The 57,671-nt window shown below is 43.6% G+C and carries 43 protein-coding genes (2 of these 43 running past the window's edge); 22 read left to right on the top strand and 21 right to left on the bottom strand.

What is annotated here, in order from left to right:
• The 3 genes from D6V41_RS14885 to D6V41_RS14895 form a co-directional block, all read left to right on the top strand.
• On the top strand, window positions 1-392 hold the 3' portion of the coding sequence (locus tag D6V41_RS14885) for an NRDE family protein (RefSeq protein ID WP_136252327.1). 388 nt of this gene lie to the left of the window's left edge; 392 of the gene's 780 nt are visible here — the last part of the coding sequence; the start codon falls outside the window, past its left edge; its stop codon occupies window positions 390-392.
• 165 nt (window positions 393-557) lie between these two features.
• Window positions 558-1,757 carry an amino acid aminotransferase gene (locus D6V41_RS14890; protein WP_136252328.1) on the top strand — a complete coding sequence of 400 codons (1,200 nt, stop codon included), beginning with the start codon at window positions 558-560 and terminating at the stop codon, window positions 1,755-1,757.
• 24 nt (window positions 1,758-1,781) lie between these two features.
• Window positions 1,782-2,732, top strand: a complete 951-nt coding sequence (locus D6V41_RS14895; RefSeq protein ID WP_136252329.1) for a sugar phosphate isomerase/epimerase family protein — start codon at window positions 1,782-1,784, stop codon at window positions 2,730-2,732.
• Between the two features lie 57 nt (window positions 2,733-2,789).
• Here the strand turns inward: D6V41_RS14895 and D6V41_RS14900 are convergent, their stop codons facing one another.
• The 4 genes from D6V41_RS14900 to D6V41_RS14915 form a co-directional block, all read right to left on the bottom strand.
• Window positions 2,790-3,551, bottom strand: a complete 762-nt coding sequence (locus D6V41_RS14900) for an SDR family oxidoreductase (RefSeq protein WP_136252330.1) — start codon at window positions 3,549-3,551, stop codon at window positions 2,790-2,792.
• Window positions 3,552-3,636: 85 nt separating this feature from the next.
• Entirely contained in the window at window positions 3,637-4,443 is an 807-nt protein-coding gene (locus D6V41_RS14905; RefSeq protein ID WP_241664558.1) for an SDR family NAD(P)-dependent oxidoreductase, read from the bottom strand.
• Window positions 4,440-5,456 carry an NADP-dependent oxidoreductase gene (locus D6V41_RS14910; RefSeq protein ID WP_136252331.1) on the bottom strand — a complete coding sequence of 339 codons (1,017 nt, stop codon included), beginning with the start codon at window positions 5,454-5,456 and terminating at the stop codon, window positions 4,440-4,442. Before D6V41_RS14910 ends, D6V41_RS14905 begins: the two co-directional genes overlap by 4 nt.
• A 58-nt stretch (window positions 5,457-5,514) precedes the next feature.
• Window positions 5,515-7,350 carry an acyl-CoA dehydrogenase family protein gene (locus D6V41_RS14915; protein WP_136252332.1) on the bottom strand — a complete coding sequence of 612 codons (1,836 nt, stop codon included), beginning with the start codon at window positions 7,348-7,350 and terminating at the stop codon, window positions 5,515-5,517.
• Window positions 7,351-7,549: 199 nt separating this feature from the next.
• Here D6V41_RS14915 and D6V41_RS14920 point away from each other — a divergent pair, with 199 nt between their 5' ends.
• The 3 genes from D6V41_RS14920 to D6V41_RS14930 all read left to right on the top strand — a co-directional run bounded on the left by D6V41_RS14920 (window position 7,550) and on the right by D6V41_RS14930 (window position 12,046).
• Window positions 7,550-8,551: a GlxA family transcriptional regulator gene (locus D6V41_RS14920; protein ID WP_136252333.1), complete on the top strand. Its 1,002-nt coding sequence runs from the start codon at window positions 7,550-7,552 to the stop codon at window positions 8,549-8,551.
• 181 nt (window positions 8,552-8,732) lie between these two features.
• Window positions 8,733-11,009, top strand: coding sequence for a TonB-dependent receptor (locus D6V41_RS14925; RefSeq protein ID WP_136252334.1), 2,277 nt, complete (start codon window positions 8,733-8,735; stop codon window positions 11,007-11,009).
• 128 nt (window positions 11,010-11,137) lie between these two features.
• Complete coding sequence (locus D6V41_RS14930) at window positions 11,138-12,046, top strand: DMT family transporter (RefSeq protein WP_136252335.1); 909 nt, start codon at window positions 11,138-11,140, stop codon at window positions 12,044-12,046.
• A gap of 133 nt (window positions 12,047-12,179) precedes the next feature.
• Here the strand turns inward: D6V41_RS14930 and D6V41_RS14935 are convergent, their stop codons facing one another.
• The 3 genes from D6V41_RS14935 to D6V41_RS14945 form a co-directional block, all read right to left on the bottom strand.
• On the bottom strand, window positions 12,180-15,362 hold the full coding sequence (locus tag D6V41_RS14935; RefSeq protein WP_136252336.1) for an efflux RND transporter permease subunit: 3,183 nt from the start codon (window positions 15,360-15,362) through the stop codon (window positions 12,180-12,182).
• Window positions 15,362-16,579 (bottom strand): efflux RND transporter periplasmic adaptor subunit, encoded by a 1,218-nt coding sequence (locus tag D6V41_RS14940; RefSeq protein WP_136252337.1) that lies wholly within the window; start codon window positions 16,577-16,579, stop codon window positions 15,362-15,364. The genes D6V41_RS14935 and D6V41_RS14940 overlap by 1 nt, the downstream gene beginning before the upstream one ends.
• A gap of 212 nt (window positions 16,580-16,791) precedes the next feature.
• The gene (locus D6V41_RS14945) at window positions 16,792-17,253 is read right to left on the bottom strand and encodes an Lrp/AsnC family transcriptional regulator (RefSeq protein WP_136252338.1); all 462 of its coding nucleotides are present in this window, start codon (window positions 17,251-17,253) and stop codon (window positions 16,792-16,794) included.
• A 206-nt stretch (window positions 17,254-17,459) separates the two neighbouring features.
• On the opposite strand from D6V41_RS14945, the gene D6V41_RS14950 reads away from it, so the two are divergent.
• From D6V41_RS14950 to D6V41_RS14960, 3 genes are all read left to right on the top strand, one after another.
• A complete protein-coding gene (locus tag D6V41_RS14950; protein WP_136252339.1) occupies window positions 17,460-18,227 on the top strand; it encodes a tryptophan 2,3-dioxygenase family protein in 768 nt (255 codons plus the stop codon).
• Window positions 18,190-19,347, top strand: a complete 1,158-nt coding sequence (locus tag D6V41_RS14955) for an aminotransferase class V-fold PLP-dependent enzyme (RefSeq protein ID WP_136252340.1) — start codon at window positions 18,190-18,192, stop codon at window positions 19,345-19,347. Before D6V41_RS14950 ends, D6V41_RS14955 begins: the two co-directional genes overlap by 38 nt.
• A gap of 283 nt (window positions 19,348-19,630) precedes the next feature.
• Window positions 19,631-21,778: an ATP-binding protein gene (locus D6V41_RS14960; RefSeq protein ID WP_168711054.1), complete on the top strand. Its 2,148-nt coding sequence runs from the start codon at window positions 19,631-19,633 to the stop codon at window positions 21,776-21,778.
• A gap of 182 nt (window positions 21,779-21,960) precedes the next feature.
• On the opposite strand, the gene D6V41_RS14965 is transcribed toward D6V41_RS14960, so the two are convergent.
• The 5 genes from D6V41_RS14965 to D6V41_RS14985 form a co-directional block, all read right to left on the bottom strand.
• The gene (locus tag D6V41_RS14965; protein WP_241664559.1) at window positions 21,961-23,199 is read right to left on the bottom strand and encodes a GNAT family N-acetyltransferase/peptidase C39 family protein; all 1,239 of its coding nucleotides are present in this window, start codon (window positions 23,197-23,199) and stop codon (window positions 21,961-21,963) included.
• Window positions 23,200-23,232: 33 nt separating this feature from the next.
• Window positions 23,233-24,738, bottom strand: coding sequence for a RimK family protein (locus D6V41_RS14970; RefSeq protein WP_136252342.1), 1,506 nt, complete (start codon window positions 24,736-24,738; stop codon window positions 23,233-23,235).
• A 452-nt stretch (window positions 24,739-25,190) separates the two neighbouring features.
• Window positions 25,191-26,702, bottom strand: coding sequence for a Fic family protein (locus D6V41_RS14975; protein WP_136252343.1), 1,512 nt, complete (start codon window positions 26,700-26,702; stop codon window positions 25,191-25,193).
• Window positions 26,703-27,144: 442 nt separating this feature from the next.
• Entirely contained in the window at window positions 27,145-28,071 is a 927-nt protein-coding gene (locus D6V41_RS14980) for an electron transfer flavoprotein subunit alpha/FixB family protein (protein WP_136252344.1), read from the bottom strand.
• Window positions 28,068-28,826, bottom strand: a complete 759-nt coding sequence (locus D6V41_RS14985) for an electron transfer flavoprotein subunit beta/FixA family protein (RefSeq protein ID WP_136252345.1) — start codon at window positions 28,824-28,826, stop codon at window positions 28,068-28,070. Before D6V41_RS14985 ends, D6V41_RS14980 begins: the two co-directional genes overlap by 4 nt.
• Before the next feature lie 338 nt (window positions 28,827-29,164).
• Between D6V41_RS14985 and D6V41_RS14990 the strand changes: the two genes are divergently transcribed.
• The 5 genes from D6V41_RS14990 (at window position 29,165) to D6V41_RS15010 (ending at window position 35,998) form a co-directional block, all read left to right on the top strand.
• The gene (locus D6V41_RS14990) at window positions 29,165-30,817 is read left to right on the top strand and encodes an electron transfer flavoprotein-ubiquinone oxidoreductase (protein WP_136252346.1); all 1,653 of its coding nucleotides are present in this window, start codon (window positions 29,165-29,167) and stop codon (window positions 30,815-30,817) included.
• Window positions 30,818-30,847: 30 nt separating this feature from the next.
• Window positions 30,848-31,732 (top strand): alpha/beta fold hydrolase, encoded by an 885-nt coding sequence (locus D6V41_RS14995; protein ID WP_136252347.1) that lies wholly within the window; start codon window positions 30,848-30,850, stop codon window positions 31,730-31,732.
• 205 nt (window positions 31,733-31,937) lie between these two features.
• Window positions 31,938-32,159, top strand: a complete 222-nt coding sequence (locus tag D6V41_RS15000; protein WP_136252348.1) for a DUF2788 domain-containing protein — start codon at window positions 31,938-31,940, stop codon at window positions 32,157-32,159.
• Window positions 32,160-32,189: 30 nt separating this feature from the next.
• Entirely contained in the window at window positions 32,190-32,714 is a 525-nt protein-coding gene (gene fldA, locus D6V41_RS15005) for a flavodoxin FldA (protein WP_136252349.1), read from the top strand.
• Window positions 32,715-33,115: 401 nt separating this feature from the next.
• A complete protein-coding gene (locus D6V41_RS15010; RefSeq protein ID WP_241664560.1) occupies window positions 33,116-35,998 on the top strand; it encodes a M14 family metallopeptidase in 2,883 nt (960 codons plus the stop codon).
• A gap of 32 nt (window positions 35,999-36,030) precedes the next feature.
• Here the strand turns inward: D6V41_RS15010 and D6V41_RS15015 are convergent, their stop codons facing one another.
• Window positions 36,031-38,061 (bottom strand): methyl-accepting chemotaxis protein, encoded by a 2,031-nt coding sequence (locus tag D6V41_RS15015; protein ID WP_136252350.1) that lies wholly within the window; start codon window positions 38,059-38,061, stop codon window positions 36,031-36,033.
• Window positions 38,062-38,201: 140 nt separating this feature from the next.
• Here D6V41_RS15015 and fur point away from each other — a divergent pair, with 140 nt between their 5' ends.
• Entirely contained in the window at window positions 38,202-38,630 is a 429-nt protein-coding gene (fur, locus tag D6V41_RS15020) for a ferric iron uptake transcriptional regulator (protein ID WP_136252351.1), read from the top strand.
• A gap of 53 nt (window positions 38,631-38,683) precedes the next feature.
• On the opposite strand, the gene D6V41_RS15025 is transcribed toward fur, so the two are convergent.
• The 3 genes from D6V41_RS15025 to D6V41_RS15035 form a co-directional block, all read right to left on the bottom strand.
• Window positions 38,684-39,541, bottom strand: a complete 858-nt coding sequence (locus D6V41_RS15025) for an aminotransferase class IV (RefSeq protein ID WP_136252352.1) — start codon at window positions 39,539-39,541, stop codon at window positions 38,684-38,686.
• Window positions 39,542-39,559: 18 nt separating this feature from the next.
• Window positions 39,560-41,848 (bottom strand): 5-oxoprolinase subunit B/C family protein, encoded by a 2,289-nt coding sequence (locus tag D6V41_RS15030; RefSeq protein WP_136252353.1) that lies wholly within the window; start codon window positions 41,846-41,848, stop codon window positions 39,560-39,562.
• 65 nt (window positions 41,849-41,913) lie between these two features.
• Window positions 41,914-42,639, bottom strand: coding sequence for a 5-oxoprolinase subunit PxpA (locus D6V41_RS15035; protein ID WP_136252354.1), 726 nt, complete (start codon window positions 42,637-42,639; stop codon window positions 41,914-41,916).
• A gap of 70 nt (window positions 42,640-42,709) precedes the next feature.
• Between D6V41_RS15035 and D6V41_RS15040 the strand changes: the two genes are divergently transcribed.
• From D6V41_RS15040 to D6V41_RS15055, 4 genes are read left to right on the top strand one after another with little or no spacing between them, the layout of a single operon-like run.
• Window positions 42,710-43,720, top strand: a complete 1,011-nt coding sequence (locus D6V41_RS15040) for a CvfB family protein (protein ID WP_136252355.1) — start codon at window positions 42,710-42,712, stop codon at window positions 43,718-43,720.
• Complete coding sequence (locus tag D6V41_RS15045; protein WP_136252356.1) at window positions 43,721-44,128, top strand: OsmC family protein; 408 nt, start codon at window positions 43,721-43,723, stop codon at window positions 44,126-44,128.
• A 27-nt stretch (window positions 44,129-44,155) separates the two neighbouring features.
• Window positions 44,156-45,373: a hypothetical protein gene (locus tag D6V41_RS15050; protein ID WP_136252357.1), complete on the top strand. Its 1,218-nt coding sequence runs from the start codon at window positions 44,156-44,158 to the stop codon at window positions 45,371-45,373.
• A gap of 17 nt (window positions 45,374-45,390) precedes the next feature.
• Entirely contained in the window at window positions 45,391-46,476 is a 1,086-nt protein-coding gene (locus D6V41_RS15055) for a sugar phosphate isomerase/epimerase family protein (protein WP_168711055.1), read from the top strand.
• A 274-nt stretch (window positions 46,477-46,750) separates the two neighbouring features.
• On the opposite strand, the gene D6V41_RS15060 is transcribed toward D6V41_RS15055, so the two are convergent.
• From D6V41_RS15060 to D6V41_RS15070, 3 genes are all read right to left on the bottom strand, one after another.
• On the bottom strand, window positions 46,751-47,299 hold the full coding sequence (locus tag D6V41_RS15060) for a YkvA family protein (protein WP_136252359.1): 549 nt from the start codon (window positions 47,297-47,299) through the stop codon (window positions 46,751-46,753).
• 82 nt (window positions 47,300-47,381) lie between these two features.
• Complete coding sequence (locus D6V41_RS15065; RefSeq protein WP_136252383.1) at window positions 47,382-49,010, bottom strand: DNA recombination protein RmuC; 1,629 nt, start codon at window positions 49,008-49,010, stop codon at window positions 47,382-47,384.
• Between the two features lie 162 nt (window positions 49,011-49,172).
• Window positions 49,173-50,702: a fumarate hydratase gene (locus D6V41_RS15070; protein WP_136252360.1), complete on the bottom strand. Its 1,530-nt coding sequence runs from the start codon at window positions 50,700-50,702 to the stop codon at window positions 49,173-49,175.
• Window positions 50,703-50,774: 72 nt separating this feature from the next.
• On the opposite strand from D6V41_RS15070, the gene pabB reads away from it, so the two are divergent.
• The 3 genes from pabB (at window position 50,775) to D6V41_RS15085 (ending at window position 54,664) form a co-directional block, all read left to right on the top strand.
• Window positions 50,775-52,496 (top strand): aminodeoxychorismate synthase component I, encoded by a 1,722-nt coding sequence (gene pabB / locus D6V41_RS15075; protein WP_136252361.1) that lies wholly within the window; start codon window positions 50,775-50,777, stop codon window positions 52,494-52,496.
• Window positions 52,497-52,530: 34 nt separating this feature from the next.
• Window positions 52,531-53,121, top strand: coding sequence for a CoA pyrophosphatase (locus D6V41_RS15080; RefSeq protein WP_136252362.1), 591 nt, complete (start codon window positions 52,531-52,533; stop codon window positions 53,119-53,121).
• Between the two features lie 169 nt (window positions 53,122-53,290).
• On the top strand, window positions 53,291-54,664 hold the full coding sequence (locus D6V41_RS15085) for an L-serine ammonia-lyase (RefSeq protein ID WP_136252363.1): 1,374 nt from the start codon (window positions 53,291-53,293) through the stop codon (window positions 54,662-54,664).
• Between the two features lie 65 nt (window positions 54,665-54,729).
• Here the strand turns inward: D6V41_RS15085 and D6V41_RS15090 are convergent, their stop codons facing one another.
• Window positions 54,730-57,258: a CehA/McbA family metallohydrolase gene (locus D6V41_RS15090; RefSeq protein WP_241664561.1), complete on the bottom strand. Its 2,529-nt coding sequence runs from the start codon at window positions 57,256-57,258 to the stop codon at window positions 54,730-54,732.
• 21 nt (window positions 57,259-57,279) lie between these two features.
• On the bottom strand, window positions 57,280-57,671 hold the 3' portion of the coding sequence (gene cysB, locus D6V41_RS15095) for an HTH-type transcriptional regulator CysB (RefSeq protein WP_136252365.1). The gene runs 583 nt beyond the window's last position; only the last 392 of its 975 coding nucleotides appear in the window; the start codon falls outside the window, past its right edge; the stop codon is at window positions 57,280-57,282.

Here is a 57,671-nt window from a genome sequence, read left to right on the forward strand (position 1 = left end):
AAGACAGTATTTATTCTTTAACCAAGGGAATATATGGTTTATCCAACGCTAATCTGAATGCGCCATGGCCAAAACTGGATTTAGGTCGCAGTGAACTGGCCAAGTACTGCCAGCAAACCGACGTATTCAATGTAGAGCATTTGTTTAAGCTCTTGAGTAACAACACTAAAGCTCAAGATGAAGTATTACCGCAAACGGGTGTTCCCCTTGAGTGGGAACGCAAATTATCGTCCATCTTTATTGAATCTCCGGATTATGGCACTCGCTCGAGTACTGTATTGCTGCTAGACCGATACCGACAGGTGTTTTGGCAGGAGCGTAGTTTTAATTCAAGCGCCCAACTTACTGATCAGCAGACATATTTGTTTAAATTAGACGCGCCTGATTTGTAGCAAAAAGAAAAAAGATACAAAAATGGCACGCAAGGTCAGACGAGCACAGTAATACAGCGATTTCGCTCGAAATTATGCGCAAATCGTGCATAATGTGGCGCTTTAAAGCGTATGCTTTGCTAACACTCAAAAGATACAAGTAACTCACAATTAAGGAATTAGCACGTGTTTGAATCCCTACCCGCCCTTGCGCCAGACCCTATCCTCGGTTTATCAGCAGCTTACAAGCAAGATAACAACCCCCATAAAATTGATTTAGGCGTGGGTGTTTATAAGGATGAAAACGGAAACACTCCAATTCTGCGAGCAGTGAGTCAAGCTCAAAGCGTTTTACAGGAACGTGAAACTTCAAAAGTTTATATCACCCCTCAAGGCCATCAAGGCTACATCGACAGCATGTTGACTTTGCTTTTTGGCAAGCAAAGCGCTGCGCTAAGTGATAAGCGCCTTGCTGCCGTGCAGGCGCCAGGCGGTTGCGGTGCACTAAGAATACTGGCAGAACTGCTTATGCGCTGCAACGAGAACACCGTTGTCTGGGTGAGCGACCCTACTTGGGCTAACCATATTCCTCTGTTAGGCGATGCAGGATTAACGCTTAAAACCTACCCATATTTTGACAAGGCGAGTGCCAGCATCAAATTTGATGAAATGATGGACTGCCTGAAAGACGTCAAAAAAGGTGATGTCGTTTTATTACATGGCTGTTGCCACAATCCTACTGGCGCCGACTTAAGCCGCGAACAATGGCAGGCAGTAGCCAAGCTTGCCGCCACGAACGGATTTTTGCCCTTTGTTGATGTCGCCTATCAGGGTTTTGGTGACAGCCTTGAAGAGGATGCCTACGGTTTGCGTTTACTGGCGCAAAGTGTTGATGAAATGATAGTGGCAGCATCGTGCAGTAAAAACTTTGGTTTATATCGCGAGCGCGTTGGATTAGCGGCGATCATGACAAAAGATGCAAAAACAGCCAGCATTGCACAATCTCAAATTCAGTCTGTTGCCAGAGGCATATACTCAATGCCTCCTTCTTATGGTGGCGCTTTAGTTGATATTATTTTGGCAGATTCATCTCTGACACAAACCTGGCAGGATGAAGTCGCTCAAATGCGCGAACGCATGATTACCTTACGTCAGTTATTGGTTGATAACTTAAACAAGCAAGGCGTAGATAAAGACTTTAGCTTTGTAAATCAACAAAAAGGGATGTTTTCCTTTTTATGTATTACACCAGAGCAAGTGCAACATTTGCGAAAAGAGCACAGCGTTTACTTTGTTGACTCAAGTCGCGTAAATATTGCAGGTATTAGCCAATCCAACGTTGAAGTGTTAGCTAAAGCTATTGCCGATACGCTCAAGGCATCGTAAGGTAAGTACCTTATAAGAAATTTTTTGGACAAACAACTCATGGACAGACGTCGGTTTTTACACGCTTCACTTTCGGCAGCGACTTGCGCAGGTTTGTTATCTGCAAGTCGACTGTCCATTGCGCTTGATACAGGTACTAAAAGCAAAGCGGATGAAAAAAGTGCGCGCAAAATCAATGTCGGTATGCATGTTTGGGTGTATGCCAAACATCAGCCTGACTATGATGTGTATGGCATTTTAAGCGACATATGGGCAGACGTGAAATACGCTGGTCTGGATGGCATAGAATTGATGGAACAACCGCTTCGCAGACAGGACAAAACAAGAGAAATTGCAGAATTAATTGAGGCGCATCGTTTGCCATTAATTGGCACTTCATACGGCGCAAATTTTTGGGATAAAGCCGAATCAAACAGGATTTATGACGATTTAGCAAACATACTCACCAATATGCAGGTGCTTAGTGCACGTACTATCGGTGTATCCGTTGGTAAACCGCAAAATCGAGATAAAACTGAACAAGAGTTTGATGCACAGGCAGATTTGATTCAGCGAACGCAAGCGCTTGCGTTAGAACATGGTGTAGTTTTAAACCTTCACAACCATACTTACGAAGTAGAAAAGCAACTCTTTGATCTTAAAAATACTCTCAAACGCATTCCGGATATACCTTTAGGCCCTGATATCAATTGGCTTGTTCGCGCGGGTGTAGAGCCTAATGCATTTTTAAAGCAGTATCAGGACAATATAGTCTTTTTGCATTTACGCGACCAGCATGCCTCAGGTGCATGGGCAGAATCTATTGGTGAGGGCGATACTGACTTTACCAAATTAGGTCACACGCTTGATGCAATTAATTTTAAAGGTGATGCCATAATTGAGTTGGCTCACGAAGACGGATTTACGCCTACTCGCCCCATCAAGGAAAGCCTCAAAATGAGCCGAGCGCATATTCGCAATACACTCGGGTTTTAAGCGTCAACGTTTAAATATCATCGGCAAAACGCGAGGGGCGCTTCGCCACTTTTTTTATTAAGCCAACATACCACCATCTACTACAACACAGGCTCCGGTGGTGTAGCTTGACGCATCTGATACCAGATACAGCACTGTGCCTGCCATCTCGTCAGGATCTGCTACTCGCCCTAGTGGGATTTGGGTTAAGGCGGATTTTAAAATCGCATCGTTGGTAGTAAGCGCAGAGGCAAACTTGGTATCGGTAAGTCCCGGTAATAAGGCGTTAACTCGAATATTGTGCTTACCACATTCCTTTGCGAATGCTTTGGTCATGCTAATAACAGCGGCTTTCGTAATACTGTAAATGCCCTGCATATCTCCCGGGCGAATGCCGTTTACTGACGCGGTGTTAAGTATTACCCCTGCCCCTTGATCGCGCATCATTTTACCCGCTTCAGCAGACATGAAAAAATAGCCTCGAATATTCACATCCACTGTTTTTGCATAGGCGGCTAAATCCGTATCAAGAATATGCCCAAAGTAAGGATTGGCAGCCGCATTATTAACCAGTATATCAATGCGCCCAAACTCTGATTTGATGTGTTCAAACAGAGCAGAAATTTGCTGCATTTCACCCACATGGCAGGCGAAAGCAGATGCCTTCCCGCCACTATCTCTTATACTTTGTGCAACAGCTTCACATCCTTCTATTTTTCGGCTAGAAACTATAACGTGTGCACCTTTGTGCGCAAGGAGTCTCGCAATAGATTCGCCAATACCTCGACTGGCGCCAGTAACAACAGCAATCTTACCGCTTAAATCAAATAAGTCTTTCATGATTTGTCCCATATTTTTTGAAAGGTTTCATGTCATGTTTTGTGCTCATCTTTGTGCTTTGCTTTGTGCATTGCTATGCGCTAGCTCAAGCTAGCATGCCCCCGTCAATGGTGAAGGCATGGCCGTTCATAAAACTTGATTCATCAGAGCAAAGCCAAGCAATGGCCCCTGCTACTTCTTCAACTTTGCCCAAGCGTTTAAGTGGCGATGCTTTAATAATGGCCTTTTGCCCCCGCTCATCCATCTGCGCAAGAGTATTTTGCACCATTGGCGTGTCAATAAAACTAGGGCAGACCGCATTAAAACGTAAGCCAATACGGGCATATTCCACTGCGGCTGATTTTGTTAAGCCCATTACACCATGCTTTGCTGCGCTGTACGCAGAAATCATGGGAGACGAACGAAGGCCGGCTACAGAAGCTACATTGATAACATGCCCACCGCTTTGTGCCATACAGGCAATCGCCGCGCGCATGCAGTGCCAGACACCTTTTAAATTAACAGCGATGTTGCGATCAAAATCTTCATCACTTAATTCGTGCAAAGGTGCCGGTTTATGGTCGATTCCGGCATTGTTAATCACCACATCTAAACCACCTAAAACTTGCATGGCTTCTGCAAAGAGTTGCTTAACTGACGCCAAATCAGCCACATCAACCCGACAAAAATGCAAAGTGAGCTTTTGTTCAGATGCTATTTCAAGCATCTTTTGCCCCTTATCCTGTGCCAAGTCTGCAATAAGAACTTTTGCTCCCCGCTTGGCTAACACCAGAGCAGAAGCCGCTCCAATCCCCGAAGCACCACCGGTAATTAGCACGCGTTTACCGCTCACGTCTGCAGCGGGCTTACTCAAAAGGTTTGCTAGTGAACTCATCCCATCCAGCTCGCTCATTCAGCCTCTCCCACCTTCAAAATAAGCTTGCCAAAGTTCTCACCTTTAAACAGCATCATCAGCGTTTCTGGAAAGGTCTCGATATCTTCAACAATATGCTCTTTCACTTTCATTTTTCCCGCCTGGATCCAGCCACCAATTTCTTTCATGGCAATGGGATATTCTTTAACATTGTCAAATACAACAATGCCTTCCATTCTTGCTCTGTTGACTAAAAGCGACAGATAGTTAGAAGGTCCTTTTACTGGCGTCGTATTGTTATATTGGCTTATCGCGCCGCAAATCACGATGCGAGCTTTGAAATTGATCCGCGTAAGTACATCATCTAATATCTCGCCACCAACGTTATCAAAAAACACATCAACGCCTTTCGGACAGGTTTCTTTAAGCGCTTTTTTTACGTTTTCATTTTTGTAATCAATCGCCGCGTCAAAGCCTAGCTCGTCAATCAGGAACTGACATTTTTCTTTACCGCCAGCAATCCCCACTACACGGCATCCTTTAATTTTGGCAATTTGACCAACCAGACCACCAACCGCGCCAGCAGCACCAGAAACCACTACCGTTTCGCCTTCTTTCGGCTCACCCGATTTGAGTAAACCAAAATAGCCTGTCATACCTGGCATACCTAATACACCTAAAAAGTAAGAGAGCGGCGCTAAATTAGGGTCAACTTTGTGCACACCTTTTCCGTCACTTAACGCATATTGTTGCACGCCGCTATAACCCACCACAAAGTCGCCTTTGCTGAAACCGTCAAGCTTCGAATCGATTACCTGTGCGACGGTACCGGCTCTCATCACATCACCAATCTGTACTGGCTCAATGTAGGATTTGGCGTCGTTTAACCAACCGCGCATTGCCGGATCCAGTGAAACATAGAGGACTTTAACAAGCATTTGTCCTTTTTGCACAGACGGTATTTCAGATTCTGTAAAATCCCAGTTTTCGCGTGTCGGCTCTCCAATCGGTCTTGATTTTAGTTTCCATTGTTTATTTATTGCTGTTGTCATGTGCATCTCCAAACGTTAATCGTTATAGGTAACTGCTATTAAATAATTATATTGCCAGTTAGAACCAGTCGGGCTGCATAGTCGCGCAGGTGTCATCGTCGCTTTCCAATATCTGTAGGTCGCGCTCAATAGCGGGTAGCTCCCATGCAAAGAAATATTTCGCTGCCTGTACTTTACCCTTGTAAAAATCGGCAGCGGTGTCGCTTTGTTCGCCATCTTTATTGCCTTGCGCTGAATGAATTTGCGCAAGCTTTTGCTCGGCGACGTTTGCCTGCCTCAGCCATATCCAACTCACTACAATGATTGCAAATACATTCATCATGGCCTGGGCATTCGCACTTAAACCGAGCTGTTTTTCGCTTTGTAAACACTCAGCAATATGCATGAGGATTGCATGCAGTTTTTTTAAGTAAGTCCCCAGCTTTTTTGCCATTTTAGCAGTTTCGGGTGTTGAGATAGTCGAAAGGTCTTTTTGAATTTCGGCTTGTAATACTTTTAAACCCAAGCCATTTTTCTGCCAAAGCTTTCTGAAGGTGAGATCTAGCGCCTGAATGCCATTGGTCCCTTCGTGAATTGGATTAAGCCGATTATCACGCCAAAATTGCTCAGCAAAGTATTCCCGTGTATAGCCCGAACCGCCTAGTACCTGAATCCCCAAATCATTCGCTTTAGGTCCATATTCAGAAGGCCATGCTTTAAGCACAGGCGTAAGAAGGTCCAGCATTTCCTGTAAGCCTTCTTTTTCGTCCAGCGACTGACAGGTATTAATACGATCAATCAGGTTTGAACCATATAAACAAAGTGCCATTCCGCCTTCAGAGTAAGCTTTTTGAGCCAGCAACATGCGTTTTACGTCACCGTGATGAATAATCGGAGCGGCTGGATCTTCTGGCTTATTGTGTGGAGGTACCCGACCCTGAGTGCGGTCTTTTGCGTAATCCAGAGAATATTGAAATCCTCGGTAGCCAATCATTGCGGCCCCAAATCCAACGCCTATACGCGCTTCGTTCATCATCATAAACATGTAGCGCAAGCCAAAATGCTCTTCACCCACCAAATATCCGTGACAATCGTCGTTCTCACCAAAGGTTAGTGCGGTAGAGGTGGTACCGCGATAGCCCAGTTTGTGCAGCAAACCTGCAAGTTGTACGTCATTTCGCTGGTCAATTTCTCCGTTTTCATTTAAACGATATTTGGGCACTACAAACAGGGAGATGCCTTTCACGCCTGCAGGTCCACCCGGCACTTTCGCCAGCACCAAGTGGACAATATTTTCAGATAATTCGTGCTCTCCGCCCGAAATATATATTTTTGAGCCTTTGAGTCTGTAGCTACCATCTGCTTGTTTTACAGCCGTGGTTTTGATGTCTGCCAATGAACTTCCGGCATGAGGCTCTGTTAAAGCCATGGTGCCAGTAAATTCGCCTGTAAGCATTCGCGGCATAAATTGCGCTTTGAGCGTGTCGCTGGCAAAATGATTAATCACATTAATCGCAGCAGCTGTGAGAAATGGATAAGCCGTAGTGGAGGGATTTGCTGCCATAAAATAGCCTGATACCGCCGTCATTACGGTTTCAGGCAACTGCATGCCACCGTCTTCAAAGTTATAGCGTCCCGCAATAAAACCGGCTTCTCTGAAGGCATCAAAAGCGACTTTCACCTCATCAATCATGCTGACCGTTTTACCGTCAAACGTCGGTTCATTTTTGTCAGCGATATGGTTGTGCGGCAAGAATAAGTCAGTTGCAATTTTATTTGCCGTTTCTAATACTGCGTCAAAGGTTTCTCTGCTGTGCTCATTAAATCGTGCGTGCTCACATAAAGCTTGCGTATTGAGCACTTCATAAAGTTGAAAGGGCAACTCCATATCGTGAATTAGTGTATCACTAGCCATCTTTACCTCAATTCAAGGTCAGTGGGGTCAAATTGTTTATTAACACCATATTAACGAACTACGAAGCTTGCTTTGAGTGTCGTTTATGACATTATTATGGTCATAAGTGACACATATTAGCCGTGTGAATATTTGCGCTAAATTTATGTTTATCAATCTATCTCAATTAGCGCGTTAACTTTTACAGGAGTGTGCTTCGGTGCCTTACTTTAAACCCTACATCGTTACCATTGTTGGATTTAATGGCGCACTTGCTTCAGCAATCACTGGCGCACTAGACATTTTTTCATTTGCTGGCGTTAGCTGGCAAAGACTTAACCAACAACGTGTCCAACAGCGGTTTAAAGTGCAAATTGCGAGCATGCACGGCCTGCCTTTCGAGTGCACTAACAAACTCACTCTTCAAGCCCATTGCGATATTGCAAGCTTAAACGAAACCGATATTTTACTGATACCAACTGTTGGCGCATCGATTGAAAAAGTATTAAACGAAAACGAACAGCTTTGTACACATCTCAAACGACTGGCAAATTACGATTGTGACGTTGCCAGCAATTGCTCAGGCGCGTTTTTACTTGCAAAAGCAGGTTTGCTTGAGAATAAGACGGCAACCACACATTGGGGGTATGAAACACAGTTAAGAGAAATGTTCCCTAAGGTTAAGCTGGCAATAGACAAGCTTGTTACGCAAGACGAGCGAATATACTGCGCTGGCGGAGGCTTAGCTTTCCATCACTTGTGCTTAATGCTCATTGAACGTTATTGCGGCCGAGATATCGCCAATCAGGTAGCGAAGGCACATGTCATTGATACACATCGCCACAATCAGAGCGCCTATACAAATTTGCGTCCCCTTAAACAACATAATCAGGCGCACATCATAAAAGTACAGGAATATATCGAGGACAATTTTGCTAAGCGCTTAACAATTAATGATTTAGCGGCGCTGGCAAATATAACGCCTCGTACGCTAAATCGTCATTTCCAAAAATACGTCAATATGCGGCCAATCGAGTACATACAATCTGTCAGGGTGGAACAAGCAAAGCGATTACTTGAATCAGGCTTCACTAACACGCAATCGATAGCTAGCGAAATAGGATATGAAGATATCACCTCTTTTGCCAAATTGTTCAAAAACCTGACCGGTTTGACCCCGTCTCAATATCGTGCGAAGTTTCATCGTGAATTTGATATTTAATCGTTTTTTTGAAGATTTTAGCAACAAGATAACGTATACTCTTCGTCCGAAATGGACTGGGCACAAAAATGCAATTGTTCTGTCATTGGCGTAACAATATTGCGTTTTATCAAGCACACAGCACAGCACACAACGCTTAAAATCAAAGCCCTTTTAACTCTCACACTTTCGGATCTAACACATGAAAAGCTTTAAGCAAACCCGTTTGGCCTCAGCGATATCATTGGCTGTTTTGGCCCCACTATTTACGTCACACTCTCTAGCGCGAACTGATGATAGCGCTGCAACTCAAGAGCAGAAAGGCCTTGAAGTTATTGAGGTAACTGCACAAAGACGCACCCAAAGTATTCAAGAGGTGCCAATTTCAATCGCGACCTTAAGTGGTGACGAATTTGAAAATCTATTTTCAGGTGCTGGCGATATATTGGAATTTGCCGTTCGGGTACCGGGCGTTTACGCAGAATCTTCAAACGGTCGTGTAGCTCCACGTTTTTATATCCGTGGTTTAGGTAACACCGATTTTGACTTGGCTGCATCCCAACCGGTTTCCATCATTATGGATGATGTGGTAATGGAAAATGTGGTTCTTAAAAGCTTTCCTTTATTCGATATTCAGCAAGTAGAAGTTATCCGTGGTCCGCAAGGTACGCTTTTTGGTCGAAATACGACTGCAGGTATCATTAAGTTCGATACAGTAAAACCCAGTGAGGACTTTGATGCCTATGTTAAAGCCAGCTATGGCAGCTTTAATACCACCAATATTGAAGGTGCGATAGGCGGTGGTTTAGGCGATGGGCTTTCTGGTCGTATTTCGGTGCTTTCTCAAGAGCGAGACGACTGGATTGATAATATTGCGTCTCCAGAAGGCGATGCAATAGGCGGGTTTGACGAAAAGGCATGGCGAGCACAATTACTTTACACCCCAAACAGTGACCTTTCGATTTTAGCTCAACTACACGGTCGCGATTTAACCGGCACTGCATCCATTTTCCGCGCGAACGTTTTTACTCGTGGCTCCAATGAGCTGAACGAGAACTACACGCGTGACAAAGTCATATACGATGCCAATCTTTTAGGTAACGGGTTTGATAACAACCCTCAGGAATATGAAGGATTTGGTGGCTCGTTTAAAGTCGATTACGACCTTGGAGATGTCACAATCACTTCTATTACCGCTTACGAAGAAGCAGACGGTTTCAGTTTAGGGGATATCGATGGCGGATTTGGCAGTGCAGCCGATTTTACTCCCGATCCTCGCCCTGGCTTTATTCCATTTGACGCAGTTACTCGCGACAGTTTAAACGACCTGGAGCAAGTTACACAAGAAATCCGATTTACCAGCAACACCAACGACGCGCTGCAATGGCAAGCGGGCGCATTTTATTTCGACTCATCTTTTAGCGTGACCAGTACCGATGGATTTTTTGGCGCAACTACCGTGTTTCATGACAACACAACCTGGGCCGTTTTTGGACAAGCCAGTTATGAGTTAACAGAACGTTTAACCGTTACAGGTGGCGTTCGCTACACCGACGATGAAAAATCACTTGAGGTGGGCGATCAAAACGTGAATGGCTTTGCGCTTGTTATTGGAGCTGCAAGCATTCAGGATTATCAACCTGTCAATGTTGATGATGGGCAAACCAGCTTTGAATTAAGCGCCAATTATCGTTTGACCGATGATGTGTCACTTTTCGCACGGTTTGCAAATGGTTTCAGAGCGCAGTCTATACAAGGGCGCGATATTGCTTTTGAAGGAAATCCTTCAGTGGCAGATGCAGAAACTATCAATTCGATTGAAGGCGGAATAAAAGCGGATTTACTCGATGACACTTTGCGTATCAACGCAGCCCTATTCGCCTACGAGGTTGATGACATTCAATTGTCAGCCATCGGTGGTGCAAATAACGGTAACTCATTGTTAAACGCAGATAAAGGTCGTGCCTTCGGTTTTGAGATTGATGCTCGCTATTTAGTGACGGAAAACTTTGAGATTACAGCTGGCTTTAGTTTAAATGACACTGAGTTACAAGACGATACTCTTTTAGTAGCTCCTTGCGGCGCGAACTGTACTGTTTTAGATCCTCTGGTAGATGGTTTAGCATTGGTAGATGGAAATCCTTTCCCGCAAGCGCCTGAAACGATTTTTAACTTCACTGCCCGATATGCTATCCCATTTGGTGATGACGGTGAAATCTTTGTCTTTACGGATTGGGCCTTCCAGGGCGACACTAATCTGTTTTTATATGATGCGATTGAATTCACAACTGATGATCAATTTGAAGGTGGACTGCGCGTAGGTTATCAAAACTTTAGCCATGGCTATACTTTCTCTATGTTTGCTCGCAATATTACAGACGAAGACAACGTGAAAGGTGCTATTGACTTCAATAACCTGACAGGGATTGTTAATGATCCGCGTATAGTCGGTATTGAAGCGAAATTTACTTTCTATTAAGCGATAAACGCTTTATAAAGAAGGCCAGTTTTATTACTGGCCTTTTTGTTTGTCTTTTTTGTTTTTGTCTTTATATAGAGTTTTCTCGATTTTAATTCTTAGGGTTTAACTTATACATTTTCGAATCTATGCTTAATTCAAACGTATTTTTATTCAGCGCTTGCGTGCTCATTTGGGGCTCTACCTGGATAGCCATTACCTTTCAGACCGGAGAAGCAGCGCTCATGGTATCCGTTGCTCTTCGGTTTGCTATTGCGGCAGCTTTACTCGCGCTTTGGTGCGTCATTCGCAGTATTTCGCTAAAAATTCCAAAAAGACAGCACAAGTATTTATTTGCCGCTGGCGTCTTTCTATACTGTTTAGATTACTCATTTTTATATGCTGCAGAGCAACACATGATAAGCGCCTTGCTCGCGGTATTAAGCTCCAGCGTTATTTATTTTAACGTTGTATTAAGACGCATCCTTTTAGGCAAGCCTATTCGAGTGGAAGTTGTCATTGGTGCAACCCTTGGCTTGTTAGGGATTGGGCTTATTTTTGCACCTGAGTTTGAGCAGCTTTCATTAAGTGCGGGAATTTCCATAGGTTTAGTCTTTGCTGGCGCCTCATTCTTCTCTGCTGCCATGGGAAACATTGTCTCTGAACGTATTTTAGATAGACAAACTGACGTCATACCTATGAACTTTTGGACCATGACCTATGGTGTTAGTTGCACAACGCTCGTGGCCTTCTTAAGCGGTGCCAGTTTTGCTCTACCTTCCGAACCCTCGTATTTTTATTCTTTAATCTATTTGGCCGTATTCGGTTCTGTACTTGCCTTCGGCAGTTACATGAAGCTACTAAAACAAATTGGCTCTGATCGCGCCGCGTATGTTGTGCTGGTGTACCCCATCGTCGCGTTAGCAATTTCAACCTTTTTTGAGGGCTACGTGTGGACGAGTTATTCGATGATAGGCGTTATTTTTGTCATTATTGGCAATGCGGTTGCGATGGGCAAAGCAAATCGGCTTTTAAAAATTCAGCAAGTGCCTCAGTAACTGCTCGAGCAAACGCGGTAGTCAGGTACTCAGGTACAGGTAAAATCAAACCATAAAAAATGCGCCATCCTTTCGTTTGGCGCATTTTTACTCATTTTAAAACATGCTTAGCTGATTATTTATCTTTAAACCACTACTTATCAACCGCGTAAGTCTGCTCGTCCAACTCTGAGGCATCTGCTGGATTTTTCTGTTCTTTCTGCCCCTTCTTCCCTCTGAAAGCGGTTTTGATATCGTCCAAAATCATATATAAAGACGGCACTAGCAGCAAGGTGATAACAGTCGCAAACAAGATGCCAAAGGCAAGCGAGATAGCCATTGGGATAACAATTTGTGCCTGTAAGCTTCGTTCAAACACAATGGGCAGCAATCCCATGAAGGTCGTTAACGACGTTAACACAATCGCTCTGAAACGCTGTGTGCCAGCACTTACAGCCGCATCTATTAACGAGCGCCCTTCTCTTCTTGCACGGTTTACAAAATCTACCATGATAAGCGAATCGTTTACCACCACGCCGGCAAGCGCAATGATGCCGCATATTGATAAAACACTCACCGCTTTACCTAGTAACAAATGACCAAAAATCGCGCCCACCATACCAAACGGAATAACAGACATGATGATCAGCGGCTGCGAATAGGATTTAAGCGGAATGGCCATTAACGCAAATATGGCTAAAAGTGCAAATAAAAAGCCTTGCGCCAAAGAGACCATGGCTTCACCCTGCTCGCGAGAATTCCCTTGAAGTTCAAAGTTAACACTGGGGTAACGTTCAAGTAATTCCGGGATCACGTTTTCACGGACATCGTTTGTTACCTCGCCCGGATCAATTAAGTCTTTGTTAACCGTTCCGCTTATTGTGATAGAGCGAGAGCCATCTACACGAATGATGCTTGAATATCCTTCAGCAAGCGTAATATCGGCAACCTGTCTGAAGGGAATATCGTCACCGTTGGGTGCGCGCACGCGCATATTCTCAAGATTACCAATCGAGTTACGCTGATCTTGGGGATAGCGCACCATCACTTTAACCTCTTCGTCTCCGCGCTGGATACGTTGCGCTTCGGCGCCAAAAAAGCCATAGCGCACTTGTTGAGCAAGCTGTGATAAGGAAATACCCAGGGCCTCCGCCTGCGGTTTTACCTCTAACTGAATTTCATCACTGCCGCCACTGAAAGTGTCGTTCACTTCGCTGATGCCGGTATAAGCATCTAAATATGCCCGTAAATCTTTGGTAATATTTTGAAGCTGTTGCAAATTGCTCGAACTGAATTGAAAAGCGAAGTCAGCGCCACCGCCCGGTCCGCCAGCGCCACCGATTGATAAGGTGCGAATGCCTGCCATTTCAGGAACTTTTTTGCGCCAGACTTCCTGAATCTGTTTGTCGGTTAATTCACGCGTTTCACCTTTTGTTAGCTCAATAAACAGCTGACCTGCCAAAGGACCGTTATCAAATGCTAAAAAATGCTTGATCACACCTGCGCCTGTTTCCTCAGCCAGTTCGTTATCCATTTCTATCGCAGCGTTCATTAAGTTGGTAATCGCTTGGTCACGCTGCTTTAGGGAACTACCGGCTTCCATTTCAACACTGGCAATAACAAAATCTGACGGGATATCCGGGAAAAAGACGAAGCGAACAAGGCCGCTTGCAAAAAGGCCGATTGTGAGGATCAACAGAGCGACAAAGGCTGCCAATGTAGTGTATCGATATTTGATTGCCTTTATTAAAAATGGTGCATATTTATTGTTGATAAAGCCTTTGAGTCTATCGTTGAAGCGTTCACGCATTTTTTGAAAGCGGTTTGCAGTGGCACGATCATAGGGTTTTACTTTCATATTCGCCAAATGCGCGGGCAAAATCAGCTTTGATTCAATCAAAGAAAATACCAAGCATAAAATAACCACTAGCCCGATAGTTTTCCAGATAACACCGAAAGTTCCCGACACCATTAACATAGGCGAAAATGCAGCAATAGTTGTCAGGACCCCAAAAGTCGCAGGCATCGCAACGCGTTTGACTCCACGAATAATGTTATCCACACTGTGACCGTGTTTATCCATTTCGCTATAAGCCGATTCCCCCATAATAATAGCGTCATCAACAACGATACCCAGCACCAAGATAAACCCAAACAAACTCAGCAAATTAATGGAAATATCAAAATATTCCATGGGCATTAACATTAGCGTGCCTAAAAAACACACCGGCAAGCCAACTATGACCCAGAACGCGAGTTTGATTTTCAAAAATAGTGACAAGACCAAAAAAACAAGCAGCGCACCAAAAAACATATTTTCAAGCATCATAGACAAGCGATCAGCCAAATAAAACGAGCTGTCGCCCCAAGAATCTGCACTCACATTTTGAGGAAGCTCTCCCCGCTTTTTGTCTAGATATTCATTTACACGTTCGGAAATTTCGAGGGCATTCTGATCACCCACCGCTCTTACCCGAATGCTCATGGCGGGTTTGCCGTCAAATAATGCGTACTGGTTATCTTCGATAAAGCCGTCGTTGATTGACGCGATGTCGCCAAGCAATAAACGTGTACCGTCAGCCTGGTTTATCAGAGGAATACTGGCAAATTCCCAAGCGGTATACGCCTGACCTTTAGCGCGCAATAGAATGTCACCGTTTTCGCTTTTAATCGAACCACCGGGAATATCTATACTTGTTGCACGAATCGCTCTGACCACCTCATCGAAGGTGAGATCATAAGCCTGAAGTTCATTTTCAGAAATTTCAACAGATACTTCATAATCTCGCGCGCCAAACACGCTTACATCAGACACCCCATTTAAATTCGCGATTTCATCGCGCATCGACTTGGTAATTTCTTTAAGCTCACGCTCGCTTACATTTCCATGAACCGATACCCAAAGTACGTCTTGGGGTACTTTTACCCGATAAACAACCGGCTTTTCAGTATTTGCGGGGAAAGAGGGAATGGCATCAACTTGTACTTTTACTTCATCAAGCATGTCTTGTACATCGTAGTCGTCTTCAACTTCAATGCTTACCGAGCCTAAGCCTTCACGTGCAGTGGAGGTAATTTTTTTAATCCCCTCAAGGTTCTTTACCGCTTCCTCTATTTTAAGAATTACGCCCTCTTCAACTTCTTGGGGTGCTGCGCCAAGATAAGGCACCTGTACCACTACATTATTGATGATAAATTGAGGAAAGATTTTCTTTTGGACTTGAATGATGCCAAAAATGCCGCCTACAATAATAGATACCATTAACAGGTTAGCCGCAACAGAGTTGCGGGCGAACCATGCAATGATGCCGCTTTTAGTATCTATGTGCTCACTCATTAGTTGACCTCATTAGCGTTAACTTGGGCTTTTACTGCTGACGAAGAATCGGATTCGCTCGGCGGTTCATCCAGGGTTCTAACGGGCATTCCATCATAAGGGTTTGAGACAGCCGACAGAACAACATCATGGTTGCGTTCAAGCCCACCGCCAATGTAGACAAAATCCTCATCCGTGCGAACAACATCCACCTGATTTATCTGAATTTCAGAATTCTCATCAACGGTCAACACCGTACCATCGAGTCTCAAAACAAAACGAGGAAGCTTTACGATGTCGTTCATCTGCACACCACTGATTTCAGCGCTAACAAATCGTCCAAACTTAAGGGGGGTGAAGTCTGCGCTCGCGCCTGTTGAATCGTTCAATCGATACGGGTCTGTAACCTCAACTACACCATAAATCACGCGACGATTTTCATCCAGAACAGCCTCATCACGAACAAGGCGCCCTTCCCAAAAATGGCGTTTGCCGGCCACATCAGCACTTAAGGTCACGCGTGGTTGCTCTTCGCGCACGTTGCCAATAAAAGCCACATCATCATCAGTTAAAGGCAGGCGAACTTCAGCAACATCAGTCGCAAATACCTCACCAATTTGTCCACCCAATGGGATAAACTGGCCAAGATCAACATTTCGGGATTTAACTAAACCATCATAGGGAGCACGAATTTTTGTTCGTTCCAGATTTCGCTTAGCGCGCTGAAAATTAGCCTGAGCGGCCTTTAAATTGGCCTGTTCACGCGCAAGTTGTGGCTTTCTCAAACCTAATTCAGGTGGAGCGCCCGAATTAAAAGAGCTCCATTCCTTTTCCGCCACTCGGCCGCGCGCAATCTCTTCTTCAAGAGCGGCTTGAGCTCTTGCCAATTCAGCTTCTGCCAAGAGTAAATCTGTTTCATAATCAACTGCTTCTAATTCGACAAGAACATCGCCTTTGTTGAAAAAGCCACCTTCAATAAAATTATCCGCGATAGATACCACTTTTCCACTGACCTGTGTACTCAGCATAGTGCGATTTTTAGGTTGGACAGGACCTTGCGCATAAACTAAAAAGTCCACGTTGTTAAATTCGATGGGAGCCGCATCGACGAGGAATTTGGGAGTTTCAACTTCTTTTTTCTCAGGTTCAGGGCGCGACATTGCCATTACTATCGCCAAAACCACTGCACCGACTAAAATAAAAATCGGAACGCCTACTTTTTTTAAACCGCCTGCCATCAATCTTACCTTGAATTATATTTTTGCTTTAACGATATAGTATACAAGGCAAGCGATTAATTGGGTTAGTCTCTAATCGTAAACTTCTGCGACAAGAGCAACAATTTTGTGTCTAAATGTAACAGAATGCCATATATCGACAATCAACTCAGATACTGACACCATTTAGTCCCTCCGAAGGATACAACTAACAAAGCAATGGTCTGGCTTTTTCAATATTTCACCAATGGCATCAACTGGGTTGAAGTTTTTACAGATCGCGTTGAAATTGAAGTACTAAAACGTGCAATGCCGGGTAATTTTGATAGCTCTTTACGAAGCAAATCATCTAAACGCTGCATGTTAGTTGCAGCTATTTCGAGCAAGTAGTCAAAATCTCCGGTTACCGCATCACAACGCAGAATATTAGGATGAGATGATACTGCTTTTTCAAAGGCTTCTGACTCATTAAAGTTAAGGACAACATGCACAAAGGCACGAATTTCAATACCTAAAGCCTGTGCATTGAGCTCTGTGTGATAGCCATTAATAATGCCCTCACGCTCAAACATTTTTACACGATTCCAACAAGGCGTTTTTGATAAGCCTACTTCTTCAGCTAATTCGGAAAATGACACCCGAGCCGAGCGCTCTAGCCGCGTTAGCATTTCAATATCATTTTTAGTCAATTGCATAGTTGTCCTACTCACGTTTTTGCGACAATACAGAACGTTGTTTATAAATAACATACTTTTTAAGAATGAACTCTCAATTTAATGAAAAAATGACAAACATATTGCAACAATGTTTTTAAAAAATCGCCGATACTATATGACTGTTTAATCAATAACACTATTTTCACAAATGTGATTCGTCTCGTCATTTTTAGGAGTTAGTCTGCATGAAATCTGGTAAATCCCATAAAACCTTAAGCAAACAGGAGTATTACGAGATGATTGAGTCGCCCGACATGCTCGATTATGGGGTTTATCTAAATTGCGACAAACTGTTAGCGTGTCAAAAGCCTTTAAATGGCCTTGCGACAAACGATGAACTGCAATTTCAAATTGTTCATCAAGTGGAAGAACTATGGATGAAGCTTATTGCGTTTACCCTTGTCGACATTATGCAATACATGGAACAAAAGCAAAGTCATCGGGTGATCACGCTGTTTAAGCGCGTTCATCGTCTTCAACAAATGATGACAGATCAGCTCGCCATCCTTGAGACCATGTCTCCGAAAGAATATCAGCAAATTCGATTGCAGCTTGGTAACGGCAGTGGCCAAGAAAGTCCGGGCTTTCGTACTTTGCTTAAAATGCCACAAGATTTATGGACGCATTTTGTCAATGCCTATTTGGACGGTGGAAGTATCAGCATTGATAGTATTTACGACGAAGACTATAGCCATGACGAAAAATACGCAGTTGCTGAAGCGCTTATTGAGTTTGATGAGCTTTTTCAATTATTCAGATGGCGACATTTGTTCCTCATCCATCGTAGTATAGGACTGGGATCTGACTCCTTAAAAGGCCGGCCTGTAGACTTATTACAAAGTGGCGCGAGCAAGCGCTTTTTTCCAGCGCTATGGGAAATACGAAGTAAAATGACTAATCGCTGGGGAAGTGAATATGGCAAAGTGCGCCCTTCCATTAGTAAAGGGCATTGAGATGTCGCGCTACGCTCATTATTTTATCAAACCACAGGGGGTTTATGCACTCTCCCACTCTGTCGGTCCAATGACGCTCGCAGCAAAAGAGGCGATTCAAAATCATTATATAAACCAATGGGAAGAACACGGTGGCGATGCATGGGCATACTGGCTAGAACAAATTTCTAAGTTCAATGTTCAACTAGCCAGCCTGCTAAATGTGCAAGCTGAAGAAATTTGTCCGCAACCCTCAGTATCACTTGGCTTTTCTTTGTGGCTAAGTGCGGCTCTAAAAGCCTTTAAATCAGACAAACCACGCACAATTTTAATGCACAAGTCTGCGTTTCCGTCGCTAGGCTTTGCCGTTCATGGCTTGTCTGAGACATACAATATCAAATGTGTATTTGTTGATGGCGATCCTAATAATCTAAGCGCATGGGAAAGTGCTTTAATAGCGCATAAGCCCTTTGCGTGTTTATTTACGCATGCGCATAGCAATACCGGCCACCTGTCGGATATTAAGATGCTTGTAGCGCTTGCAAGACAGCACAATACACTTATCGCGGTCGATATTGCGCAATCGGTTGGCATTATTCCTATCGACCTGAAAAGCTGGAAAGTCGATTGCGTTGTTGGTAGCTGTGTTAAGTGGCTAAGCGGTGGACCGGGTGCCGGATTTATATGGTTGCCGAAAGAATCGATTAAACATTATTTGCCTGATCATGTCGCTTGGTTTTCGCACGAAAATCCCTTTGATTTTGATATTCAACACTTCAATTACCACCCTGATGCACGCCGGTTTTGGGGCGGCACACCGAATGTACAAAGTTACATAGCGGCTGCGGCATCTATTGAGTCGTTAGCAGAAATTGGCATTGACACTTTGCGAAAATACAACCGCGAGTTAATAGCGCAGTTTCTTAGTAACTATCCTCATAAAATTCCTTCGCATTATCAGCAGAATAGCTATTCTGCAACCCTCTGCTTACCATTGCCTGCTAATCAGGCCGATAGAATCTTAAAGAAATTACAACAAGCAGATGTAAAGTTTGACGAAAGATATAGCACTATTCGTCTGTCTTTCAGCGCAATTAATACGCTTGATGATGTTGCACTTATTCAGGCCTGCACCAAATAATGACCATGTTGTAAAAAATCGCAAAAGTGATTAATAAAGCATCACCTACGCCTGCCGATACGATATTACCCAGTGCCGATGATTTAGTAATATTTTGAGGACGTGCAACGTATTTTTTCCATTTCTATTTTCTTAGTTCGCGTAACTTTATTGACGGGCTGTAATCGTGAGCAAGAAAGACAGGCTTTCACTGTTCTAAATGCCAACTGGCTTAATTTTTATCCTCTGTTTCATTTTTGTTGTTTCTATCTTTTCTATTACGCAATTGAAGCGGAGCATTGACGTGCAACATAACTTTATCAAGTTGCGACTTTTGCCAAAAATAATGCTCCCTTTTGCCTTATTGTTAGCCCTGCTTACCCACAGTACCGCTTCAATATTGCTCAATATATTCGCGCAAAAGCAAATGGAAGCGGCACAATCAAGCATTAAACAATCAGCAAGTCAGGTTGCAATGCTGTTTGACAAGGATACCAACGAAGAAGATTTGTCGCGTATTGTAACAATAGTTGCGCTTGCCGATAATGTTGAAAGAGCGCTTATCGTTGAACCGCAAAGCGATAGCATATTAGCATCCAGTCAGTTTAAATTTACTGATCTTGTAATATCTGACTTATCAGCAAACGCGGCAAGTGCGTATTCAATCGTTAAAAACAGTGGATGGCCTCAGTTTAGTCCCATCAAAAACCAAAGTTTTGCCTTTGCCTATCCAATCGCTGCCCTTCGTAAAAGTAAAATCTCTACCTTGGACTTTATATTACTGGTTGAATTTAACACTTACGATATAGATAAGCAGTTCGCAGAATACCGCAATAAGACGATTGTTATCTCAGTTTTGTTTTTTTGTTTATTAGTGTCAGCCCTTTATGCTCTGATATCCTGGTGCGTCAAACAACCATTGGACGTATTTAAACGGTACATCAAAAACGAAAGCGTAAAAAATACACATACACCGATTAGTTTGAACACAAGCGACGAGTTTGAAGATATCGCTAATGCCTATAACGAAATGTTAGTAGCAGAGCAAAAAAGCTTACAGGCAGCTGAGGAAGCCAAACAGCGGGCTGAAGATCTGGCAACCAAGAAGTCACAGTTTTTAGCGAACATGAGCCACGAATTGAGAACGCCCATTAATGGCATATTAGGATTAGCGCAGTTATGCGAACGTACCAATGTGAAGGAAGACTTGCATCGCTATCTGAATCAATTAACACACTCTTCAAATTTATTACTGTCTGTCGTTAATGACATACTGGATTTTTCACGCTTAGACGAAGACCGAACTCAACTGCATTATGAAAAAACGCCCTTAAGCTCCATTGTCAGAAGCGTGAGCAATTTAGTTCAGGTGATGGCTGATGAAAAAATGCTGAGTTTTAAAGTAGATGTTGCTCCCACGTGTCCATTTGAAGTGACGGTCGATCAAAAACGGCTTCAGCGTATCTTAATAAATCTGCTTAATAACGCTGTAAAATTTACGTCGAGCGGATCAATTTCATTTTCGCTTTCTTACGCATGGCCTGAAGACCTCAATAACGCCAAGGGAGAATTAATCTGCCGCGTAGAAGATACAGGCATTGGTATTAGTGAAAAACATCTACCTACTCTTTTCGACCCCTTCGAGCAAGCCGACACCTCAATTTCCCGAAACTACGGAGGAAGTGGTTTGGGGCTAGCGATCTGTAAAGAACTGGTAGCGCTAATGGGTGGAGATATAACGGTCCACTCCAAATTAGCTCAAGGCAGTTGTTTTACCGTAAGACTGCCTTGTAAAGGCATTCGTTTAAAAGACAGTCTCAAGAATGAAGGTTCATTAAACAAGATCCCGCATTTAATTTTTGATGAAGCCAATCATCCTCGCGCCAAACACTTTTGCGATACACTTAGTATGCTCTCAAACACATCAAATACAGTTTCGCTTAACGATATCACTCAGACACACTGTAAAGCACCTTATGTATTAGACGAAGTCGCTGTACTTGAATATCTCATTCAAGCTGCATGTTGCAAACAAATAAAAAGCGACGAAACACTTGATGCGACACAGCAGGCTCATGCTGCTAAAATACTTTTAGTTGAAGATAACGAAATAAATGCCATCGTGGCAAAAACAATGCTTGAAGAGCAACGATTTACAGTGCTTGTAACTGCAAATGGTGAAGAGGCGGTAAAAGCAGCCAAACAGCGCAAATTTGACGCCATTTTAATGGACATTCAAATGCCCGTAATGGATGGTTACGAGGCGACCCGACAAATACGAAAGCTTGATAAGCACATTCCCATTATCGCTCTGAGTGCTAACGTAATGGAAGAAGACCGGCAGCGCGCTATGGCCGCCGGAATGAATGACTATCTGCATAAACCGATTGTAAGAGAAAAGCTGAATTTGACGTTAAATAAATATATAAACCACTTTGAAAAAGCAAATTAATTTGTTTACTTATTTAATAAGCAAACACAATAATTTACCTATATAGCATATTCTTAACAGTTTTGGACACGTAGACACCTTACGCTATGACCTAAGCTTGAATTCTAAGCTTCAATCCTAGCCTTCAATCCTAAGTTTCAATCCTAAGTTTCAATCCTAAGTTTCAATCCTAAGTTTCAATCCTAAGTTTCAATAATAATGCACGATCTCAGCTTTTGTTTACCATAGGTAGATAAGCTAAGAAAATCGTCAATAGCAATGGGGATATGCTGGAAATCCATCGGATTATCATCATGCTCCAAATCAGGGTCATGAATGTACAAGCAGCTGTCATCAATGTGCGTGATACATACCCAATGCGGAATTTTTTTACCATCAAATTGATAGGTACTGATTAAGCAAATAATCGCCTTATTTGAATCCAGTGCGCCTTTTAATGCATTGATATCTAAATCGCTGTAAACAATCTCGATACCGCGGGCATGAGCTTTACTGACAAACTGCTGATGTACGGTTTGAAGCAAGGCTTTTTTATGCGCTGTTCGCACACCGTCAATGAATGGGACTTGCTGGGTATTTATGATCACTTTTGCCTTGGCACTATATTGCATAGCGGCAAGCGCCAAGCCAATTGGATGCGTTCCGCCGTGCCCGGAGGTCATATAGATGCTTGTGGCTTGTCGCCAGATATCCAGCTCGGTCTCTTGCGATAAGGCAATACCAAAACCTAAGGCCCTAAGCGACATCATTAAAGATGCACACCCACAGGTAAATGGTGTAGTTTGTTGATACCAAGGGAAGTCAGGCAAGCTTGCTAGCGAATGCGCCTGTTTAATGGCTTTTTGCATGCGGATCGCATCGGCGCCATCTTCATAATAAGCGCTGTAAGTACCAAAACGCTTATAACCCAATTTTTCATAAAGCGCGATTGCGTTTGTATTGTTAGTCGCGACTTCTAAACGCATGAATAGTCGTTCGCTGGCGAGCGCGCGCTCCTCTGCATCTAAAACGAGTTTTTTGGCAAGGCCCAAACCCCGCGCATGCTCATCAACAGCAATAGAATACAAGCGAGCGCTGCGCGAGCCTTTTCTCATAATAATGAGTGCATAAGCCAGTAAATTGGATGCAGGCTTGTCGTTTGCTGACTCAAGTGCGCCTGTTTCTTTTTTTACGAGCGCTGTATGGGCGACAGCTTTCTCCGCAACAGCTTTCTCTGCGACAATCAAAAAGGCATTCTGCGCATTGACCCAGTGCCTGAAACGGCGTTTACTTAACCTGTCGTTACTAAAACAAGCATTTTCCAGGTGAAGCAAGGCATCAATATCGTCGATCGATGCCAAGCGAATATGGGGAATAGAAGTATTAAGCTCTACGTTGGGTGAAGTTTTATCTTCAGACGTCATTTTAAATTGTGTTTGCATACTTTTTTTAGCCGCCATCATTGACGAACAACCTTAGCGCCCGCGCGCTTCAAGACGATTCGCAAACTCTTGCATAATGATCATGTACAATTCTTTGCCCAGATACAAATCTTCCACTTTCGATTCAAGGCTCGGATTATCGTTTACTTCTATAACATAAACCTGACCATTACTTTGCTTAACATCCACACCATACAAACCTCTACCCACAATAGCGCTCGCTTTAACCGCTGCATCTAAAACAGGCTTTGGTACCTCAAATGTTGGTAGCGTTTCAAAATCACCCGAAAAATGCTTTTTCGAACTGTGGTTATAAATTTGCCAATGATTTCTGGCCATATAATAGCGACAGGCATAAATGGCGCGACCGTTTAAGACCCCAATTCGCCAATCATACTCGGTATATACAAACTCTTGTATTAATACTAAGGCAGACTGCTTAAGCATATGCTCAAGTTTATCGGTAAGCTGTGATTCATCGTCGACTTTAAATACGCCAATTGAAAATGAGCTTTCAGGCAATTTTAAAACCATGGGAAAGCCAAATTGTGCAATTAAGCGCGCACGCGATTCTTCATCATTTGTTGATACAAAGGCGCTTTTGGGCGCGGGTACTTTGTTGTAGCTAAATGCATCGTGTAAAAAAACTTTATTACAACAACGTAAAATGGATGTGGCATCGTCAATCACCACTAAGCCCTCATTTTGCGCTTTGCGGGCAGCATGGTAAGTATGATGGTCAATAGCCGTGGTTTCGCGAATAAACAGCGCATCGTACTGCGAAATTAAATTAAGCTGCTTAGGCGTAATCAATTCGGCGTGAATACCCACTTGTGCAGCCGCCTTTATAAAGTTTTTAAGCGCCTTTGCATCACTTGGTGGGGTTTTCTCCTCTTCGTTATGCAAAATTGCCATGTCCCAGCGAGCGCGCTTTTTAGGCGATGTTTTACGCCAATTTGTATTGATGAACTGTTGTAAACGCTCAAACAATTTTGATTGTTGAACCTGATCAAGCGCACTTAAGCTAATAAGCTGTACGCTCACCGAAGTCACATTTTGTTCAACTTTTACACTTAATGACAAAACCGGAATCGGAAAACGCTCGAATACATATTTTGCAATACGCTGAACGGGAGCATATTCGGCATGACCAAAATATGCCAAAACCGATTTTGTACTTAATGCTTCTACTTCGCTCGACGTAAGCGATTGGCAAAGATGAGCCGGTAAAGTAATGCTATGGCTGTCGAAGTGCGCGTTGTCACTACGAATAATCAAATCATTGATTGTATTTACACTTGGCAACACGCGATGTTGACGCGCCTCGGCCAGAAGTGAACAGTAATAGCCGCGACTTAAATAAATATCGGTTGCGCATAAATTAATAACGCGCGTTTTCGGCTCCCCTTTTTTGGGGTAGTCAGACAAATATTGCGAAAATTCGATCACCGGCACGCCTAGTTCAGGCAATATGCTGCCCTCAGTCGTAAACTGAGATAAGCTGCTAAGGTCATCTACCACAACAAGCGTGTGGATCATGAAGGTATTCTCCAATTAAAAATCAGGGCGCATGCCATGGTTAAAACAGTGTAGCAGGCACCGCAAAAAAGTGAGCGAAATATAGACACAATTTGCAATTTAGCAAGCGGTTTTTGAGGCGTAAATGAAAATAAATTTTATGCGTAGAGACAAATAAGTCTTCGTTAATATTAACAGCCCAGAAACCCTTATTCCCATTTATCAACCATGAAGCTGTACTCTATTGTTATTGTCCTGTCTAAAGTTCCGACAGCATTATCGGCAAAACTAACAAGGAAAGATAAACGTGAAATTAATCTCTTATGCCATGGAGTAGCCGAATATACAGAATCGAGGTCGGGAGGGCTTATAGTTCTATACCCAGCTTTCAGGACCCCAAGAATTTCTACCTCATATTTTGTATATGTTCTTTCAATAGTGGAAAACAGTAGACGTGTATGAACTTACGAGACTTACAATAGAGAGGCTAAAAACTTAGTAAATGGCACAATGTTTTGCCCGACACTCGCCGCTTCTAAAGCTTGCATATATTCATCTCGTCGTTCGACAGGTACGACCGTCCAAGGGTAACCGCCTGAAGCCATCATTAAATTCATGATGAATCTTCCCATCCTGCCGTTACCATCTAAGTAAGGGTGGATGTAGACGAAAATGAAGTGCCCCAGTACCACTCTGACGGCCGCATTTTCCTCTTCTGCGAGTAAGGCAAAAAACGTCGGCATCATATCGCGAACTGCTTCTTTGCTTGGTGGAGTATGCATAGACTGGCGAATATAAACAGGCCCTAACCGGTAACCAGCCAAGTCTGACTGTTTAATGATACCGGCGGCAACACTTGGGCCAAATAAGGCGAGATACCAATCGCTGTGCGTCTGTTCCAATACATCGCCAGGGTTCTTACCTTCTAAGACTGCTAACACGGCATTTTTAACTTCCTGAAACGCATCCCAGTAGCCTCTAGCTGCCATGGCATCTAAGTGTTTTTTATTTTCGTCTGAGCCTTCAGCTTGCCACTTGCCAGAGCGAACCAGTTCAATCAATTGGCGTGTCACCCGATAGCCTTCAATGGACAGTGAGTGGTAGGCGTCTGTGACGTATTTGTCTTCCACCTCGGCCATGTAGGTTTCAATGTCGATGGCATGATATGGTTGTTCTGGAAAGTACGCGATAATACTTTCACGCATTTGCGCCCACATTAATCGCATGCGATTTACATAGGGCGAGACATCACGACGGCCAAAGCTGACCTGCACTTTTTCTACAAAAGGATCCTCCTGCTGCACTTTTAAATCGGCCGCTTGCATGCCCTTTAAAATATTGTCAGCAATCAGATCCCGGCCAATATTTCTGAAAGCCCCCACTAATCGGCCGGCAATCACGCTATGATTACCGGCAAGTAAAACGGATAGTACGTCAGATGCATCTGTCACCATTGATAAGGCAGTACGCATTTTAATGGGCGCACATTGAAACTGATTCGCCGAACAATAAACAAGTGCAGCCGCTAAGCTATATACATTAAGCCCGTCCAGGTTTTCAATGTGTTCTGTGGCTGGCATGTTCAACCTGACATCAAAAATTGAGGTGTTGTGCAAAAAGGCGGTGGGTTTATTGTTTCCTTTGGGCGAGCGCACGAGCAATTGCTGAGGCACGGTTCTATCGCCGATATGCAGGCTAATTGATTGCTCAGGTGATAGGCACCATGAACGGTCAAACCGTTCTGACAAATAGGCGCCGCAAAAATCCCAGAAAGATGCATACCAAGAAGTACTATCGCCCGGCTTTTCATCAGGCATCACAGGGATGTACCAGCCTCGGATGACTTCGCGAATAAACCCATGCTTCAATAGCCGCTCTCGATGCACTCTGCTGAGTTGCTTTGACTGGATGGCAACAACTCCTGACTCTTGAAGCTGTTGTAATTGCTCAAGCGAATCTGCTAGTTTTTGTGATATGTTATTCATGTTCGCTCCAACTATTACTCGTGATACTGACCAGTTATCAATCCTCACCACTAGGTTTTAGCGTTATATCATTTATAGGTTTTGTTGTCATTTTATTTATAGGTTTTAATGATTTATTGTTTTTAGGCTTTAATGCTCATTAGCTTGAAGAAGGACTTTTAATTACCAAATTATCATCGAACGATCAGGGCTTTTTCGACCTCATTCTTATCGAACAGTTGTGGCAACTGCTCTCAAACAATTTGGTCGAGTCATATGTCCACATTAATTACTAGTTTTCTTACGCGCTTTATTTTTTTAGTTCATGATGCAGCAATGGGCTGAAATTCGGCAAAAGTTATAATGGTAAAAAGGACGCTACACTATAATTAAAACATTATGCTCCAGTCAAAAAAAAGGCCTATGCAAAAGCAATAGGCCCTTTAATCAAATGTGGTTTCAACTACAAGGATGATTCTAGCTGAGGCAATACTTCAAATAGATCACCCACCAAGCCATAGTCAGCCACCTGAAATATCGGCGCTTCTTCATCTTTATTGATAGCGACAATCACTTTAGAGTCTTTCATGCCGGCCAAATGCTGTATCGCACCTGAAATTCCTACTGCAATGTAAAGGTCTGGCGCAACAATTTTACCTGTTTGCCCCACCTGCATATCGTTGGGAACAAAACCAGCGTCAACAGCCGCGCGGGATGCACCAATAGCCGCGCCAAGTTTGTCGGCAATTCCGTTTAAAAGGGCAAAATTTTCACCGTTTTGCATGCCACGCCCACCTGAAATGATCACATCGGCAGCCGTTAATTCCGGGCGCTCAGACTCGGTAAGTTCAGCGTTTAAAAAGCGGGACTTTTCTGATTTAATTGCATTGTCAATCGTTTCAATTTCTGCGTTACCATCATCACTTACCGCATCAAATGCTGATGCACGAACGGTCACAACTTTTACACTGTCGCTGCTTTGAACGGTGGCTATTGCATTACCTGCGTAAATCGGTCTCACAAAAGTGTCGGCCGACTCAACGGCTATAATATCGCTTATTTGCGCTACATCTAATAAGGCTGCCACGCGAGGCATAAAGTTCTTGCCAGTGGTGGTTGCAGCGGCAAATATGTGCGTATAACCTGAAGCAAGGGAAACCACTAAATCAGCGATATTTTCAGGAAGTTGGTGGCCGTACACCGCATCGTTTGCCAATATGACTTTGTTGATGCCGCTAAGCTTTGCGGCCGCCTGAGCTACCGCTTCGCACTGTTGCCCGGCAACTAATACTGTCACGTCGTCACCCACTGCTTTTGCAGCAGTGACCAGTTTATTGGTTTCTGGCTTTAGCACTTCATTATCGTGCTCTGCGTATACAAGAACAGTCATGAGATCACCTTTGCTTCGTTTTTAAGCTTGTCTACAAGCTCTTCTACACTAGCCACTTTAATCCCGCCTTGTCGTTGCGGCGGTGGCGTAACTTTTATAAATTTAACCTTGGAGCTAAGATCTACACCTAAATCCCCGGCTGATTGCACATCAATCGGTTTACGCTTTGCTTTCATAATATTGGGAAGAGAGGCATAACGAGGTTCGTTTAAACGAAGGTCGGTAGTAACCACTGCGGGTAAATCTAATTCAACTGTTTGTAAACCGCCGTCAATTTCACGCGTAACAACCGCTTTGCCATTTTCAATTTTTAACTCTGACGCAAAGGTGCCTTGTGGCATTCCCGTTAGCGCTGCCAGCATTTGTCCGGTTTGATTATTATCTGAATCAATAGACTGCTTGCCTAATATGACTAAATCAGGTGATTCAGCTTCTACCACCTTTTTGAGCAATTTAGCGACTTGCAAAGAATCAAGCGACACGCCTGCTTCGGTTTCAATGTGGATGCCGCGGTCAGCGCCTAATGCCAAGCCGGTTCGAATCTGTTCCTGAACGGCTTTTTCACCAATAGACACTACAACCACTTCGGTAGCGTCGCCTTTTTCTTTTAAACGAATCGCTTCTTCTACCGCAATTTCGCAAAACGGATTGATTGCCATTTTTACGTTATTCAGGTCTACCCCAGAATTATCTGGCTTCACACGCACTTTCACGTTGTAATCAATGGCGCGTTTCACCGGCACTAATACCTTCATATTATCCCCTAGTGACGTTCTATTTATAGATACTCAATCATAAAATTAACTTGAGTATAGCCAGTAATCGCGGATCATGTAGCAAATCCTGCCAAAAATGATGCAGCGATTGATGACCAGTAATGCACTATGTACAAATAGCGCAGATAAATGTTAGTGCGCAATCTATAGAGAGTTGACGTAAACGTCAACCTGCATTACCTTTCACACACTTAGATTTTACAACGTTTTGACATTTTGTAATATTCGTTTAGCGAATACTCCTCTATAAGCTGTCAATTCTAGTGCGCAACTTTGTTCGCACCTTTCGTATGTAATAAAGCAAAACGGAGTCCGTAATGGAAAGAGAAGTGATGGAGTTTGACGTAGTAGTTGTGGGTGCAGGCCCATCAGGATTATCAACTGCCATTAAACTCAAGCAATTAGCTGCCGAAAATGACACAGATATAAATGTATGTGTATTGGAGAAAGGCTCCGAAGTGGGTGCGCACATATTATCAGGTGCTGTTTTTGAGCCCAGAGCGCTTAAAGAACTATTTCCTGATTACAAAGAAAAAGGCGCTCCCTTAGGCGTTGAAGTGAAAGAAGATCACATTTACTTACTAAAAAGCGAGTCATCTTCTACCAAATTACCCAATGCAATCACGCCAAAAACCATGCATAACAATGGCAACTACATACTTTCAATGGCAAATATGTGTCGCTGGCTTTCAGAACAGGCCGAGGGCATGGGTATCGAGATTTACCCGGGCTTTACTGGCAGTGAAATTCACTACGAAGAAGATGGAAGCGTCGGCGGCATTATAACGGGTTCATTAGGTGTAGGCGAGGACGGCACAGAAAAAGACGGCTACGTACCTGGCATGCTATTAAAAGCAAAATACACTGTATTTGCCGAAGGTTGTCGCGGTCATTTGGGCAAATCTTTGATTAAAAAGTTTGCCTTAGATGAAGGTAAGCAAGCTCAGCACTACGCCATTGGTTTTAAAGAAGTGTGGGACATCCATGCCGAGCAGCATCAGGAAGGATTGGTTGTGCATACCGCTGGCTGGCCTTTAGATAAAGCTACTGGCGGAAGCTATCTCTATCATGGCGAAAATAATCAGGTTTACCTTGGTCTTATTGTTGACCTTAATTACGCCAACCCCCACCTGTCGCCCTTTGACGAGTTTCAGCGCCTGAAACACCATCCCATATTTGCAGAAACACTAAAAGGTGGAACTCGCGTGACTTATGGCGCGCGCGCGATTACAAAAGGCGGCTTTCAGTCTTTGCCAAAAATGACCTTCCCGGGCGGACTATTGGTTGGTTGTAACGCTGGTACCCTGAATTTTTCTAAAATCAAAGGTAATCACACGGCAATGAAATCGGGAATGTTGGCTGCTGAAGCGCTATTTACATGTTTGCAAAGTGATGAAAACAAGCAAGGGACGGAGCCAGAGTCTTACACCGAATTGTTCAAAAACTCCTGGCTATATGATGAGCTTTATCGCTCGCGAAATTTTGGCGCAGCCATTCACAAATTTGGCAACTTTTTTGGCGGTGCTTACAACACGCTTGATCAGAACATTTTTGGCGGTAAGTTACTCTTTAGCTTAACCGACAAAACGCCTGACTACGCGACTTTAAAAACCGCTGATGAAATGCCAAAAATTGACTATCCCAAACCAGACGGCGTATTGAGTTTCGACAAACTTTCATCGGTATATTTATCGAATACCAATCATGAAGAAGACCAGCCCTGTCATCTTAAGCTTCTCGATCCGAGTATTCCGATTAGCGTAAATCTACCTAAGTACAATGAACCGGCACAGCGATATTGCCCGGCAGGTGTTTACGAAGTGGTCGAAACGGATGAAGGCGACAAACGTTTTCAAATTAATGCGCAAAATTGTGTGCATTGTAAAACCTGCGATATTAAAGACCCATCACAAAATATACAGTGGGTGGTGCCTGAAGGTGGCGGTGGTCCAAACTATCCGAACATGTAGCGCTTAGAAGCGAGTACTTAAAGAATGCAGATGGAACACGGACTATTTTATCAAACGCATGGTAAGCAAAGCGACAATGAGCCTGCTTTAGTGCTGATACACGGCTTGTTTGGTAATTCTGATAATTTATCGGTTATTCGACGGCATTTTGAGGATTCGCATTTTGTCGTCTCGATTGATTTGCCCGATCATGGCAAATCGGTTCGCAGTCAAAGCTTTAGTTTTGAAGATTATACAAAACGTGTCTGCCTGCTGATTAGTGAATTGAAAATCAAACACTGCGTGCTTATTGGGCACTCTTTAGGAGGTAAGGTCGCTATGCTGGTCGCTAAATCTCTGTCAAATAGTCAGGTTTCGGCTGGCGCTACACAAAACGGGGATAGAGAGAACAAAAACGCGCAAAGCAAAGGCATTCAACCCAAAGAGACTAAGCATTCTTCAGCGTCTGCAATTGTAGATAAACTTATAGTGTTGGACATTGCCCCTGTGCCCTATCCTGCTCGTCATCACAAGGTATTTAAAGGCCTAAAAGCGATAGACCTACAAGCCATTTCCAGTCGCAGTGATGCATCAAACATACTTGCCAATGAGCTTGAAGATAAAGGAACGCAAGCCTTTTTGTTAAAAAGCTTATATCAGGATGATAATGGCGATTGGCAATGGCGATTTAATCTTGAACTCATTATGCGAGATTATGCGCAACTCAGCGATTGGAATGAGAGCGGTTTGGTTTACGATGGGCCTACCTTATTTATGGTTGGCGGCGAATCTAACTACGTAATGCCAGAGCATCAATCCACCATTTTAGCCCAGTTTCCACAGGCTACCGCAAAGGTGGTTCCTGCTGGCCACTGGCTACACGCTCAAAAACCACAGATTGTTAACGCGCTTATCACAAAGTTTTTACGTGGTTAATATTCTATACGCTTTTGTCTATCTAAATCCTGTTTGAAGCGTTGAAATTCGGCATTTTTGCTCAATATTCAAAGTAAATTATGATAGCATCCGCTTCCATATTTATGGTTAAACATGACTGAATGCGTGGGTCGACATCAATTATCAGTTACCCTTTAGGTTATTAGTCATTTAGCTCATTTAGAACTAGGATGCTGGTTAAGATATGTCACCTGAGATGTTTCAACGCGTCGAAGCAATCGCGCTAAATATAGGACTAGTGCTTCTTTTTGCACTCATGTTTTTTGCGGTTCACGATGTACTTAAAAAAAACGACGTGCCCAAAGTCGGTCGTTTTGTAGCTTACGGTGTTCTAGGATTAGGCGCAGCAGGATTTGTGGCAAAAGGCATTATTCAGCTTTTTTGGCAGTCTCAGGGAATATCGTAAACAAATTTATAAATTTTGGAGTAGAACTGAATGGCAAGTGTAGGCCTATTTTTTGGAAGCGATACTGGTAATACAGAACACATTGCTAAAATGATTCAAAAAGAATTAGGTAAGCACCTCATTGAGGTAAAAGACATAGCAAAGAGCACTAAAGAAGAGATTGCTGAGTTTGATTTGCTAATGTTTGGCATACCGACCTGGTACTATGGCGAAGCGCAGTGCGACTGGGATGATTTTTTCCCGGAGCTGGAAGAAATAGATTTTGAAGACAAGCTTGTCGCCATATTTGGTTGTGGTGACCAAGAAGACTATGCTGAATACTTTTTAGACGCCATGGGCATGATACGCGATATTGTGGAACCTAAAGGTGCTATTTTAATTGGTAAATGGCCAACAGAAGGCTACGACTTTGAAGCCTCAAAAGGGATGGCGGATGATGACCATTTTGTTGGTTTGGGAATCGATGAAGACCGTCAGCCAGAACTAACTGAAGAGCGCGTTAAAGCCTGGTGCGCGCAAATAAAAGAAGAGATGTGTCTTTCAGAACTGGAATAAACACACTCTAGTAACGTCAGTCTTTTTTACAAAGATAAATAAGTGCACCCTTGGTTATTGCTTAACCATATGAAATTACTATAATTTATTTTTTGGCGTCTTTCTTGCTGGTTGTGGAGATTCGTGTTGTAAGTACTTTTCACTACAACTGGATATTAATTATCATTATGTCGGCTCTGTAGATGTATTGCTGGAACGCTTAAATAATTTAAAAGAAAGGACGCTCTGCAAATATACGCCACTCGCTTTATGCTTATGCATAACCCAAAGACCGTTTTTACGGTCTTTTTTTTGCTCTTTGATCTGCAACTTGAATTTGTGAACGGCTAATAAAAAGTGCTAATCTGATTTTGTCTTATTTAAAACAGCAAAAAAATACAACAACAAAAACAGGAAACTCCATGAAAATGTCCTTTTCAACGCGTATTAAAAAAGCGTGCTTGCTAGGCTTTGCTGCATCACTTGTTTTGTGCGGCAATGCTCAGGCAAGCCTGTTAATGAAGCCAACCTACCATCCGGATCTGGATTATACGAGTCCGATTTTAGAAGGAAATTACAATAGCGCTGTAACGCATCCTGACGAAATACTGGGATTTGCGGTGGGACAACGCGTTGCTACGCCAGCTCAAATAACTGAGGCTATCAACACATGGAAAGGTCAAAGCGACCGGCTCAAAGTCATTGAATACGCGAAAAGTCACGAAGGCAGACCGCTATTTGCCGTGTTTATTTCCACTGCGCAGAATCTGGCCAAGCTGGATGATATTCAAAGCGATTTAAATGCGCTTGCTGATCCACGAAACACTAGCGATGCCCAGGCTCAGGCCATTATTGACCGAGTGCCTGCGGTGGCGTGGATGGCCTACTCCATTCACGGCAACGAAACATCAGGCGCTGATGCAGCGCTAGCAACGATTTTTCATTTAGCTGCAAGCGAAGATGCTAAAACACAATCGCTTTTAGACGACATGATTGTAGTGGTTGACCCAATGATGAACCCTGATGGTCGAGCTCGCTTTGCCAAATCTTTAGAGCAATATCGCTCCGCTGCGCCGAATGTTGATGATCAATCCCTTTTGCATAGAGGCGACTGGCCATACGGTCGAACCAATCATTATTTATTTGATTTAAATAGAGACTTTTTCTATCTCACACAACCTGAAACAAAGGGTCGCGTTGCTTTAATCAATAAGTGGCGTCCACAGTTGATGATCGATGGACACGAAATGGGGCCGCAAGATACTTATTTAATGGGACCGCCTCGCCAGCCACTTAATTTTAATATTGCGCCAAGTGTACAAAAATGGGCAGTGACATTCTCAAAAGATCAAGGCGCTGCTTTTGATGAAAAAGGCTGGCGCTATTACACCGGAGAATGGTTTGAAAACTGGTATCCGGGTTATTCCAATTATGCTGAATACCGCGGCTCGATGCATATCCTATATGAGCAAGCTCGCATTGCAGAAGATGGCATTAAACGACCAGAAGGCAGCATTCAAACCTACAAAGAATCGGTTCACCTGCAGTATGTGAGCACTTTGGCTAACCTTCATTCCTTGGATAAGTATTCTGATGAGATGTATAAAGACTATTGGCAAGACAGAAAAATGCTTGTTTCAAGCAAAAGTCCATATGCAGATAAAACCTTTATTGTGCTTGCCAATGACAATCATTCTCGCACCCACCTTCTTGCTGAAAAACTGCTTGCTCAGGATATTGAAGTAAAAGTAGCTGATGAAGCGTTTAGCGTGGATGCAATCAATCAGCTTGGCCTGCAGGTTGATGACATACGCGTACCTGAAGGCAGTTTGATAATTGTTAATCGTCAGCCAGAAGCACGCCTTTTAGCGGCAATCATGGAATTTGATGCTGCAATTAAACCTGAAGTCTTACAAGAAGAGCGAGCCAAAGTGCTCAAAGAAGGACGCTCTATCATGTATGACACAACCGCCTGGAACTTGACCATGATGTACGGTCTTGAAGCGGTGCTGGTTAAAGATGAAATTACGAACAACGTCAGTCCCTACACCTTGCCAACAAAAGTGAACAATCAAATTAATGAAAACGCGATTGCTTGGTTTGTGGATGGTGCTGACGATAAATCTGTCGCTTTCGCAGCGCGCTTAATGGAGCAAGGGGTCAATGTAAGAGTTATAGACAAAGCGGCTAAATTTGATGACATTATACTTAACCGCGGCTCAGTAGCTGTCACCATTACAGATAACCGTAAAAATGAGCAACTCGCTTCATTATTAAAGCAAACTGCCGACGAACTTAATCTTACGCTACACGGTGCAACAACGGGCTATGGTGATGGCGTATTGCCCGATTGGGGTGGCGAACACTTTGTGTTACTAACGCAGCCTCAAATTGCGCTGGCTTCACAGGCAGGCACCAGTAGTTACGACCTTGGAACCGTATGGTGGAGCATCGACACTAATTTGGGCATCCGTCACAGCCATCTTGATACAGCCAGTTTAGAGCGAGCCGATCTACGTCGCTATAATACTATCGTGCTTCCATCTCGCTGGAGCATGAATGAAGGCAGTAAGAAAGCACTCGTTGAATGGGTAAAAGATGGCGGCACGCTTATTACTCACGATAATGCCAGCACGATAATGAGCAAAGTAGACGATTTTGCTAAAGTAAAACATATCTCTGACATATTTGAAGAGGCTAAGCAGTTTGATGTGGCTCTGCAACGCAGATTGCTTGCCCAGCAGGACTATACTATCAGCAATACGCTTACACAGTCTGCACTCAATACCGATATTGCCTATCCTTGGGACGATAAGCCAGAAGCGCTTGATGACAAGGCGCTCAAGCTTCGTGATGAGTGGCAGAGTATGTTTATGCCATCGGGAGCAATGCTTGCCGCACATGTCGACCAAGACCACTGGCTAAGTTTTGGTGTCAATGAAGAATTGCCTGTTTTATACCGTGAACAATCGGTATTGATAGCGCCAGAGTCAGCAGAGTCAGTCGTGTCTGTCGGTGTTTATCGCGATAACAAAGATGCAAAATACGAAGAAGCCCTTGGATGGTATTCCATTCCTGATGGCAAAGAAGTGCATGTGCGCATGAGCGGATTAGTTTGGCCTGAAGCCGCGCAACGCGTGGCAAATTCCAGCTATCTCACGCGTGAGAGTATTGGGAAAGGACAATTGATCATGTTTTCCGGTCAGCCAAACTTTAGAGGCGCCGCCCGTGGCACAAATCGTTTGTTACTCAACGCACTAGTTTATGGTGCGGGTTTTGGTACGCAAGCGAATATAGCGCTTTAATATTTTGGCTTTAACATCATAGCTATCTGGGTTTAGTGCGTTGCGGTTGCTTGCATTCTAAATTGCTTAACCGCTTCACTAAGCCCATCCATCTGCACTTCCATTTCATGTGTCGCATCGTTAGAGGCACGCGTGCTATCTGCCGACTCCCGGCTTAATTCCACAATTGTGTTTAGGCGATTTACCACATCATCTAAAAGCGCATCTTGGGTGTGAGTATCCTGAACAATTTGACGATTATAATCGACAAGGCCCTGGATAAGCTTTTTTATCGTTTGCACTTGAGATGTCACTTCGTTCGTTATTTCCACGCCTTTTTGCACTTGCTCTGATCCTGCATTCATTGCAGCTACAGCGCTTCTGGCATCTTGCTGAAGTGAAGCAATCATCTTTTCGATTTCTTCAGTAGAATCGTGGGTGCGAGTTGCCAAAGTGCGCACTTCATCTGCTACGACTGCAAATCCTCTGCCCTGTTCGCCTGCTCTTGCCGCCTCAATTGCAGCATTTAATGCAAGTAAGTTTGTTTGTTCTGCAATGGTCTTTATTACATCCAAAATACTGCCAATTTTGTTACTGTTTTCACCTAAACGATTGACGATTTCAACTGATTGTTTTGCCTGTTGCGACTGTTCATGAACTTGGCGCTTTGATTGCTCAACCAGTGAAACAACGGTTTCACTTTGCCCTATTGCTTCTTCAATCTGTTTGTCGGCCGCTTGAATTTGACTTAAATTTGACTGGCTAGTACGTTTTACTTGCTGCGTATTGTCGCTGGTAGTATCTATTTGTGACTGTTGTTTAGCAACTTGCTCAAGTGAACGATCTCCCATCTCAATGCTTTTCAGCATGACTTTACGTAAGTTTTGCTCTTTGTCGCGAATACTTCCAACGAGTTCTCTTAATCCATTGATGAGCTGATTGACACTTTTTGCAAGCGTTGAGAATTCATCGTTGCCGGCATCTTCAAGTGTTTCGGTTAAATCACCACTGCTTAATACTTTTAGCTTTCGATTTACATAAGATAAGGGTTTTGCGATGCTTCTGGTCGCAATAATTGCTAAGGCAATAGTGGCTATTATTCCAATAAACGAAACACTGAAGCTTTTGATGGTATTGGCTTGAACAGCGCTTAGAATATTTTCTTGCCCTTGCAAAGCAGCCGCATTGGCCTGGTCAGATAACTGCGCCAGATCACTAATTGCTTTTTTAATCTCGTTGTCAGCAGCCGCTTTCTGGCTTGCTGCACTGGCAATCAGATCAAGCTGTGTTCTTTTTAAGTTAAAAGCGCCCTGCTCGCTTAGTAGCGTTTCCTGCATCATCAAATATTGTTCGTCAAACATTTCAAAGATGCCTTGGTCATCAATGTTTTGTGACACGCGCTTGGCATATTGCGCATCAACCTCAACATTGCTCAAATTATATTCTAAGTTACCAATCGTATTTTCAACACGCTCTCTTTGGGTTGCGCTTTGCAGTTCTTCTATGCTGTTAAGCATCAGGCCCAGTTTGTTATCTATATTTGTGCTCATGCCTATTAAGGTTTCAAGATCGGGCGAATCATCTTCAAGATAAGTGAGGTCAAGCATCAACGCGCTGGCTTCATCAGTGTAATTAAGCGCATCTTGAATTTTTTCAGAGAGGCTTATTGTTGTGGCTATGGCGTTAAACTTAGCCGTAAACATATTTTCGCTGGCAACTAAATAGGCATTGGAATTTAGTTTGATTTGGTCTAGCACATCTTGATTACTGCCAGAAACCAACTGTTCTAAAGCCTGAAGTTCCTCACTGTATTGCGCAAACCCAAGATCAAAACGCTCTTTTAGTAACTCCAGTTGGGCTTTGTCTGCTTCATAAAACGCATTGGTGGTGAGCGTACCCAAACGCAAAATATCCACATTCAGTTTTGATACGACTGCCTGAATAGGCATTTTCTCTTTCGCTACTTTTTCAGCCGAGTGCTTAATATCGGCTAATCCCAAGTAGGACAATAAACTCGTAATAATGAGGAGTAAGGCAAGACTTGTGAAGCCAATTACCATTTTGCGAACAACTGTGAGATGCATAAAAACCACGTCTAAATAAACAATATAGTGTTCACCAATGTAAAACTGATGATTTCTCTTGTTAATTGTTCGGCAAAAGGTGCTAAAACTTGAATTCTTCCTTATAATGTCCGGAAGAATTGCAGAACGTCAGGACGCACATGGACCAAAATAAAGAATTAAAAAAAGCTGGCCTCAAAGTTACGCTCCCACGCCTAAAGATTTTAGAGATCCTTCAAGAACCCAGTAATCAGCATATTAGCGCTGAAGATGTGTATAAGATATTGATTGATCAAGGCGAAGAAATTGGCTTGGCAACGGTCTATCGCGTTTTAAACCAATTCGACGATGCAGGCATACTTAACCGTCACCACTTTGAAGGCGGCAAATCAGTCTTTGAAATTAGCCACAAGGCCCATCACGACCACCTTGTATGCTTAAAGTGCGGCAAAGTGATCGAGTTTGAAGACGATATGATAGAGCGCAGACAAGAAGAAATTGCCGCACAGAACGATATGAAGTTAACCCATCACAGTTTGTATCTTTACGGTGAATGCCAGAAAGAAAACTGTGATGATGATATTGAGTAAGTCAATTTTCGATAAAAGACGACATATTAGGTGCGAGGACTAGTTTCTCAATATCAACACAAAAACTTGTAAGCATTGTAAGCTTGCTGCGCGGCAAGCCACATTGGGCCGGGCTTCCCATCGCCAAGCACTCGTCCATCAATCTTGGTAACCGGCCCTATTTCTTTGCTGCTTGAAGTGATCCACAGCTCATCACAGTCATTAAGTGCGCTTAGCGGCACAATTTGTTCGCGCACATCAAAGCCACCTGCTTTCTCTAGCGCATCCAAAATGATGCGACGCGTAATACCGGGCAGTTTCTGATTATCTAAAGGAGGTGTGTAAATCACATCGTCTTTAACTATAAAAACATTGCATGCTGCGGCCTCTGTGATTTCCTTTTTATCGTTATACAAAATAACTTCGTCGGTTCCCGCATCTTGCCCTTGCTGAAAATGCATCACATTTCCAAGCAAAGACGTAGACTTTATATGGCAGCGCTGCCAGCGCAGATCCTGAGCGCTTGTTACACTAAATGAACGCGCCTTTTCCCGGTCTAAAATTTGGGATGGCGCAATATTAAAAGCATAGGCGAATACGGTAGGACTAATATTGTCTGGATAGGCATGAAAGCGCTTTATATCTGCGCCTCGACTTATATGAATATATATCCCCATATCGGGTGAATCGAATTGTTTAAGCAATTGGGAAATATTGTCTTGCCACTCGTCGAGGTCGGCGCGATAACGAATGCCAATTTCAGACAGACCATTGTTCATGCGCGCTAGGTGTAACTTCAGCCCAACTGGTTTTTGTGCATAACAGGGGATCACTTCGTATATGCCATCACCGAATAAAAACCCCCTGTCCATAGGTGAAATTTTGGCATCTTGCTCTTCAACAAATTTCCCGTTTAGCAGAACTTTTGGCATTTACTTTCTCTCAAATGTTTAGCGCTTAGCGCACCTTTTTAGAACACTTTCTTTTACCTGTAAAGCGAAGCGTATAAACATATGCTGATTATAGGTACTTTGCAGAATGTCACTTTGCACAAAACGAATGCTTGTTCCAGGCTTAAGCTGCGCCAAAATGCCGCGTGAGATAGCATCAACAACGCCAATCACAGGATACCCCCCAATAGTCTGCCGGTCGTTGAGCATCGCCATGAGTTGCCCATCTCCAGCACATTGCACGGCGCCGTTACATAAACCCTGTGACCACAATTGTTTGTCGTTTATTTTTAAACTGTCACCCGCCAGCCTGATCGCCATACGACTGCTTTGCTGTGTAGTTTTAAATTCACTGACAAAAAGCTTGCTGCGTTCAGAGCGATTAAAATTCTGCCATTGATAGCTCGGAAGTAAATGGATGTTAACTGCAGGATCATTTCCATAATGCATGAACGTCTTTTCATCATCACTTGATGCCTGATTCATAATATAAGCAAGATCGTATTGCTGCCAGGCTTTACGATAAGGCATTTTAAAGCGCTTAAAAATGTTTGAGGATAGTACTTCGTCTATTTCATCATCTGACAAAAGCGTTGTCGCAACGTGTTGTTCAGATGATTTAAAGGGTTTGGTATATAGCTCATCGTTGTTTTGAAGCCCCTGACCATCACCATTTAAACCGCCGCTGCCTTCTCTCATCACACTACACACTGAATCAAAAAGAAGTGGCGCATCTATCCCCCCCTGAATCGCAAGATATACGCGCATTCCGCCTAAAACTAATCCTTGTGTTGCTGTGTTTAACGAATGAGCCTGTTCCTGGACATTTTGCCTGCCAATAAGATTTATTAAGTGATCACAAAACAGGTTAGAGCTGGCATTGATTTCTCCTATTTGTTTAATTTCAAGTACATCACCCTTTTTAAGTGCTAACACGCCAAAACGTGCCTCGACAGCTTTTCCGTTTATAAAAATGCTGGCACTAGCGCCCACTACTGATACAACAGCGTTTTGATTAAATTCGCATGCAAAAGGCCCTAAACAAACTTCAATACCAGGAGCATGCAAATCGTTTCCAAGTAGAGCATTTCCAAGCATGTAGGCTCGCCAGTCCATCGCACCTGATGGCGTAAAGCCTTGAGCCATGCTTTGCTTTCGCCCCGCGTCAACTAACTGTGAGTAAAAGCCTTTGTTTTTTATGCTTAAGACGGCTGACTTACTTTTATTATTCGCCTGCCTTTGAGTCGTTTTTGTCGCTGAAGCAAGCTTATTTTGGTGGGCACTTAAGGATTGATGATTATCTGACAGGCGCTTTAAATATTGTTCAATAAAGCGCGTTATGCTAATTGACTTAAATTGAACCTGCTCACCTGCCATGAAATTGACCGAAGCATTATCGCCACCGCTTAGATCTTGCCAGGTGTAGCCTAAAATATGCCATCCGCCCGGCGAGGTTTGTGGATAAATAGCCGTTTGATTATCTGCAATTGCTACCGCACCGGCAGGCACTTTTGTTCGCGGTGAAGATAAACGCGGCATAGTAAGTTTGCTATCAGTTAAACCCATGTAAGCAAAATTAGGCAAAAAGCCAACGGTAAAAACACGATAAGGCTTTGCACAATGTAAATCGATAATGTCTTTGGCACTTAGTTGGGTATGACGCTCAACTGCACTGATGTCGTTTTCGTAGCTTGGCTTGGCAATAGTCGCTAAAGCCGGATCCTTTTTAAATGCGTCCACCATTGCTGCCTGCAGTTCTGGCTCATAACATACCTCGATAACATGGCTTGAAGTGCTATTTGCTTCCTTATGATATGACGTATTGTTTTCGCCAGTATGCCGCGCTTCATCCCCCTTATTTTCGTTACTTGCATTTAGATGGGTGTCAAAATTAAATGCGTCTAAACTATCTTTGCAAAGCGATTTTAAATAGGCTGTTACCGCAAAGTGGTCAACGTTTAACGTAAAGCCAACAAGCAGTGAATCAAAAGAAGGAACCAAATCTGCTAACCAGGCTGGCGGAGAGTTTGCCAAATCTGCGCTTAATTGTTGAACCAGTGCATTTGCTCTTAGCAGATACGCCTGTGATGTTTTGGCATAGGCCTTTTCAAACTCAGGAGTGAGTAGAACCGTCTCTTCGTTAAGCCATTGCAGAATGATTGAAAATGCTTCACCTTGCTCTTTGAGATCTGCGTCTGTCTGATCATTGTTTAGACAAGTTTGAAACAGCCGGAATTTGGTCTCATTTTGTAAACTCAGTGTATTTATCGGGTTTCTTTTTAGTTGCATTTGCACACTTATTATTCATCTGCGATTGCTTGGACTGCTTTTATAAAAGGCATGCGTGAGACCTATTATTCCAACCTAGCTCTTATACGCCTGACTAAGGCCAATGCGCTTGGTGAATCACCATGTACACAAAGCGAGTCTGCCTGTAGCGCAATTACATCGCCATTTTGCGCCACAACCTCGTTTCTTTGTATTAGACCGACAGCTTGCTGATATGCCTCTTCTTCACTCAGCACAGCACCCTCTTCCTGCCGGCTGAGCAGATATCCAGTTTTGGTATATCGTCTATCGGCAAAGGCCTCAAAAATCAACTGAACGCTATGTTTTTTTGCCAATTCTTTATGAAAATCATTGTTAGCCAGCGCTTGAATCATTAAAGGATACTTTTGATGATATTGACTAAGGGCCAACACGACATCTTCAAACACTTGTGCATGTTGCATCATATCGTTATACAAGGCGCCGTGTGGCTTCACGTAATCTAAGGTCACATTTTGACACCTGGCCATCCCCTCTACGATAGCGATTTGTGCATGAAGCATCGGGATAAGATCCAGCGCGGGTATACGCATGCTACGACGTCCAAATCCTTGTAGATCGGGATATGAGGGATGCGCACCCAGACTTACATTATGCGCTTTCACCAAGGCAATAGTTTTAGCCAACACTTTTGGATCCCCTGCGTGATATCCGCAGGCAACATTCGCTTGATCAATAAAAGGCATTATGTCTTCGTCACTTGTTGACTGCCAATGACCAAAACTCTCACCTAGGTCTGCGTTTAGTTTCATCAAGTTAAATACTTCCTCATATCGGATTTGCTATACTGGTCCAAATTATCATAGTTTACAGAAGTACCATATGCTTCAAATTGGAAAAATCAACCGTCTTCGAATTAAAGAAATCAACCCTGCTGGCTGTATTCTGGTTGAAGATAAGCGCATTTCGACCACTAAACACCAGCAAGCTCATGTTAAGCCTGAGCGAGAGGCGCTTGATACAAATCTTGCTAAAAGCCCCTGGGGACCTGTTAATACCAAAAATAAATCAACGATAGAAAATGAAGCATCGGGCTTAGAGGCGGGCTCAATAGATCAGGAAGAGGTTTTTTTAGCGCTTGGCAACACTAATACAAAAAAAGACACAAAGCCATTTGAAGTAGACGATGTAATTTCAGCATTTTTGTTTTACTCAGAAGATAAACAAGTACATGCAAGCCTTACCGAACCACATATCCAAATGGGTGACCTGGCCGCTTTAAGAGTCATTAATATCACGCAAGCAGGCGCCTTTTTAGACTGGGGCTTACCCAGGGATTTATTTGCGCCCAAGCAACATACGCACTCCCAGATTGCTGTTGGCATGCCCGCAGTGGTAAGGCTCGTCCATCATCCTAAAGAACGTAAATTGTTTGCCACCACCAAGATTGAGCAGTATTTAGAAGATGCGCCAAGCCAGTGGGATTACAGCCAGGCAGTTGATCTATTGATTTACAGCGAAACGCCGCTCGGTTTTAAAACCGTGATCAATCAAAAATATGAAGGTTTGCTTTACAAAAGCGATTTGTTTAAGCCTGTTCATATTGGCGATACGCACAAGGGTTTTATCAGTAAAATTCGAGACGATGGAAAAATAGACGTTAGCCTTCAGCGGCACGATAAAATTCAGCGTCAAAGCCTTAATGCGCAAATTCTGGAAGATTTAAAAGCGCACGGCGGGATTTCAAGTCTCACCGATAAAAGCAGTGCAGAAGATATCCGCACGCGATTTAATGTCAGTAAAGGCGCCTATAAAAAAGCCCTGGGACAGTTATACAAGTCGCGTAAAATTACAATCAGTCCAGATTACATAAAACTAAATAAGGAGCAGTAAATGAAAGCAAGCGTATCTTGGGTACCGAGCGAGAACGGACTTGGTTTTAATGGCAAAATGGATAGCGGCGAAACCTTGTATCTAGATGGTAAGGGTGAGGGCTTGTCTCCCATGCAGGCCGTCTTGTTATCGGTAGGCGCCTGCTCTTCAGTTGATGTTGTTGAGATTATGCGAAAGGCGCGACAAGGCATTGAAAGCTGCCATTGTGAATTAAGTGCCGAGCGCGCTGATGAGCCGCCTCGCGTGTTTACGCATATTCGCGCTCACTACGTGGTATCTGGGTCCAATGTGCACGAAAAGCATCTGGCACGAGCGGTAGCACTTTCAAGTGAAAAGTATTGTTCAGTAATGTTGATGCTAAATGAAAAAGTCGATATAAAAACAAGCTATGAAATTCGAGAAACATAAAACGTGTTGAAATAGGTTTATTAAACAGTGCAAAAACCAAACAGCAGCTCTTTTGTTATTACATTCATTATCGCCGCCCTGGCGTTTAGTGGCGGCTATTTGTTGGGAAACAAAAGCGGCAATGAAAACGGCAATAATAGCTTGCTGGAACATGTTGATGACCAAGACAGGCTTCTCGCAAATGACGCTACAAACAACTCCGCTGAGCGAGGAAATACAGGCAAGAAAGCGCATGCATGGGATTTTGCTTCCTTAGGCAGTACCGGTGAAGAAAAGATCACTGGCGCTGACGCAATGAACAATGATAACTCAGATTTGGCGTCCAAAGACGAGCAAAATAATGAAGCTAGCGAAGCTGATAGTCCAGCAGAGATAGATAGCAATGAAGATGTGGTGCTTATGCTCAATGCGCTTTTGGCCTTATCGGAGCCAAATTCTGAAGAAGAAATGCAAATGTTTACGCAAGCCATTGATGAGTTGCGACAAGTGCTTGCCAACTCCCCTTCGCAACTTGCCACCTTAATGGATTATTTGCTTACACTGGATTTTGAATCCAATGCATTTCATTATGCAACATCTATTATTCAAGGCTTACCTGAGCAAAAAGGTTACGAAGCAATGGATAATCTTGCGCTTCAGCTTTCACAATTTAACGACCCAAAATCCCGTCAGCAGTTTATGCATTTAGTACGAAACAGTTATAACTCAACAAATAATCCCGAGATTGTAAATGGCCTGGTGGATATCGCCTTGTATTCAGCACAGCCAATGCAAATGAAAATGGATGCTCTGGATTTGATTATGCCCTATCAGGTAAGTGATGTTGAAAGACAGCAAATTGTCGATTCATTAAATTCCCTTTTGGAAGAAAGAATAAATACTCAGGCAAACACCAATAACAATGACCTACCGATAGATAACGGCGCAAGTTATGAAAGTTATGAAAGTGCAGATGAAAGTCTTCCCTACGGCCTAATTAATCATGTTTTGCGCTTTAGCGACACTCAACAGCGTGAACAATTAGCCAATCGCCTGATCCAGGAAGAAAACGACCTTGAGGCGAGATACAGCATACTGGACGGTATTCATACGGGTGTTATTCCTCGCTCTGGCGAATTAAAAAATAAGCTATTTAGCATCGCAACGGATCCGTCTGATCCACTGCAAGATCAGGCAAAACACGCCTTATTGTACGTATTTGACATCAGCAATCAGGAATACCAAGCTTTACAAAATCAACCCTAATGCGAAGGAAGACTGGCATGAGCAATAAAAACAAACAACAACAGAATCAAACATTGGGTTTTGGTGCGCATTGCATTGATACGCAGCGCAGGCAATTTACTAAAGCAATGATGTATACAGGCGCTGCGCTTGCTATTAGCGCGTGCTCCAGAAGCGACAATTCCTTCTCAAACCCAAACGCAACAACTGCCCATGCCACTGACAGCACTACAAAACCGGAGCTAAAGCTATCTCTGGCCCAGTGGGCACTGCAGCGCGCTCAGTTTGGCGATACCTTTAATAACAATTATGAACAGTGGCAAGCCTGGTTAAAAACCACACCAGAACGCGTGCTTCAAGGTGAGCTTTCTCCTTTGATGTTTCCCGAGTATGTAAAAGAAACCTTTGATATTCACGCCGTTGACTTTGTAAATACCTTTTATTTTGATCAGGTAAACAATGACAGTTACTGGAAGGAATTACGTCAACGCTGCAAAGATAACGAAATTGTGACCAACAATATCATGCTTGATCAGGAAGGCTTTCTTGCCCATAACGAAGTGCAGGCGCGCAAGCAAGCCGTTGAAAACCATATAAAATGGATTGATGTTGCCGCAAAGCTAGGTTGTAACTCAGTGCGTGTTAACACCCACGGCATTGGTGATTGGGACACGCAATTATCTAACGCAATGGAAAGCTGTACTGTGCTTGCAGATTACGCCAAATCGCAGGGACTCATTTTATTGGTCGAAAATCATGGTGGCCTGTCGAGTAACGCCGATTGGCTGGTCTCATTAATGGAGCAGGCAAACCACGATGCCCTTCAGGTGCTGTTAGACTACGATAATTTTAAATGGTCTGAAACGGAAATTTGGCAAACCGAGCAGGTTTATGACCGCTACGAAGGGGTCGAAAAGCTGATGCCTTTTACCAACTGCATTAGTGTAAAAACCTATGATTTTGATAAGCAAGGCAATGAAACAACGATTGATGTTGCTCGCATGGTTAAGATTGCGCAAGCGCATAATTTTGATGGCTATCACAGCGTCGAATATGAAGGACACGGCGGCGATCCGGTCACGGGAATAAAACAAACGCGAGATTTACTAAAACGGGTTTGGTAGTTGAAGGTAGTTGAAGGTAGTTGAAAGTGATTAAAGGCCTGTGGCCGCCAATTGGTTTAGCTTTTACGGCTTCCAAAGTTAGGGCTTCCAAACAGCGACCACGATTTCTATAAGCCTTTACACTGGCTTTGTATGAGCTCTTGACGGCGGCGTTATCTCCAGCGGCATTATCTCAGCGGCATTATCTGCTTACAGCCTGACTAATTCTGCCAGGCGAAAAACATATAACTGAAAATGCATGCCTTGTCAGCGAGAAGACAAGGACTCGCGAAAATTACATGACTCGGAATAACCGGCGGCGAGTCGAACTTGATTTATTTCTACGCAAGCGCGAACGCAATTCCGAGCGTTTAGCATCTAACCACGCTCCTCTATCTACACTTGAGGCCTCGCCTCTACGATTAGTTTCGGTATGGCGATATGCACAAAAGGCTTGGTAAGCTTCCAGATCCAAAGACATGTCACGGATCACCAGTTCAATCATGATGGCGTCATCCAAGTAGCCTAATCCAGGAATATTGTCAGGCACTAAATCGTGGGGCTCGGCAAAATAGGCTAACGACGTAAGTACTTCTAACCTTTCATCTTCAGGCATTTGCCAGTCTTCATCTTGAATTGCTTTTATTAACATTTCTAGCGATACCAAACGTTTGGCCACAAAATCTGGCACGTTGGCATTTTCCATTTCAGCACAAAGTGCCTGAGCACGTTCTATGATTGTTTCTGCCGGTAAGCCTTTCGCTTTATCAACGGCCGTTTGCATCAAGGTTCGAAAGTGTTCTAAATCGCTATCATTAAGTTCAATATTAATATCTAAAGCCATGCTTTATTCCCTTTTCTTAAATTATGCACAGGGTCTTGTGAAGTATTGCCCCTTTCGATCAATTTCTAGCATAAGCTAGTTTTTAAAGCTTTGCACTTTTTTGATCTTTTAAGTCTGCTTTTTTCTTATTTTTTTCCAAAGATGTACCTGAAAGCCTTTTGTTTGATTTAGGATCAGAGTCTGTATTTGCTTCCGGCTCTTTTCCTTCTTGCTCTTTGCCGTCTTGCTCTTTTCCTTCTACCATTTCGTCTAATTCATCGTCATCGGCATCAGCTTCAAAATATTTCTTGTCAATTTGCTTGGTGCTGCTGATACCCAGTTTTTTAAAACTTTCAGCCTGTCGCATCAGATTACCGTTGCCAGTAGATAGTTTATTCATTGCGCCGTCGTAACTGGTTTGAACGGTTTGCAGATTGCGACCTAACTTTTCCATATCAAGCACAAAATTCGCGAATTTGTCGTACATTTTAGCGGCTTTATCCGCAATCGTTTTGGCATTTTGATTCTGATATTCGTATTGCCAAATATTATTGATGGTGCGTAATGCCACTAATAAATTTGTGGGACTCACCAACATAATCTGATTGTCCAGCGCCAGCTTAATTAATTCAGGCTCCTGCTCTACGGCATTTATAAAAGCAGACTCAATGGGAATAAACATCAACACGTAGTCTAAGCTTTTCACACCCGCCAGATCCTGATAATCCTTTTTGCTCAAGCCTTTAATGTGTCCTTTTATGGAAGCAACGTGTTCTTTGAGTGCGCGCAATCGCGCCTCTTTATCAGGTGCATTTACTACGCGTTCATGGGCTACAAGGGACACCTTGGAATCAATGACAATGTCTTTCTCGTTGGGCAAATGAACAACAACATCCGGTTGGTAGCGTTTACCTTCTTCACTTTTAACCGATATTTGGACTTCGTATTCGTGCCCTTTTCTCAGGCCTGATTCACTTAATATGCGCTCTAAGACCAGCTCTCCCCAGTTTCCTTGCTGCTTATTGTCCCCTTTAAGCGCATTGGTTAGAGCGGCGGCCTCTTCAGTAATTTGTTTGTTGAGCTCCTTTAATCCCAAAATTTCGGTTTTCAGTGAAGCACGCTCTTGTCCTTCACGCGTGTATTGCTCCGTAATTTGACGTTTAAAGTCTTCAATTTGCTGCTTGAGCGGACTTAGCAAATGATTTAATCCTGACTCACTTGTTTTGGTGAATTTTTCTGACTTTTGCTCAAAAATTTTATTGGCGAGATTCTCAAACTGCGTATTCAGTTTCGCTTCTGCGTTTTCAAGTAAGCTAAGCTTTTCATCAAAGCCCTTGCGTTCTTGAGCAATACTTGCCTGATTTGCTTCAAATCTTGCCTGAAGCGCAGAATAGTCAGTCTGTAAAGACTCAAAGCGAGCTTTTAATTCACTAAGCTGGGCACGCTGTTCCTCCAACTGCAGATTTTGCTGCTCAGACTCCCCGCGTTTGCGCTCACTTTCATACAGTTTTTGTTGATAAGTACTTAAAGTAGACTCCAGCTTGTTCACTTGTGCATCGTGTTGACTACTTTGAGCGCTTAATTGCAGCTCCAACTGACTATACTGCTGATGCTGCAAGCTAATTTGGTGCTCAAGTTCACTGAGCACTTTCTCATGCTGTTGTTGCTGCTCATATCGCTGAAGCTGATGTCGCTTGCTGATAGACAAAACAACAATGACAGCAACAAGCATACTCACCAGTACGCTTGCCGTGACTAAATAAAAGGGATTTGCTACTAAAAATTCCCAAGCGCTCAATGAAGCCTCTCCTGTTAATGTCCTATAGGTGTCCTGATAAGGGCCTTTGCACTAAAGCCATCTGTGCAAACTGAGCCACTTACTAAAGTAAAAGCCTTATTTAGATAAAGCAGCGTCAAGCTCAGCGATATTAGCTTTCCATATTGCAGGGCCCGTCTCATGTGCGTTCGCGCCACTTGAGTCCACTGCTACCGTCACAGGCATATCTTCCACTTCAAATTCATAAATCGCTTCCATTCCCAAGTCTTCAAAGGCTACCACGCGGGCTTTTTTAATGGCTTTAGAAACCAGGTAGGCTGCGCCACCCACTGCCATAAGATATACCGACTGGTGCTTGGCAATGCTTTTTACCGTTGCAGGACCGCGCTCTGCCTTACCAATGGTGCCAAGTATACCGGTTTTTTCAAGCATCATATCGGTAAACTTGTCCATGCGCGTTGCCGTTGTTGGACCTGCTGGCCCTACTGCTTCGTTGCCCACCGCATCTACTGGCCCCACGTAATAGATAAACTTGCCGTTTAAATCAACACCGTCTGGCAGCCCTTCTCCGTTATCGAACATGGTTTGCAAGCGTTTATGAGCAGCATCCCTTCCTGTCAGCATTTTTCCGCTTAACAGTAAGGTTTCACCAACTTTCCACTCTTTCACGTCTTCTTTTGTCACGGTATCCAAATTAACGCGACGCGTGTTTTCGCCAACTTCCCAGGTAATTTCTGGCCAATCTTCCAGTTTTGGTTGTTTTAACTCGGCTGGCCCCGAACCATCAAGATGAAAGTGAGCATGGCGAGTCGCTGCGCAATTGGGGATCATTGCAACGGGCTTTGAAGCCGCATGCGTTGGTACAGACATAATTTTTACATCTACAACGGTTGTTAAACCACCTAAGCCTTGCGCGCCTATACCTAAAGCATTTACTTTATTGAAAATATCTACGCGCAATTTTTCTTCCGTTGTTTGTGGTCCTCGTGCCAGTAATTCGGGCATATCTACCGGATCCATAAGACTTTCTTTTGCCAGTACCGCTGCTTTTTCCGCGGTACCGCCAATACCAATACCCAGCATACCCGGTGGACACCATCCTGCACCCATGGTTGGAAGCGTTTTTACCACCCACTCTGCGATATCGTCACTTGGATTCAACATGACCATTTTTGATTTATTCTCAGAGCCACCGCCCTTCGCTGCAATCATCACTTCTACTTTATCGCCCGGAACCATATCGATATGCACTACCGCAGGCGTGTTATCCTTGGTATTTTTGCGCGCTCCGGCAGGGTCAGCAACTATAGAAGCCCGTAATGGATTATCAGGGTTGAGGTAAGCCCGACGCGTTCCTTCATCAACCATCTGCTGGATAGTCAAATCGGTTTTATCCCATGTGACGCCCATCCCCACTTTAACAAAACAGGTAACAATCCCCGTATCCTGGCAGATTGGTCGCTTACCTTCTGCCGACATTCTAGAGTTAATAAGAATTTGCGCCATTGCATCTTTTGCCGCCTGGCTTTTTTCTTTGTGATAAGCCTGCTCAACGGCTTGAATATAATCAAGAGGATGATAATAAGAAATAAATTGCAAGGCATCTTCTATGCTATCGATAAAATCTTGTTGGCGAATAGTGGTCATAAAGTCCCCATATAAAAAGGTGTTGTCCGTTTTATTTGCCACGTATACTACAACGTATTGTGACGAAGACCAATGCCGAGAATTGATATGCCATCTCGCTATTTAAATCTGACTGAATTAACAATAACGCGCTCACCTGTGGCAGACGCCGAAAATGCGACAGAAAAAAATGCTTCGTGTATTGACGCTCCAGGTATTGACTCAACAGACATTGACGCACCAGAGATTTTTGCGCAGGTTCAGGCGCTTAACGGTGCCGTATTATTAGATACCTGTAAAAATACCCTTAGCGATGGGCGCTTTGATATTCTAAGTTATTCTCCGCTCTTTACTTATCGATTTAAGCAGCAGAAAGCGAAGATTGATATGGGACAAATCACTGACACAGAAAACGCGCAGAGCATTGATAAGGTAAAACTCGTCCATTCCCCGTTTGAAGATTTAGCCCGTTTACACGATTGGTTTTGTACAGCATTTGCCCTTTCACCTCAATGTCAGTCAAAAACCGATGAGTTGCCCTTTTTAGCCGGTGCTATTGGATTGTTCGCTTACGATATAAATACCCTTACTGACCATATTCAGGATGACGCACCAAATCAGTACGCGTTAGACGATATTGCAGTTGGGTTTTATTCGCGCAGCTTAATCTTCGATAACATAGATAATAAAGTATATTTTGTTCACCCTACTGTGGCGGAAAATCAATACAGGCTGCAAACGCGAAAGTCAGCAAATACACAAAAACCAAAACACACGCCACATTCTCTTGGCAAAGCCGACATCGACTGGCTTGATAGACTCGGCTTGTCTGTTTCAACAGACAAAATAAAGGACAACAAGGTTTCCTGTGAGTTTGCGAAAGCAAAGACTAAATCGCATGTCATCGAGAGCGGCTTTTCGTTAACGAGTGAATGGCAATCGAATATGACTCGGGCGCAATATCATCAAAATATGCAAAAAATTGATGCTTATCTTCGCGCCGGTGACTGTTATCAAGTGAATTTTGCGCAGCGCTTTAGCGCCACTTACACAGGCTCTGAATGGGATGCTTACTTACGCTTAAGAAAAATCAACAAAGCCCCTTTTTCATGCTTTATGCGCTTGAAGAAATCAGTTGTATTAAGCGTATCACCTGAGCGCTTTTTACAGCTTAAAGAGGGCAAAGTGATTACCAAACCTATTAAGGGCACTCGAAAACGAGCTAAAAACGCAGATGAAGATGCAGCGCTTGCCGAGCAATTATTGCATTCAGAAAAAGACCGGGCTGAAAATTTAATGATTGTGGATTTACTCAGAAATGACTTAAGTAAACACTGCAAAGCACACTCGGTTAAAGTACCGCACCTTTTTAAACTGGAGAGTTATCCGGCGGTGCATCATATGGTCAGTACGGTTGTTGGTGAGCTAAAAGATGATTCCAATCCTTTTTTACTTTTATCTGGCGCGTTTCCCGGTGGCTCTATAACAGGCGCACCAAAAGTGAGGGCAATGCAAATCATTCAGGAGTTGGAGCCGGATAAGCGCGCTATTTATTGTGGCAGTATTGGATATGTGGGCATTCGTGACGATATGGATACCAACATTTGCATCCGCACGCTCCTTGCTGAAAATCAGCGCTTGTATTGCTGGGCTGGCGGTGGGATTGTACTTGATTCTGAGGCTGAGGATGAGTACCAGGAATCCTTTCACAAAGTGTCTAAAATATTGCCAAGCCTGGCGGAGACGCGTAGCAAATGGGATGAAAATGAAACAAAAAGCGAAATAAATCATCAAATAAACAAGAGTAAAGTTTAGTTTAAAACAGATATGGAACAAAAGGTAAGCTGAGGTGGATGAAAGAGATTTTTTAGCAGCGTTTAATCAACCCTGGCTAGTAGAGCGCGACGCGGGAGAACCCTTTCCTCAGTCAAAGCGCCCTGCCGCCGTGCTTATTTGTTTAAACCCAACAGACGATGGTTTAAAGGTCATTTTTACTCGGCGCGCTACTCATTTAAAACATCATGCAGGACAAATTAGTTTTCCCGGTGGCAAGGCTGAAAATGACGACATGGGGATTGTGCACACCGCTTACCGTGAGGCGCAAGAAGAAATCGGCATTGCGCCAGAGCATTTGTCGCTGATTGGCCAATTGCCCCCCTACCGCACAATAAGTGGTTTTGCCGTCACGCCCATTGTCGCTAAACATAAACTCGGCGTGAATGTACCTGACGATTTAATCATCGATAAAAATGAAGTAGGTGAGGTATTTGAAGTGCCTCTCGCGTACTTAATGAACAAGAAAAATTATTTTGTTCATCATATCCATCGCGGCGAACTGCATTTTCCGGTGTATTATGTTTATCATGAAAACCACGTTATTTGGGGCGCAACCGCCGGTATGATGGCCCATTTACGTGACCACATCCTGTTTCATACCTAATTCAAGCAGTCAATTAGTTGAACTTGCAACAAATTAATAACAAAACTAATATCTAGGATAAATATATTTCGCTTGTTAAAGCACGTAGCTGTGTGACACTAACAAGCTAATTCGAAATATTTGGTTTATCACCTTTATTCAAGTGACGGTGCGATTTATAGGAGCTTGCATGATCAGCGTATTTGATATGTTTAAAGTGGGCATCGGCCCATCCAGTTCACACACTGTTGGCCCCATGCGCGCTGCTCGACAATTTGGTTTGGATTTACAAGCCGAGGGCCACTTTGACCAGGTAGAGACCATTCGCACAGAGCTATTTGGTTCCTTGGGACAAACCGGGAAAGGACACGGAACGGGTAAAGCCGTCATTTTAGGCCTGCTTGGTTACACACCTGACAATGTTCCAGTGGATCAAGTTGATGCCATGCTTGCGGATGTGGATAAAACCCAAACGCTTTCGTTAATGCAAAAAAAGGATATTGGCTTTCCAAAAGACGGCGCCATTGTATTTCACCGCCGAAAGACCCTTCCGCTACATGCCAATGGTATGACCTTATTTGCAATGAAAAACGATGCGTGCGTTTTTTCTCGTACCTATTATTCCATTGGCGGCGGATTTATTGTTGAAGAATCTGAATTTGAAGCGCAGAAGAAAGAGAAAATCATTGAGCAACAGCAGGATGCCCCCTTTCCCTTTTCTACCGCTGCGGAAATGCTTGCTCACTGCAAGGAAAACAACTTTCGAATCAGTTCGCTCATGCTGAAAAACGAGGCAACCCTGAGATCTGACAAACAAACTCGCGAGCAGTTGGTCACTATCTGGAATGTAATGCAAGAATGCATTAATCGCGGAATTGAGACTGAAGGCGTGTTACCTGGCGGTTTAAAGGTTGCGCGTCGTGCTCCTGCGCTTTATCGTCGTTTGCAAAATGAAAAGAACGACGACCCGATGCAGGTGATGGACTGGGTTAATATGTTTGCCCTGGCAGTTAATGAAGAAAATGCGGCTGGCGGGCGAGTGGTTACCGCACCTACAAATGGAGCGGCCGGCATCATTCCGGCGGTAATGTCCTATTATCATAAATTTATTCGCCCGATGGACGATGATACCGCCTGTCGATTTTTACTGACCGCCGGTGCTATCGCCATACTGTATAAGAAAAATGCCTCAATATCCGGTGCCGAAGTTGGGTGTCAGGGAGAAGTAGGTGTAGCGTGCTCTATGGCCGCCGGTGCGCTTACAGAGATTTTAGGCGGCACTGTTGAATCCGTTGAAAATGCGGCTGAAATTGGCATGGAGCACAATCTTGGTTTAACTTGCGATCCGGTAGGCGGTCTGGTTCAGGTTCCCTGCATTGAGCGCAATGCAATGGGTGCAATTAAAGCGATAAATGCGTCTCGTTTGGCCTTGCGCGGCACCGGCACGCAAAAAGTGTCGCTAGATAAGGTAATCAAAACCATGTGGGATACTGGGAACGACATGAAAACAAAGTATAAAGAGACCGCTCGAGGTGGCTTAGCCGTTAATATTATTGAGTGTTGAACATAAAATAAGCATATCAGGCTTTAGCGAAATGATTTACACCCATCTGACTCTTATAATTCAGGCTATTCTAGATAGTAATTTAATCGCTCTCTCGCTTTGTTAAAGCGTTTGTACAAGATGGGCATTTCTTGTTCACCGTAGGCCGCTTTTGCTCGCCTTTCAGATGCATCAATGGCTTTTAACAAATCCAGACTGGCCTGTTTTCTTGCCATAGGGTCAACACTAGCAACGGTGTTTATCCACACTGGCGAAGTATGAGCAAATGCTCTTACGTGCATGCTTGGCCATTCATCCTCGTTTTTACTCTCAGAGTAGGCTCGTACAGCTATCCAGCCATTTTCAGGAAGATTTATTTTACCTTCATAGTTTGAAGTTGCGCCCGCTTTGGCCGCAGCATGTGTGGCAACAATTTCGCCATTTACAATCACTTCCACATTAGAAAGTGCATTTACACTTGATATATTGATTGAATAAGGCTGCTGTCCAGATGCTACCGTGTCTCCCGGCAGTGAATTATTACCAATAGTAAACTCAATCATCGGACCGGTTGAAAGCACGCTTCGACCTGCTAATGCACTTTGAATTATATTGTCTACTGATGATTCTGAAGTATCTGGCAAACGGACATAAGCACGCCCAGTCCCTACTGCTGGCGTGCGATGAAAATCAATCCACGTATCTGTACCCGACATCGCGACCACCGGTTTGCCAATATTCAAAAACCGGTACCACAACTGTGCAGTTCCAAGCGGACTTGTCCAGGCACATACCAGTTCTAGCCCCATATTGTCCTCTAATACGCCATCGCTCACTAACTCAAGCGGTATCGTTGAGATATTGTCTTCGTTAAAAGGGTCACCATCTGTTGAAACAGGATGTACATAAGTGGCAAAGGCGCCTGTTTGATTTGCATATTCAAACACCAGCGCATTACTGAGGTCTGGATCGCCTAACACTGGGTTGTTGGGGCCAAAAAACCACGGATAAAACGGCTCGCTGACATTGATTAGCCCAAGATGCCCGTGAAAATGCGAGCGTACTTCTTGACCCTGTTGCACCCAAAACGCCGTGTTACCACCCTCTGCTTTACTGATTTTACCAACAATGGCTTGGTCGATTCGACGCTCCCAGCGATTCCAGGACTGAGGGCTCAGCATATGCAAATTCTCTCCCTGCATTTGCAACAGCGCGTCTTCATGACTTGCCCGGTGATGACCATCTCCGTTTAAATGCACGTGAAAATCTGCCGCCAAATATCCATTGGAAACAGCATCCCAGATAGGCTCAGGGGAAAGACTCAGCTCTGTCACTTTTCCTGATTTGACGCTCAGCGTATTTCGAATGACTTGCGTTTGTGGCCCCTGTACGGCCTCTACAGTGTAATTACCCTTTGGAAATCTCAAAGAAAGGCTTTTATCGACATAAAAATAAGGTCTGTCGGTATTTGAATCGATAAAGCTGGCGCCTTCTGGATTGGCAACAGGATGACCATCTTCGCTTGTAATGGATACTCTCATCACTGCCGGGCGTTTATTATCTGAGGCAATTTTAAGATTCAATTGACCCGTGGGTACTTGGTATTTCCATTGCCTTATCTCAACGCGCCGTGCTTCACCGCCATGGGTAGGCATTTTCATCAAAATAAACTGTCGTTTTTCATCTAAAGTCACAAAATAAATTGTATTACCATCTGCACTAAAGCTAGGTGTCAGCGCAAAACTTCCTGGTGGTGTAAGCCGATTTGATACCTCCGGTGACGCAAGATCCATGGTCCAGAGATGGTAGTCGTTATCAAAAGGCGCGCTAAATACAATCAAGGGTAAGCCTGGATGAGTGTCACTACTCAAATGGTAGGTAAGGGTTTGCTGGTGTATAAGGATATCGCTACCGTCGGTCAGATTGCGCATTCTAAGCGCGCGAAGCGGTCCTTCTCCATGCAAATAGACAAAGGCATTTTGTCCTGACAACCATCTTGCATTTCGCTCAACTTGCGTCAATTCACTTAAGGCCTGACTCGTATTCGTCTTAAAATCATAAAGCTGTAAATCAACCGAGCCAGATTGACCACTGCTATAAACTAAGTGCGTATCGGTGCTTGAAAATTCAGGGTCAAGTTCAATAGCTGGCGTATTAATTACTTGTTCAGCGTTATTTTGGAGGTTTTTAACTACAATCGCCGTATCGTCACCGAAATCACGCACAAAGCTGAGTTTAGTGCCATCGTTGGACCAGCGAGGTCGAGAATCAATGCCGGGGCCTTTACCTGACTCTCCATCTGACGCTTGACTCGAATCTTGACCAGAGCCTTGAGTAAGCTGAGTAGCAACACCGGTTTGAAGATCCAGCAGCCAAATCCATCCTTTTGAAGCAAAGGCAAGGTGACGCCCGTCAGGAGATGCGGCAGGGTCAGTAACGCCATGCGAAAAAACCGGAAGTTCATGCTGTTCTAAATAGATATGATGACCAAAGTCATCCAGCTTTGAATACTGATGCGTCCACTGTGCATGAACGCCCGTTTGAAAAATGCTTAGTGTAAAACCTGCAACAATAAAAAAGTAAATACCGTTAATTTTGTTCGCCGTTTTTTTCATGAAGGGCATTCTCTTAGTACACTATTTCACCGGTAAAGTTAATCCTTTAAACATTTTCTCTACCTCATCGTTGTTCTTTTGCATCATAGCTCGCTCAACAACGTCTTTCGTCAAATGTGGTGCAAAACGCTCAATAAATTCGTACATATAACTACGTAAAAATGAGCCTTTTCGAAAGCCTATTTTGGTGGTGCTGTAATCAAATAGATGGCTGGCATCAATTTTGACCAAATCGGCATCAAGTTTTTCATGAATAGCCATTGAAGCTATAACGCCAACTCCAACCCCTAATCTTACGTAGGTTTTTATTACGTCTGCATCTGTTGCGGTAAACACGATTTTAGGCTCAAGCCCTGCTTTTGAAAATGCTCTATCCAATTCTGAGCGCCCGGTAAAACCAAACACATAAGTCA

The organism is Ningiella ruwaisensis (genome assembly GCF_004798935.1).
GTDB lineage: Bacteria > Pseudomonadota > Gammaproteobacteria > Enterobacterales > Alteromonadaceae > Glaciecola > Glaciecola ruwaisensis.

Excerpts from the sequence above, each read along its gene's own strand:
- D6V41_RS14900 (WP_136252330.1), bottom strand. The coding sequence starts at position 3,551 with ATGAAAGACTTATTTGATTTAAGCGGTAAGATTGCTGTTGTTACTGGC.
- D6V41_RS14905 (WP_241664558.1), bottom strand. The coding sequence starts at position 4,443 with ATGAGCGAGCTGGATGGGATGAGTTCACTAGCAAACCTTTTGAGTAAG.
- D6V41_RS14910 (WP_136252331.1), bottom strand. The coding sequence starts at position 5,456 with ATGACAACAGCAATAAATAAACAATGGAAACTAAAATCAAGACCGATT.
- D6V41_RS14915 (WP_136252332.1), bottom strand. The coding sequence starts at position 7,350 with ATGGCTAGTGATACACTAATTCACGATATGGAGTTGCCCTTTCAACTT.
- D6V41_RS14925 (WP_136252334.1), top strand. The coding sequence starts at position 8,733 with ATGAAAAGCTTTAAGCAAACCCGTTTGGCCTCAGCGATATCATTGGCT.
- D6V41_RS14930 (WP_136252335.1), top strand. The coding sequence starts at position 11,138 with ATGCTTAATTCAAACGTATTTTTATTCAGCGCTTGCGTGCTCATTTGG.
- D6V41_RS14935 (WP_136252336.1), bottom strand. The coding sequence starts at position 15,362 with ATGAGTGAGCACATAGATACTAAAAGCGGCATCATTGCATGGTTCGCC.
- D6V41_RS14940 (WP_136252337.1), bottom strand. The coding sequence starts at position 16,579 with ATGGCAGGCGGTTTAAAAAAAGTAGGCGTTCCGATTTTTATTTTAGTC.
- D6V41_RS14945 (WP_136252338.1), bottom strand. The coding sequence starts at position 17,253 with ATGCAATTGACTAAAAATGATATTGAAATGCTAACGCGGCTAGAGCGC.
- D6V41_RS14950 (WP_136252339.1), top strand. The coding sequence starts at position 17,460 with ATGAAATCTGGTAAATCCCATAAAACCTTAAGCAAACAGGAGTATTAC.
- D6V41_RS14955 (WP_136252340.1), top strand. The coding sequence starts at position 18,190 with ATGGCAAAGTGCGCCCTTCCATTAGTAAAGGGCATTGAGATGTCGCGC.
- D6V41_RS14965 (WP_241664559.1), bottom strand. The coding sequence starts at position 23,199 with ATGCAAACACAATTTAAAATGACGTCTGAAGATAAAACTTCACCCAAC.
- D6V41_RS14970 (WP_136252342.1), bottom strand. The coding sequence starts at position 24,738 with ATGATCCACACGCTTGTTGTGGTAGATGACCTTAGCAGCTTATCTCAG.
- D6V41_RS14975 (WP_136252343.1), bottom strand. The coding sequence starts at position 26,702 with ATGAATAACATATCACAAAAACTAGCAGATTCGCTTGAGCAATTACAA.
- D6V41_RS14980 (WP_136252344.1), bottom strand. The coding sequence starts at position 28,071 with ATGACTGTTCTTGTATACGCAGAGCACGATAATGAAGTGCTAAAGCCA.
- D6V41_RS14985 (WP_136252345.1), bottom strand. The coding sequence starts at position 28,826 with ATGAAGGTATTAGTGCCGGTGAAACGCGCCATTGATTACAACGTGAAA.
- D6V41_RS14990 (WP_136252346.1), top strand. The coding sequence starts at position 29,165 with ATGGAAAGAGAAGTGATGGAGTTTGACGTAGTAGTTGTGGGTGCAGGC.
- D6V41_RS14995 (WP_136252347.1), top strand. The coding sequence starts at position 30,848 with ATGGAACACGGACTATTTTATCAAACGCATGGTAAGCAAAGCGACAAT.
- D6V41_RS15000 (WP_136252348.1), top strand. The coding sequence starts at position 31,938 with ATGTCACCTGAGATGTTTCAACGCGTCGAAGCAATCGCGCTAAATATA.
- fldA (WP_136252349.1), top strand. The coding sequence starts at position 32,190 with ATGGCAAGTGTAGGCCTATTTTTTGGAAGCGATACTGGTAATACAGAA.
- D6V41_RS15010 (WP_241664560.1), top strand. The coding sequence starts at position 33,116 with ATGAAAATGTCCTTTTCAACGCGTATTAAAAAAGCGTGCTTGCTAGGC.
- D6V41_RS15015 (WP_136252350.1), bottom strand. The coding sequence starts at position 38,061 with ATGCATCTCACAGTTGTTCGCAAAATGGTAATTGGCTTCACAAGTCTT.
- fur (WP_136252351.1), top strand. The coding sequence starts at position 38,202 with ATGGACCAAAATAAAGAATTAAAAAAAGCTGGCCTCAAAGTTACGCTC.
- D6V41_RS15025 (WP_136252352.1), bottom strand. The coding sequence starts at position 39,541 with ATGCCAAAAGTTCTGCTAAACGGGAAATTTGTTGAAGAGCAAGATGCC.
- D6V41_RS15030 (WP_136252353.1), bottom strand. The coding sequence starts at position 41,848 with ATGCAACTAAAAAGAAACCCGATAAATACACTGAGTTTACAAAATGAG.
- D6V41_RS15035 (WP_136252354.1), bottom strand. The coding sequence starts at position 42,639 with ATGAAACTAAACGCAGACCTAGGTGAGAGTTTTGGTCATTGGCAGTCA.
- D6V41_RS15040 (WP_136252355.1), top strand. The coding sequence starts at position 42,710 with ATGCTTCAAATTGGAAAAATCAACCGTCTTCGAATTAAAGAAATCAAC.
- D6V41_RS15045 (WP_136252356.1), top strand. The coding sequence starts at position 43,721 with ATGAAAGCAAGCGTATCTTGGGTACCGAGCGAGAACGGACTTGGTTTT.
- D6V41_RS15055 (WP_168711055.1), top strand. The coding sequence starts at position 45,391 with ATGAGCAATAAAAACAAACAACAACAGAATCAAACATTGGGTTTTGGT.
- D6V41_RS15060 (WP_136252359.1), bottom strand. The coding sequence starts at position 47,299 with ATGGCTTTAGATATTAATATTGAACTTAATGATAGCGATTTAGAACAC.
- D6V41_RS15065 (WP_136252383.1), bottom strand. The coding sequence starts at position 49,010 with ATGCTTGTTGCTGTCATTGTTGTTTTGTCTATCAGCAAGCGACATCAG.
- D6V41_RS15070 (WP_136252360.1), bottom strand. The coding sequence starts at position 50,702 with ATGACCACTATTCGCCAACAAGATTTTATCGATAGCATAGAAGATGCC.
- pabB (WP_136252361.1), top strand. The coding sequence starts at position 50,775 with ATGCCGAGAATTGATATGCCATCTCGCTATTTAAATCTGACTGAATTA.
- D6V41_RS15085 (WP_136252363.1), top strand. The coding sequence starts at position 53,291 with ATGATCAGCGTATTTGATATGTTTAAAGTGGGCATCGGCCCATCCAGT.
- D6V41_RS15090 (WP_241664561.1), bottom strand. The coding sequence starts at position 57,258 with ATGAAAAAAACGGCGAACAAAATTAACGGTATTTACTTTTTTATTGTT.